Origin of the sequence: Lacibacter sp. H407, assembly GCF_037892605.1 — a bacterium.
GTDB lineage: Bacteria > Bacteroidota > Bacteroidia > Chitinophagales > Chitinophagaceae > Lacibacter.
The window spans coordinates 3,286,880-3,344,550 of sequence record NZ_JBBKTU010000001.1 but is presented as its reverse complement, the minus strand read 5'-3'; the positions used below and the strand labels follow the sequence as shown (position 1 = coordinate 3,344,550).

Annotated in this window: 58 protein-coding genes and 1 tRNA gene (2 of these 59 running past the window's edge); 36 read left to right on the top strand and 23 right to left on the bottom strand. The window is 40.6% G+C overall.

Going from position 1 to position 57,671, the window contains the following annotated elements; genetic code table 11:
- A protein-coding gene (locus WG989_RS14645; protein WP_340430437.1) for a glycosyl hydrolase crosses the window boundary here: on the top strand, nt 1-935 show its end. 2,977 nt of this gene lie to the left of the window's left edge; only the last 935 of its 3,912 coding nucleotides appear in the window; its start codon lies beyond the left edge, outside the window; its stop codon occupies nt 933-935.
- A 162-nt stretch (nt 936-1,097) separates the two neighbouring features.
- On the opposite strand, the gene WG989_RS14640 is transcribed toward WG989_RS14645, so the two are convergent.
- From WG989_RS14640 to WG989_RS14615, 6 genes are all read right to left on the bottom strand, one after another.
- Nucleotides 1,098-1,171, bottom strand: a tRNA-Arg gene (locus tag WG989_RS14640).
- 125 nt (nt 1,172-1,296) lie between these two features.
- Nucleotides 1,297-1,962, bottom strand: a complete 666-nt coding sequence (locus tag WG989_RS14635) for a porin family protein (protein WP_340430436.1) — start codon at nt 1,960-1,962, stop codon at nt 1,297-1,299.
- A 39-nt stretch (nt 1,963-2,001) separates the two neighbouring features.
- Entirely contained in the window at nt 2,002-2,679 is a 678-nt protein-coding gene (locus tag WG989_RS14630; RefSeq protein ID WP_340430434.1) for a YiaD family glycine zipper/OmpA-like lipoprotein, read from the bottom strand.
- 106 nt (nt 2,680-2,785) lie between these two features.
- Nucleotides 2,786-3,223 (bottom strand): hypothetical protein, encoded by a 438-nt coding sequence (locus WG989_RS14625; RefSeq protein WP_340430432.1) that lies wholly within the window; start codon nt 3,221-3,223, stop codon nt 2,786-2,788.
- Between the two features lie 63 nt (nt 3,224-3,286).
- Nucleotides 3,287-4,867, bottom strand: coding sequence for an amidohydrolase family protein (locus WG989_RS14620; RefSeq protein ID WP_340430430.1), 1,581 nt, complete (start codon nt 4,865-4,867; stop codon nt 3,287-3,289).
- A gap of 51 nt (nt 4,868-4,918) precedes the next feature.
- Nucleotides 4,919-8,134: a tetratricopeptide repeat protein gene (locus WG989_RS14615; protein WP_340430429.1), complete on the bottom strand. Its 3,216-nt coding sequence runs from the start codon at nt 8,132-8,134 to the stop codon at nt 4,919-4,921.
- A gap of 213 nt (nt 8,135-8,347) precedes the next feature.
- On the opposite strand from WG989_RS14615, the gene WG989_RS14610 reads away from it, so the two are divergent.
- The 4 genes from WG989_RS14610 (at nt 8,348) to WG989_RS14595 (ending at nt 11,805) form a co-directional block, all read left to right on the top strand.
- Nucleotides 8,348-9,481, top strand: a complete 1,134-nt coding sequence (locus WG989_RS14610) for a CHASE2 domain-containing protein (protein WP_340430428.1) — start codon at nt 8,348-8,350, stop codon at nt 9,479-9,481.
- A gap of 4 nt (nt 9,482-9,485) precedes the next feature.
- Nucleotides 9,486-10,391 (top strand): tetratricopeptide repeat protein, encoded by a 906-nt coding sequence (locus WG989_RS14605; RefSeq protein ID WP_340430427.1) that lies wholly within the window; start codon nt 9,486-9,488, stop codon nt 10,389-10,391.
- A 140-nt stretch (nt 10,392-10,531) separates the two neighbouring features.
- Nucleotides 10,532-11,005 (top strand): 23S rRNA (pseudouridine(1915)-N(3))-methyltransferase RlmH, encoded by a 474-nt coding sequence (locus tag WG989_RS14600; protein ID WP_340430424.1) that lies wholly within the window; start codon nt 10,532-10,534, stop codon nt 11,003-11,005.
- Between the two features lie 182 nt (nt 11,006-11,187).
- Nucleotides 11,188-11,805: a rhomboid family intramembrane serine protease gene (locus tag WG989_RS14595; RefSeq protein ID WP_340430423.1), complete on the top strand. Its 618-nt coding sequence runs from the start codon at nt 11,188-11,190 to the stop codon at nt 11,803-11,805.
- Here WG989_RS14595 and tilS read toward each other — a convergent pair.
- The gene (tilS, locus tag WG989_RS14590; RefSeq protein WP_340430420.1) at nt 11,802-13,196 is read right to left on the bottom strand and encodes a tRNA lysidine(34) synthetase TilS; all 1,395 of its coding nucleotides are present in this window, start codon (nt 13,194-13,196) and stop codon (nt 11,802-11,804) included. The genes WG989_RS14595 and tilS overlap by 4 nt on opposite strands.
- Nucleotides 13,197-13,302: 106 nt before the next feature.
- Nucleotides 13,303-13,614 (bottom strand): tetratricopeptide repeat protein, encoded by a 312-nt coding sequence (locus tag WG989_RS14585; RefSeq protein WP_340430418.1) that lies wholly within the window; start codon nt 13,612-13,614, stop codon nt 13,303-13,305.
- Between the two features lie 106 nt (nt 13,615-13,720).
- On the opposite strand from WG989_RS14585, the gene WG989_RS14580 reads away from it, so the two are divergent.
- The 5 genes from WG989_RS14580 (at nt 13,721) to ispE (ending at nt 17,564) form a co-directional block, all read left to right on the top strand.
- Nucleotides 13,721-14,464, top strand: a complete 744-nt coding sequence (locus WG989_RS14580; protein WP_340430416.1) for an electron transfer flavoprotein subunit beta/FixA family protein — start codon at nt 13,721-13,723, stop codon at nt 14,462-14,464.
- Nucleotides 14,465-14,517: 53 nt separating this feature from the next.
- Nucleotides 14,518-14,874: a four helix bundle protein gene (locus WG989_RS14575; protein WP_340430414.1), complete on the top strand. Its 357-nt coding sequence runs from the start codon at nt 14,518-14,520 to the stop codon at nt 14,872-14,874.
- A 33-nt stretch (nt 14,875-14,907) separates the two neighbouring features.
- On the top strand, nt 14,908-15,873 hold the full coding sequence (locus WG989_RS14570; RefSeq protein WP_340430413.1) for an electron transfer flavoprotein subunit alpha/FixB family protein: 966 nt from the start codon (nt 14,908-14,910) through the stop codon (nt 15,871-15,873).
- A gap of 138 nt (nt 15,874-16,011) precedes the next feature.
- Nucleotides 16,012-16,608 carry a bifunctional nuclease family protein gene (locus WG989_RS14565; protein ID WP_340430411.1) on the top strand — a complete coding sequence of 199 codons (597 nt, stop codon included), beginning with the start codon at nt 16,012-16,014 and terminating at the stop codon, nt 16,606-16,608.
- Nucleotides 16,609-16,694: 86 nt separating this feature from the next.
- A complete protein-coding gene (ispE, locus tag WG989_RS14560) occupies nt 16,695-17,564 on the top strand; it encodes a 4-(cytidine 5'-diphospho)-2-C-methyl-D-erythritol kinase (protein ID WP_340430410.1) in 870 nt (289 codons plus the stop codon).
- Nucleotides 17,565-17,568: 4 nt separating this feature from the next.
- Here the strand turns inward: ispE and WG989_RS14555 are convergent, their stop codons facing one another.
- Together WG989_RS14555 and WG989_RS14550 are read right to left on the bottom strand one after the other, a co-directional pair.
- A complete protein-coding gene (locus WG989_RS14555) occupies nt 17,569-18,699 on the bottom strand; it encodes a redoxin domain-containing protein (protein WP_340430409.1) in 1,131 nt (376 codons plus the stop codon).
- Between the two features lie 146 nt (nt 18,700-18,845).
- Entirely contained in the window at nt 18,846-19,331 is a 486-nt protein-coding gene (locus WG989_RS14550; protein ID WP_340430406.1) for a VOC family protein, read from the bottom strand.
- Between the two features lie 208 nt (nt 19,332-19,539).
- Between WG989_RS14550 and rocD the strand changes: the two genes are divergently transcribed.
- Both rocD and WG989_RS14540 read left to right on the top strand, forming a co-directional pair.
- Nucleotides 19,540-20,778 (top strand): ornithine--oxo-acid transaminase, encoded by a 1,239-nt coding sequence (rocD, locus tag WG989_RS14545; protein ID WP_340430405.1) that lies wholly within the window; start codon nt 19,540-19,542, stop codon nt 20,776-20,778.
- 126 nt (nt 20,779-20,904) lie between these two features.
- Nucleotides 20,905-22,566: a glutamine--tRNA ligase/YqeY domain fusion protein gene (locus WG989_RS14540; protein ID WP_340430404.1), complete on the top strand. Its 1,662-nt coding sequence runs from the start codon at nt 20,905-20,907 to the stop codon at nt 22,564-22,566.
- Nucleotides 22,567-22,664: 98 nt separating this feature from the next.
- Here the strand turns inward: WG989_RS14540 and WG989_RS14535 are convergent, their stop codons facing one another.
- Complete coding sequence (locus tag WG989_RS14535) at nt 22,665-23,930, bottom strand: nucleoside permease (RefSeq protein WP_340430402.1); 1,266 nt, start codon at nt 23,928-23,930, stop codon at nt 22,665-22,667.
- 185 nt (nt 23,931-24,115) lie between these two features.
- On the opposite strand from WG989_RS14535, the gene WG989_RS14530 reads away from it, so the two are divergent.
- Together WG989_RS14530 and mqnE are read left to right on the top strand one after the other, a co-directional pair.
- On the top strand, nt 24,116-26,386 hold the full coding sequence (locus WG989_RS14530; protein WP_340430401.1) for a M43 family zinc metalloprotease: 2,271 nt from the start codon (nt 24,116-24,118) through the stop codon (nt 26,384-26,386).
- A 194-nt stretch (nt 26,387-26,580) separates the two neighbouring features.
- The gene (mqnE, locus tag WG989_RS14525; RefSeq protein ID WP_340430400.1) at nt 26,581-27,750 is read left to right on the top strand and encodes an aminofutalosine synthase MqnE; all 1,170 of its coding nucleotides are present in this window, start codon (nt 26,581-26,583) and stop codon (nt 27,748-27,750) included.
- A 4-nt stretch (nt 27,751-27,754) separates the two neighbouring features.
- Here mqnE and WG989_RS14520 read toward each other — a convergent pair whose 3' ends face one another.
- On the bottom strand, nt 27,755-27,991 hold the full coding sequence (locus tag WG989_RS14520) for a hypothetical protein (protein WP_340430398.1): 237 nt from the start codon (nt 27,989-27,991) through the stop codon (nt 27,755-27,757).
- Nucleotides 27,992-28,067: 76 nt separating this feature from the next.
- Here WG989_RS14520 and WG989_RS14515 point away from each other — a divergent pair, with 76 nt between their 5' ends.
- The 7 genes from WG989_RS14515 (at nt 28,068) to WG989_RS14485 (ending at nt 33,812) form a co-directional block, all read left to right on the top strand.
- Nucleotides 28,068-28,976, top strand: coding sequence for a leucine-rich repeat domain-containing protein (locus WG989_RS14515; RefSeq protein WP_340430396.1), 909 nt, complete (start codon nt 28,068-28,070; stop codon nt 28,974-28,976).
- Between the two features lie 424 nt (nt 28,977-29,400).
- On the top strand, nt 29,401-29,820 hold the full coding sequence (locus tag WG989_RS14510; protein WP_340430393.1) for a hypothetical protein: 420 nt from the start codon (nt 29,401-29,403) through the stop codon (nt 29,818-29,820).
- A gap of 234 nt (nt 29,821-30,054) precedes the next feature.
- Nucleotides 30,055-31,011, top strand: coding sequence for an SRPBCC family protein (locus WG989_RS14505; protein WP_340430392.1), 957 nt, complete (start codon nt 30,055-30,057; stop codon nt 31,009-31,011).
- 267 nt (nt 31,012-31,278) lie between these two features.
- Complete coding sequence (locus WG989_RS14500) at nt 31,279-31,995, top strand: hypothetical protein (RefSeq protein WP_340430391.1); 717 nt, start codon at nt 31,279-31,281, stop codon at nt 31,993-31,995.
- Between the two features lie 215 nt (nt 31,996-32,210).
- The gene (locus WG989_RS14495; RefSeq protein ID WP_340430390.1) at nt 32,211-32,711 is read left to right on the top strand and encodes a hypothetical protein; all 501 of its coding nucleotides are present in this window, start codon (nt 32,211-32,213) and stop codon (nt 32,709-32,711) included.
- A gap of 172 nt (nt 32,712-32,883) precedes the next feature.
- Complete coding sequence (locus WG989_RS14490; protein ID WP_340430388.1) at nt 32,884-33,285, top strand: DUF4348 domain-containing protein; 402 nt, start codon at nt 32,884-32,886, stop codon at nt 33,283-33,285.
- A 236-nt stretch (nt 33,286-33,521) separates the two neighbouring features.
- Entirely contained in the window at nt 33,522-33,812 is a 291-nt protein-coding gene (locus WG989_RS14485; protein ID WP_340430386.1) for a hypothetical protein, read from the top strand.
- Nucleotides 33,813-34,052: 240 nt separating this feature from the next.
- On the opposite strand, the gene WG989_RS14480 is transcribed toward WG989_RS14485, so the two are convergent.
- Nucleotides 34,053-34,394, bottom strand: a complete 342-nt coding sequence (locus WG989_RS14480) for a hypothetical protein (RefSeq protein ID WP_340430384.1) — start codon at nt 34,392-34,394, stop codon at nt 34,053-34,055.
- Between the two features lie 118 nt (nt 34,395-34,512).
- Nucleotides 34,513-34,668, bottom strand: a complete 156-nt coding sequence (locus tag WG989_RS14475) for a hypothetical protein (RefSeq protein WP_340430383.1) — start codon at nt 34,666-34,668, stop codon at nt 34,513-34,515.
- Between the two features lie 16 nt (nt 34,669-34,684).
- On the opposite strand from WG989_RS14475, the gene WG989_RS14470 reads away from it, so the two are divergent.
- From WG989_RS14470 to WG989_RS14440, 7 genes are all read left to right on the top strand, one after another.
- Nucleotides 34,685-35,098 carry a DsrE family protein gene (locus WG989_RS14470; protein WP_340430381.1) on the top strand — a complete coding sequence of 138 codons (414 nt, stop codon included), beginning with the start codon at nt 34,685-34,687 and terminating at the stop codon, nt 35,096-35,098.
- Between the two features lie 159 nt (nt 35,099-35,257).
- Entirely contained in the window at nt 35,258-36,094 is an 837-nt protein-coding gene (locus tag WG989_RS14465) for a maleylpyruvate isomerase N-terminal domain-containing protein (RefSeq protein ID WP_340430379.1), read from the top strand.
- 98 nt (nt 36,095-36,192) lie between these two features.
- A complete protein-coding gene (locus tag WG989_RS14460; RefSeq protein WP_340430376.1) occupies nt 36,193-36,372 on the top strand; it encodes a hypothetical protein in 180 nt (59 codons plus the stop codon).
- 129 nt (nt 36,373-36,501) lie between these two features.
- Nucleotides 36,502-37,818 carry a sugar porter family MFS transporter gene (locus WG989_RS14455; protein WP_340430374.1) on the top strand — a complete coding sequence of 439 codons (1,317 nt, stop codon included), beginning with the start codon at nt 36,502-36,504 and terminating at the stop codon, nt 37,816-37,818.
- A 130-nt stretch (nt 37,819-37,948) separates the two neighbouring features.
- On the top strand, nt 37,949-38,485 hold the full coding sequence (locus tag WG989_RS14450; protein WP_340430372.1) for a GNAT family N-acetyltransferase: 537 nt from the start codon (nt 37,949-37,951) through the stop codon (nt 38,483-38,485).
- A 62-nt stretch (nt 38,486-38,547) separates the two neighbouring features.
- A complete protein-coding gene (locus WG989_RS14445) occupies nt 38,548-39,531 on the top strand; it encodes a bestrophin family protein (protein WP_340430370.1) in 984 nt (327 codons plus the stop codon).
- A gap of 167 nt (nt 39,532-39,698) precedes the next feature.
- A complete protein-coding gene (locus WG989_RS14440; protein ID WP_340430368.1) occupies nt 39,699-40,337 on the top strand; it encodes a L,D-transpeptidase family protein in 639 nt (212 codons plus the stop codon).
- A gap of 7 nt (nt 40,338-40,344) precedes the next feature.
- Here WG989_RS14440 and WG989_RS14435 read toward each other — a convergent pair whose 3' ends face one another.
- Complete coding sequence (locus tag WG989_RS14435) at nt 40,345-40,842, bottom strand: hypothetical protein (protein WP_340430366.1); 498 nt, start codon at nt 40,840-40,842, stop codon at nt 40,345-40,347.
- Between the two features lie 76 nt (nt 40,843-40,918).
- Nucleotides 40,919-41,416 (bottom strand): hypothetical protein, encoded by a 498-nt coding sequence (locus WG989_RS14430; protein ID WP_340430363.1) that lies wholly within the window; start codon nt 41,414-41,416, stop codon nt 40,919-40,921.
- A gap of 96 nt (nt 41,417-41,512) precedes the next feature.
- On the opposite strand from WG989_RS14430, the gene WG989_RS14425 reads away from it, so the two are divergent.
- Nucleotides 41,513-42,274, top strand: a complete 762-nt coding sequence (locus WG989_RS14425; protein ID WP_340430361.1) for a YdcF family protein — start codon at nt 41,513-41,515, stop codon at nt 42,272-42,274.
- 79 nt (nt 42,275-42,353) lie between these two features.
- On the opposite strand, the gene WG989_RS14420 is transcribed toward WG989_RS14425, so the two are convergent.
- From WG989_RS14420 to ribD, 3 genes are read right to left on the bottom strand one after another with little or no spacing between them, the layout of a single operon-like run.
- On the bottom strand, nt 42,354-42,956 hold the full coding sequence (locus tag WG989_RS14420) for an IMPACT family protein (protein WP_340430359.1): 603 nt from the start codon (nt 42,954-42,956) through the stop codon (nt 42,354-42,356).
- A 41-nt stretch (nt 42,957-42,997) separates the two neighbouring features.
- Entirely contained in the window at nt 42,998-43,882 is an 885-nt protein-coding gene (locus tag WG989_RS14415) for a hypothetical protein (RefSeq protein WP_340430357.1), read from the bottom strand.
- Nucleotide 43,883: 1 nt separating this feature from the next.
- On the bottom strand, nt 43,884-44,960 hold the full coding sequence (gene ribD, locus WG989_RS14410; protein ID WP_340430355.1) for a bifunctional diaminohydroxyphosphoribosylaminopyrimidine deaminase/5-amino-6-(5-phosphoribosylamino)uracil reductase RibD: 1,077 nt from the start codon (nt 44,958-44,960) through the stop codon (nt 43,884-43,886).
- A 49-nt stretch (nt 44,961-45,009) separates the two neighbouring features.
- Between ribD and prmC the strand changes: the two genes are divergently transcribed.
- A complete protein-coding gene (gene prmC / locus WG989_RS14405; protein WP_340431702.1) occupies nt 45,010-45,906 on the top strand; it encodes a peptide chain release factor N(5)-glutamine methyltransferase in 897 nt (298 codons plus the stop codon).
- A gap of 155 nt (nt 45,907-46,061) precedes the next feature.
- Here the strand turns inward: prmC and WG989_RS14400 are convergent, their stop codons facing one another.
- Both WG989_RS14400 and WG989_RS14395 read right to left on the bottom strand, forming a co-directional pair.
- Complete coding sequence (locus tag WG989_RS14400; protein WP_340430353.1) at nt 46,062-46,475, bottom strand: ExbD/TolR family protein; 414 nt, start codon at nt 46,473-46,475, stop codon at nt 46,062-46,064.
- 12 nt (nt 46,476-46,487) lie between these two features.
- Nucleotides 46,488-47,186, bottom strand: a complete 699-nt coding sequence (locus WG989_RS14395) for a MotA/TolQ/ExbB proton channel family protein (RefSeq protein WP_340430351.1) — start codon at nt 47,184-47,186, stop codon at nt 46,488-46,490.
- A 321-nt stretch (nt 47,187-47,507) separates the two neighbouring features.
- Between WG989_RS14395 and lpdA the strand changes: the two genes are divergently transcribed.
- The 5 genes from lpdA to WG989_RS14370 all read left to right on the top strand — a co-directional run bounded on the left by lpdA (nt 47,508) and on the right by WG989_RS14370 (nt 54,361).
- Complete coding sequence (lpdA, locus tag WG989_RS14390) at nt 47,508-48,914, top strand: dihydrolipoyl dehydrogenase (protein ID WP_340430350.1); 1,407 nt, start codon at nt 47,508-47,510, stop codon at nt 48,912-48,914.
- Nucleotides 48,915-49,273: 359 nt separating this feature from the next.
- The gene (locus WG989_RS14385; protein WP_340430348.1) at nt 49,274-50,302 is read left to right on the top strand and encodes an alpha/beta fold hydrolase; all 1,029 of its coding nucleotides are present in this window, start codon (nt 49,274-49,276) and stop codon (nt 50,300-50,302) included.
- A 175-nt stretch (nt 50,303-50,477) separates the two neighbouring features.
- On the top strand, nt 50,478-51,302 hold the full coding sequence (locus WG989_RS14380) for an ion transporter (protein ID WP_340430346.1): 825 nt from the start codon (nt 50,478-50,480) through the stop codon (nt 51,300-51,302).
- 130 nt (nt 51,303-51,432) lie between these two features.
- Nucleotides 51,433-52,668, top strand: coding sequence for an MFS transporter (locus WG989_RS14375; protein WP_340430344.1), 1,236 nt, complete (start codon nt 51,433-51,435; stop codon nt 52,666-52,668).
- Between the two features lie 130 nt (nt 52,669-52,798).
- Nucleotides 52,799-54,361 (top strand): M20/M25/M40 family metallo-hydrolase, encoded by a 1,563-nt coding sequence (locus tag WG989_RS14370; protein WP_340430342.1) that lies wholly within the window; start codon nt 52,799-52,801, stop codon nt 54,359-54,361.
- 91 nt (nt 54,362-54,452) lie between these two features.
- Here the strand turns inward: WG989_RS14370 and WG989_RS14365 are convergent, their stop codons facing one another.
- Entirely contained in the window at nt 54,453-56,471 is a 2,019-nt protein-coding gene (locus tag WG989_RS14365; RefSeq protein WP_340430340.1) for a T9SS type A sorting domain-containing protein, read from the bottom strand.
- Nucleotides 56,472-56,894: 423 nt separating this feature from the next.
- Here WG989_RS14365 and WG989_RS14360 point away from each other — a divergent pair, with 423 nt between their 5' ends.
- The gene (locus WG989_RS14360) at nt 56,895-57,392 is read left to right on the top strand and encodes a deoxycytidylate deaminase (protein ID WP_340430338.1); all 498 of its coding nucleotides are present in this window, start codon (nt 56,895-56,897) and stop codon (nt 57,390-57,392) included.
- Nucleotides 57,393-57,409: 17 nt separating this feature from the next.
- Here WG989_RS14360 and WG989_RS14355 read toward each other — a convergent pair whose 3' ends face one another.
- Nucleotides 57,410-57,671, bottom strand: partial view of a TonB-dependent receptor domain-containing protein gene (locus tag WG989_RS14355; RefSeq protein ID WP_340430336.1) — the final stretch only. 2,144 nt of this gene lie beyond the right edge of the window; the window shows 262 of its 2,406 coding nt (coding positions 2,145-2,406); the start codon falls outside the window, past its right edge; it ends in the stop codon at nt 57,410-57,412.

Here is a 57,671-nt window from a genome sequence, read left to right as displayed (position 1 = left end):
ATGGTACAACAATGGGCAGACAGTTGGCAACTGCCTCCGGCAACTGGTGCTATATCGCCGCCGATAATCCAACACTAGGTTCACCTGCTGTTTATGAAGTTGTGGTAATTCTCAAACGTGGTTTAAATACCATTGAGATCGGACTCAACAATGCTGAATTAGCGCCTTTCATTGATAAAATAAAACTGGAGAAAGCAGAATTAAATGGACTTGGACTGGAAGCTGAACTTGCAGAATTAATTTCAGCCAACAACTCTATTCTTGTTCCCACTTGTACGGTTGCGTCTAATGGAGCGTTAGTGAATATGGGACTCAATACAAATAATGCTATCCGATTCAACAACCTCGTTAGTTCAGAAACTAAAACTTACCAGGTAGATATTTACTACATCACAAAAGTGCAACGCAACTTGCGGGTTTCCATAAATGGTGAACCATTTACAACAGAATCGTTTGTTGCTTCCGGCAATTGGTGTTTTGAAGCAAGTCCGGTTGTAGCAGTAAAGAGCATGGAACTGACATTTGCACAAGGAACAAATACAATTGAATTCAAACCAACAGGTACAGATGCTCCGTTCATTGATAAAATTGTGATACGTGAACCGACTCCTGCAAGTGCCGCTAATCAACAGGCATCACTTGGTGCAGATCTTGGCACGCAATTGTTTGAACAAGCAACTGCCAATGTATTTGCTGTATATCCAAACCCGGCGCAGACAGGTACACCTATTACATTGATGTTACCAGGTTCTGTTACAACAGGCCAAGTGTTGGTGCAAGTAACTGATGTAACGGGAAGAATTGTATTTGCACAAACTCTGCCGGCACAAACCAACAGGCAGGTGAAAATTGAAAACAGGCTAAGCAAGGGAATGTATGTGTTGACTGTATCGCAAGGATTACTTAGAACAAGTAAAAAGATAGTCATTCAATAGCAGCAAAATCAGTATCCATGAAAACTAAAAGACCCCGGAATTATTCGGGGTCTTTTTTTATTAAATATCTTGCTTTCGTTTGAATTCGAACAGGCACTCAGGAGAGTAACCGTTGGCGACCAATAAAAATGAAAGAGCCTCATATTTCTACGAGGCTCTTTGTGACCGCGTCAGGATTCAAACCTGAAACCTTCTGATCCGTAGTCAGATGCTCTATTCAGTTGAGCTACGCAGCCATTCCGTTTAACGGGCTGCAAATATAAGACGGTTGGTTTGAAATTTGAAATCTTTATCGGTTTCTCTAAGAAAAATAAAAAATCCCCCGAAAATGGGGGATTCATTATAAGGACAGATAGATATTTTAGAAACGATAGCCCAATGAAAGGCCAAAACCGGTATTTCGTAAAGCGGCTTTGCTATTTGATACACCTTCAATTTCAGGGTTGATCTTTGCAAGCCCCAATTGTGAGTTCAACTGAATACTCAGGTTGTTACTCAATTCATAACCAAACAACAGATTCGCTCCTGCATCCATACGGCGCAGATAAGGGTCTGTAATTGCCTCGGCTGCTGTGATGGTATTTTTAAACTTGATCGTTTCTTTGTTATCGTTAGAATCAGTCACCTTTCCTGCAACAGCAAAACCAACATAGGGTCCTACACCTAACAATAAATGGCCGGTACCAAGTAATGGCTTAAACAGAAAAGTCAACGGAACATCAATGTAAGAAACGTTCACGTTGTTATCCGAACCATTTTCTTTCGCACCTTTTCCTGAAAACAACACACCTGGCTGAATATAAAATTGATCGGCCAATGGAATATCCACCACAATTCCTCCCTGTAAGCGGGGAACAAGTTTATTTTCCAGTTTGCTGTCGTTAAAATCACGCCCGTTAATATTCTGCATATTTACACCTGCCCGTATGCCAACACTGATTTTTGAACCTGTTGATGTTGACTGCGCTGTTGCTGTAAAAAATGCACCTGACAAAAGCAAGGCAGTTGAAAAAAAGATCTTTTTCATATAAATGATTTTTGTTTTTAAATAAAATGAATGAATATTTTACTGACCACCCTTTGCTTCTTTCTCAGCATCTGAAACCATTTTCTCGTTCGCTGTAATCAAGAATTCAACACGGCGGTTTTGTGAGCGTCCCTCTTCAGTATCGTTTGTGTACTTCGGAAAGTTTTCACCCATTGCTTTTGGATTCATACGTGAATTGGCAACTCCTCTGTCGATCAGGTAAACCATCACAGCATTTGCACGACGTTGCGACAATGCATCATTGTAGGCATCAGATCCTTTATTATCTGTGTGCCCCTGGATCTCAATATTGGTATCGGGGAATTTTTTAAGAATGGTTACAAATTCATTCAAACTTGTTTTTGCTTCTGTCTTCAAGCCTGCCTGATCGTAATCAAACAATACTTTGCTTTCAAATTCAATTTCGATACCCTCGCCTACACGCTCAACTTTTGCGTTCGGTACCTGTTTCTTGATCTCTTCAGCTTGTTTATCCATTTTCTTACCGATCAATACGCCGGCCGTTCCACCAACTGCAGCGCCAATAATGGTTCCTAAAGCTGTATTTCCTGAAGCACGTCCAATAACAGCACCTACTGCTGCGCCGCCCGATGTACCTATAATGGCACCTTTTTGCGTTTTTGTCATTCCTTTACACGCTGCCAACACAATACTTACTGTCAGCAGGTAATAAACGATCTTAGTTGTCTTTCTCATAAAAAAATATTTGTTCTACCCTCCCTTGCCAAAGATTGTGCCAGCAACGGGCTCAAAAAAATAAGAGCCGCTTTTGGCGGCTCTTATATAATTAAGTATGAACGTTTTATTTGATCAGGTTCAGTGCATTCAGCCACCCCGTTCGCTTGCCTGCCCAACCGCTTACAAAAGCTTCGGGCTTTAAACCGCCTTCAAGATTTTTCAACAATCCTGTTGCCGCACTCATGGTTTTCACAGTATTGGCTGTGCTGATAAGATTTTGCACATTGAATCCTTGTTTGAACATATCCGGTTTTAAAAAGCCGGCCAGGGAAGCAATTGACTTTCCAACGCCAACTGCATCTTTCACTTTCCCTGCTGTGCTCAGGAAGTTTCCTTTACCGCCGGTCCAGGAACTGAGAAAGGAAGTTGGCTTAATGGCATTTGTAAATTGTGTAACAAGGTTACCGATACTGGCGCCGCCGGAAACTTTTGGCAGTTGGGCAAATCCTGCTACGGTAACAAACAGCAACAATGTAAGTGCGAAGGTGATTTTTACTTTCATAAACAGATAATTTTAAATAATAATACAACAAAAACAGCTGATTGGTTGAACGTAACAATTATTTTATTCTACACCCGGTTGTTTCAGTTGCCAACCTGTTTTTTTCTTTTCGTCCAACACCATTTGTTTTACATCGGCCAACAGTTTTTTGGCATCGTACACGATCCCGTCTTTGATCGTATATTTTATACCACCTGCACGGATAACTTTGTTCTCCGCATTTAAACGGACAGCACCTGTTCCGTAAAGTACTTGCAGATTTTCAAGTGGATTAACATCAATTACCACCAGATCGGCCAGCTTCCCTACTTCAATACTTCCCAATTCCTGTTCCATACCCAATGCCTGTGCACCATATAATGTAGCTGAACGAATAACCTCCAATGGATGAAAGCCTGCTTCACGTAATAATTCAAGCTCACGGATATAACCAAAGCCATAGGTTTGATAGATAAATCCATTGTCGCTTCCTGTTGTTACACGACCACCACGATTTTTATATTCATTAATGAACGTCATCCATAACCGGTAGTTCTCTTTCCATTCTACCTCCTGCTCTGTTCCCCAGCTATGCCAATAGCTGCCATGTGAAACACGGCTCGGCTCATAAAATTTCCAGAGCGAAGGCAAGGTATAATCTTCGTGCCACTCGGCTCTGCGTGCACGTTGCAGATCACGGTTGGCTTCGTAAATATTAAAGGTAGGATCCAGTGTAAAATCAAGGCTCAGCAATTCGTTCATTACATTATTCCAATGTTCGCTGTAAGGCGATGCTGCCTGCTTCCATAATTTGCCGGCTTCTTCAAAACGATGCTGCTCGTTACTGTAATTATAAGTGAGCGGATATTGCTGAATGGTTTGCGTAGTAAACAGCGCTTCGGGTAAACCATACCAATGTTCCATGGATGTTAAACCTGCCCTTGCAGAATGCAACACGTTCCAACGGGCTACATCCATTTGTGCATGATGATAACAGCTGCGTAAACCCAGTTTTTTATTTTCACGTATAGCAGCATCCATGATATCCGGAGCCGCTCCAAAAAACTTAATACCATCTGCACCATTCTTTGCATTTTCACGCACCCATGCAATAGCTTGCTCAGGCGTGGCAATGGGTTGCTTACTTCCTTGTCCGAAAGCAGTGTATGCATGAATGCGGGGAGCAGTAATTTTATTTTCAGCACTTAACTTTTTTTCTTCCAGCACCCATGCGAGACCGTTACCACAGGATGGATCACGAATAGTGGTAATGCCATGTGCCATCCAGAGTTTAAATACATATTCTGCATTTGCACCTTGTCCTGATCCTCCAATATGTCCATGCATATCAATAAAACCGGGCAATACATACTGCCCTTCCAGATCATATTCCTTTCCCCCTTCTTTTAATTTTGGGCGACGTTCGTTGTTAATAGCAACTCCGGGATAACCTACATTGGCAATTTGTACAATCCGGTTTTTCTCGATCACAATATCAACCGGCCCCATCGGTGGCGCACCTGTTCCATTGATCATGATCACTCCACGCAGAATGAGTTGTGTGTAAGGACCTTCACCTTCTTTTTTAATGGGAGCTTTTGCTACCTGCGCCGTAACAGAAAACAACAGGCAGATAGCAGCAAACGTAGTTGTAAGAAATCTCATAGCAATTTTTGTTATGCTGAAATTTACAACTATTCATATAACCACACTTCATTAGAATTTCTCGTCGGGAAAATATTTTTTCATCAATGCCTTGAATGCGGCTGTGTTTCTTAACTCGGCAAATTCTTTTTGGCTCCAGATGCCTGCACCTTCGCCATACTTCAGCTTCAATGCATTTTCAAGATTGGTAATAGCAACAGCATCTTTTTTCAATGCAGCATAACAAACAGAGAGGTAATAATAGCCCGATCCGCTTTTGTTATTGGCTTTCACCAGTCGCTCAAGGTAAGTAGCCGCTGTTGTATAATTTGCTTCATTGATATAGATCAAGCCAATAAACAGCAATGGATTTTCATACGACGAATCTAATTCCAATGCCTGTTTGTAATATGGTAACGCTTCTTTAAATCGCTGCTCCATATAATACAGGTTGCCAAGGTTGTTGTAAGCCCTGATCAACGACTGATCAATTTCAACTGCTTTCAGTAAATAGGCTTTTGCAGAATCGTATTGCTTGTATTTCAAATACACTACGCCTACGCTGTTATACAGATCAGCAATTTCAGGACGTAAGCGGATAGCTTCATGCAAATATTTCACTGCTGAATCTGGCTGACTCATATCTCTGTACAAATCGGCCATATCTACCAATACAGACAGGTTTTCATTATTGAATTGATACGCCAGTTGATAATTATGTAATGCTGAATCCGGTTTGTTTTGCTTTCTGTACAACAACGCAATACTGTTATAGAGTTGTGCATTACCAGGACTCAAAACCAGGGCTTTGTTTAAACAATAAAATGCAGAATCGTATTGACGTGTACGTTCATACACTGCAGCCAGGTTACTGAAATAAGATGCATCCAACGGATCGATCTCGGTGGCGTAACGGAAATATTTTTTAGCAGAATCAATTTGATTACGACGGTAATAATAAACGGCAATAGAATTGTAAGTTGATGCATCACCTGCATCTACACTAATTGCTTTATTGAAATATACATTCGCAGAATCGGGCATTCTTGAATTCTGATAGAATGTAGCCATGCTGATGAATGCATTTTTCGAAGAGGGATTCATACTGATGATCTTACGGTAATAAATAGCCGCGGAATCTGTACGACGGCCCTGCTCATGCAAACGGGCAAGATCAAGATAAGGTTGCGTGTAAGAAGAATCAAGCCGGATCGATGCATGATAGTAATGAAGAGCAGAATCAGGCAGATTGATCTCCTTATAAAAATTACCCAACAAATCAAACACGTAAGCTTTGTCAGGATAATAATTTACACTTTTCAAATAAAAATAGCGGGCCGAATCATATTTTTTGGTAGCTCCATAGGAACGTGCCAACCCATTGTAGGCATATACAAACGACGAATCTTTTTGCACACAGGTATTAAAATAATAAATGGCTTCCTTGAACTTTCCTTTCTCCTTCATTAACCATCCCATATTATTGAGTGCCGATACATTGGCAGGGTCGAGTTGCAATGCTTTCAGATATAAATTCTTCGCCTTCTCACTTTTGTTTTGCTGAAATTCAAAATAGCCAAGATCAACATATGCATCTGCATTTTTCGGATCGATCTCTAATGCTTTTTCATAAAACGAACGTGCAAGATCGAAGCGTTTCATTTGTACATAAGCAAATGCAGCCGTGGTATAGGGGTAACGCCATTTCGGCGCTTTTGTAATTGCTTTTAAACTGAAGTAAACGGCACTATCGGCGTTCTTTAACTGCAACTGAAGTGCTGCGATGGTATGTAAGATGTAAGCTGCATTACTGTCGAGTGCATAGGCCTGGTAAATCAAATTCCTCGCATCCTGCATATTGGTAATCCTGTTCTTTGCATCAAAAAAACTTCTTGCTTCAAAGAAAAATAATTTACCGGTTAAGTTCTTTATCAGCATTTCATCCGACGGATCGATCAGGGCAATCGCCTTCCGCATCATGGTTGCCACATTACCAAAATCAAGTCCAGCAATGTATTCCAGCCGTTCGATCCCCGATTGAATTTCTTCACTTCGTTGCGATTCATCCAACTGTGTACGTATTTGTTGGATACCCGCTGCATCTTTTCCGCTGAGATATAAATTGATCTTTCGTTGTGCAAAATTGATAAACTCCGCAGCCAGTGTTTGACGTGCATCGATTGTTAATACATTATCCGGATATAATTTATTCAGCAGATCATAATAAAAATTAGCAGAGCTATCGCCGGTAAGTTTTGTATTTTTTATAGATTGATTGAATTGATTATAGATATAGACCACATTACTATCAACCAGTAATGCGCCTCTTCCTCTTGCATTTTGCACCATGTCGTTTACACCGCCACCTTCCGTCATGCCGGATAAGTTTTTGCCTGTCTCCCACTTCTTAAAAAATGTGCTGTCAACTCTTGCTACAAATTTTCGCCCGTTATCATCACAACAAATAAACGGTTCCTGTTTTCGTTTGTATTTTGAAAAGGCAATATTGGGCACTTTGTCCAACACGTACGAACGTAATTCAACCAATGTGATCACACCATCTTTCCCTTCGTATCCATCCGCCAATCCACTCAAACCATCAATTAAATAATAAGTAAACAAACCGTGACCGGTTCCAATAGTAGCATCTTCCATTGATTCCTGTCCGGCACCGGTTGCAAGCATAATGATCTCACCCGACTTCCGTTCCGAAATGGCAGAGTTGAGAATTGCCTGCCCATCTTGTCCACCCGGCAATTCATTTGTACGGCATGCATCCATGATCAGGAATATTTCTACGTTCTTCCTGCTCAATTCGGCAATACGGCTTTTGAGATTGTATAATTGAATACTGCCTGTTACGATATAATTATTTTTATCGCCGGCCGGGTTACAATCGTAGGTAAGAAAAAAGTATTCGTCTTGATTAATGGCATCACCATGCCCTGCCAGGTAAATATATAAACGATCGCCGTCTTTTAAATTCTTTTGCCGAAGCCATGCCATTCCCTTTACCCAAAAATTTGCAGCCGTTGCTTCTTCATTGATCAGGTATAGCATGCGGTCATCAGGAATACTTCCTGCACCTGCCGATTGCAGATACTCACGAAACAAACCTGCATCACTGTCTGCATATGATAACGGACGAATATGTTTGTAGGTTGATATGCCAATGATCATGGCATAACTCTGTCCGCTTACAACAGTACCGGATGTATCTGCACGGGGTACAGAAGTAGCAGTTTGGGCAAGCGTTAATTCTGCATACAGGAAAAAAAATGCAGCCAACAGAACAACAACGGTTTTACTATTTCGCATATATTCGAAGGCGAAAGTAGGCAAACAGATTTAAGAAGACAAGTATCAAACTAAATGCATTCTCCCCAGAAACCATCAACCGACAAAAAATCAACCTCATTTTTTAAGAGATCCTATCAATGGTTTTACCATTTTTACCTGCGGTATCTTTTTAAACGGGATACAATCCTATCAACTTTTTCCGTGTTTATTGTAATCGGTATGTTTTCTGTCTTGCCTTTAAACACAGGCATCCTTAACCCTTTTAAAACAGCACTGCAAGATCTTGACTTTAATGATATCTCCTACGCAGTTCTTAATAAAAACGCCAGTACACCTATTGATAACAGAATTATCATTGTAAATATCGGAAACGCAGACAGGCTTGGCATATCGTTAATGATTGAGAAACTGAGCATAGCAAAACCAAAGGTTATTGGCATGGACGTTAGCTTTGACGGAGCAAAAGATCCTCAAAATGATTCCATACTTAGAGCTGTGATCTCCAACACACCCAATTTTATTCTTGCATCAAAAATAGACTGGTCTAATAAATCCAACCCCGAGTACATTGGTCATTTTGGCAACTCCGCTAAAGAAAGGGCTTTTGTGAACCTAATTGGAGAAGACGGAGGAACAATCAGGAATTTTTCTCCTTTTGAGAAAATCAATGGCAAAACGCTTAACAGTTTTCCTGTTGCCATCGCAGGCAAAGCAGACAAGAGTGCTTTGGACATATTGAGAAACCGAAAAAAGCCTTATGAAGTAATCCATTACACCCGAAAACTGGAACAGTACATGATGATTGATGGGAATGATGTAATAGACGACAATATTGCTCCGGAACTTATCAAGGATAAAATTGTGTTGATGGGCTTTATCAGTAGCGATCCATTTAACGTAGAAGACAAACACTATACACCGCTTAACAAGCAATTTGCAGGCAAATCGACCCCTGATATGTACGGGATAGTTATTCATGCAAATATTATTTCAATGATCCTCGATGGCAAGTACATCAGGAACGTACCGGTATGGCTGTTCTGGATCATTACCATCCTGATTGCCTGGCTACATGTGGCACTTTTCATGCGATATTACATTGAGGAGCATATCTGGTTTCACCTGGTGGCAAAACTTGCCCAAATTTTCTTTGCCATCCTTTCGGTGTATATCGGCATCATGTTCTTTGATTGGTTCAGTATAAAAATTGATACGAAAATTTCATTGATTGTGATTATCTTGGCGATCGATATAATCTATTTCTACGAAGCGCTTGCCGTATGGCTACATACAAAATTTGGTTTTCAAACCAATTTTCACTCAAAATCTCATTAAAAACATGAAACAAATCACCTTTTTTCTATTGATGCTGCTTACAGGTAGTATCAGCAAAGCGCAAAACCCAAATCAATTCCTTGTGTATTCCGTAAAAGGCTCGGTAGCAGTTGTTGAAAACAACAAGAGCGGGAAAGCACAGATCGGTAAACTTTTAACTGACAAATCAAATATTACAGTTGGGCCCAACTCGCTTGTAAGTATTATTTGTAATGAAAACAGTTTGTTTTCGATCACGAAGCCCGGTACCTACAACATGAGTCAGTTCAAAGATTCCTGCTTGTATAACAAAAGCTCGATTACATCAAACTACCTGAAATTTATCTGGAACCAACTTACCACACCAAAAGGAAGCCCCGAGAAAAACAGAAAAAGCTACATGAACAATGTAGGTGCGGTAAGCCGTACCAATATCAGTATCTGGATCGATTCAAGACTGGATACGATCAACTACCACGCAGGCTCCTTCCCTGTTTCATGGAAATGTTATTCGGATGCAGGTGAATTTGATTTTCATATTTATGAAGATGCGAAAGAAGGAAAACCTGTTTACGAGAAACAAGTGAAGAAAACAAATGTGTCGATCGCTGATTTTGTGTCGAAACTGAAACCAAACAAGCCTTACTACTGGCAGGTGTTTGTAAAAAATGAAGAGCCGGAAGAACGTAAGGTGATCTATGTGTGGGATGACAAATCGTTCAACAGCCTTGTAGAAAACCTGCGTAAAGCACATGCAGGAGTAGAAACCCCAGCCGAAGAAAATTTCAGAATTGGTTTTCTGTTAGAGTCGGCCCGGTTCTATGCCGATGCGTACCGTTATTATCAAAAAGCTGCACAGCTCAATCCTGAGTTGGAACTGTACCAGAAAACACTGGAAGCATTCCGTAAGGATTATGCGATCGGGCAATAAATTATATTTTCCTGATTCTTTCAGAAACCGGTTGCAGCAATGCAGCCGGTTTTGTTTTGTAAAGAAAACTGCGGCAAACCATTTGTTCTTCCGAAATTTACCGCCATCAAATTACATTCATTGATCATTGATTCAAGCATATGAAAATTCATTTCTGGAGTGTAGGCAAACAACATGAAGCGTATGTAAAAGCAGGTGTTGATGAATTTACAAAACGTATTTCCAACTACTACCCTGTTGAATGGACCATTCTGCCGATGCCTAAAAATACCGGTACACTAAGTGAATCAGATTTGAAAAAAAAAGAAGGCGAACTTATTCTCAACAGCCTGCAAAAAGATGATTACCTCGTTGCATTGGATGAACGTGGCAAACAGATCAGCAGTGAAGGCCTTGCCGAATTGATCATGAAACGTGGAAATGAAAGTGTAAAGAACCTTGTGTTCCTGATTGGTGGTGCCTATGGCATTGATGAAGCGGTGATGAAACGGGCGAACTATAAATGGAGTTTATCACAATTGGTTTTTCCACATCAGTTAGTGCGGTTGATCCTTGCAGAACAGGTGTACAGGGCCTGCAGCATCAACCGGAATGAAAAGTATCATCATAGTTAAGTAAGAGATACGAAGTTTGAAGTACGATTGCACTCCGAAGTATTGCAGCTTGCCATTTGTAAATTATTTATTGCACATTACTCATTGTCCGTTCGCCACTAACTACTCACCACTCACAATTCACCATTCACGATTGCCCATTCACCTTTTCTCTTTAGCTTTGAACCTAAACCACGCAAGGAATGGAGTTTACAATTACGATCGCCATTATTATCATTACCGCCATCATTTCATTTACCGCATTCAATAATGACAAAATAACCAACGATTTGATTTTCTGGCCTCCCATGATCAAGGAGAAACACCAGTACTATCGTTTTATTACGTCCGGCTTTATACATGCTGATATTGCACACCTGGCGTTCAATATGATCACGTTGTATTTCTTTGGCCGTGCCATGGAAATGTTCTTCATTGCCAAGATCGGCAAAATCGGATTCCTGCTGTTTTACATAGCCGGGATCATTGTTTCAGAAATTCCTTCGTTTATTAAGCACCGTGATAATTATCAGTACCGCAGCCTCGGTGCATCAGGTGCTGTAACAGCGGTGTTGTTTTCGTTTATTCTGTTAGCACCATGGCAGACGCTTTATGTGTTCTTCCTGCCGGTTCCCGCTATCATTTTTGCAGCCTTGTATGTTGGCTACTCCATTTACATGGATCGGAAAGGTGGGGACAATGTAAATCACAGCGCACATTTGTGGGGAGCTGTTTGGGGCATTGCATTTACGCTGTTGATGGACCCAAGTGTATTTCCACATTTCCTTGAGCAATTGATGAAGCCGAGTTTTGGATTTTAATTTTCAGTTGGAGTGAACTTCATCTGCAACACTTCTTTCGTTGCCGGTGTAACTTTAATGCGATCATCAATTCGATGACCCACCACCCAAATGATCTTCTTATTACTCTCCAACACCCATACTTTTTCTTTTTGTGTTTTGGAGAGTTTATTATCAATTAAAAAACGGGCCACTTTCTTTTTCTTTTTCATACCAAGTGGATAGAAATAATCACCCGTTTTCCATTTGCGGAGCAACAAGGGAAAATCAATTTCTTTTGCATCAAGCAATGCAATGTTATTAGGTGAGTTAAGCTCAACGTTTGAATCATCGATCTTCCTGCATGACAATTTCCCTTCTTCAAACAAAACTTCTGCATCTTTTTCTTCGATGATGATGGTTGCAGATTCAACCGACTGTACAGCTGAGATAATAAACCAATGCCGGTGTTTGATGATGCGATAATGAAAGGCAGGCGAATCGATGTACTTGCCCGAATCGCTCTCAGCCAATTTCAACACTTCATCAATTTGCTTTTCAGAAAAGCCATATGGATGAATGATCTCGTAGATCAATGCTTTGTTCTTGTACTCCAGCAGTTGTTTGACAGGGATATGAATTTCATTTCCCTTCACCCTGCATAGTTTTTTAATGATGGCTTGTGTTGAAAGCTTATAGAGTTGCTCAATTTCCAAAAAGCGGTTGATGTTGTCCGTGAGATTTGTTTTTACCTGCGGATATACTTTTTCAATTGAAGGAATAATTTCATTCCTGAAAAAATTGCGTGTGTATTTTGATGACTGATTAGATGAATCTTCCCTGAACTGCAAACCATGTTCAGTTGCATACTCCAGCAACTCCTGTTTGGTGAATGATAACAATGGACGTTTTATATGTCCGTTTCCAACAGGAATACCGGTTAGGCCATGCAAACCTGTACCACGGAAGAAATTCATCAGCAGGGTTTCGATGTTATCATCTGCATGGTGGGCGGTCAGAACGTGAGTCGTGAGTGGTGAGTCGTGAGTGGAAGCCATTCCGACTGACGAATTCACGACTGACGACTGACGATTTACGATCTCTTCAAACCACGTATAACGCAACGCTCTTGCAGCTTCCTGGATGGATAGCTTATTTGTTGTTGCATATTCCTCCGTATCAAATTTCTTAACAAGCACTTCAACATTGTACTTCTCTCCCAGCGATCTTACAAATATTTCATCTGCATCACTCTCCTCTCCTCTCAATTGAAAATTGCAATGAGCAATGCGGAACTGATATCGGGCTTTGTGACAAAGATCAGTCAACACAACACTATCTACGCCGCCGCTAACGGCCAATAGTAGTTGATCTTTTGATTGAAAAAGATGATGTTGCTGAATGTATTGTTGAAAACGGAAAAGTAAACTCATTTAAATAAATCACAGATGAAGTGAGCAAAGTAGTACAAGTGTGCGACGCAACAAAAGATTAATCAAAGCACAGTAGCCGGTAACCAAAAACTATAAACCGAAAATTCTAAAACGTCAACTCCTCCCAAGCCCCTCTCAACTCACCCAATGCATGCTGCTCCCCTTTTTCCTTCGCTACTTCCATTCCTTTCTGATACCATTCAATAGCTTTATCGTTATCACCGATCCGCTCAAACAATTTACCGAGATGGTAATACGAACCCACATAACCCGGCTCAGCTTCCAACAACTCTTCAAACAATTGCTTTGCTGTTTCATCATCGCCCAGCTTTACATGTTCCAGCGCCAGTGCATGTTTTAGAAAACTATCGTTGGGACTATCCCTTAAAAACTTCCGCAATTGCTCTATCCGCTCCATGATTGTGAATATTTTTTAGCACAAGATAGGGAATGAAAACCCCAAACCTTTATCTTTGTATAGTTGCATAAACAACTATTTTTAACCTTCTACAAAATTTGCTTGCATGAAGATTTTAGTTTGTATCAGTAAAACACCGGATACGACGGCAAAAATAGCCTTCACCGATAACAACACAAAGTTTGCGCAGGATGGCGTGCAGTGGATCATTAATCCGTACGACGAATGGTATGCATTGGTGCGTGCCATTGAACTGAAAGAAAAAGATCCTTCAACCGTTATTCATCTGGTAACTGTTGGGCCTGCTGATGCAGATCCGATCATCCGCAAAGCATTGGCATTGGGAGGCGATGAAGCCATTCGTGTAAATGCCGATAGCCATGATAGCTTTTACATTGCTGCACAAATTGCGGAGATCGCAAAACAAGGTGCATACGACCTGGTATTCACCGGTAAAGAAACTATTGACTATAATGGTTCATCCATTGGTGGTATGGTTGCTGAATTACTCGATCAACCTTATGTTTCTCTTGCAACAAAGTTTGAATTGAATGGGACAGTTGCAACCATCAACCGTGAAATTGAAGGTGGCGAAGAAACCTGCGAGGTTAGTCTGCCCGTAGTTGTTAGTTGCCAGAAAGGAATGGCTGAGCAACGTATCCCCAACATGAAAGGTATTATGGGTGCACGTACAAAACCTTTGAAAGCAGTTGAACCGGTCGCTGTAGATGCACTCACTTCAGTTGCTTCATTTGAATTACCTCCTGCGAAAGCTGGTGTAAAACTGGTTGATCCGGAGAATGTAGGCGAATTGGTGAGATTACTTCACGAAGAAGCCAAGGTTATTTAATAATGGATAATGGTTTAATGGATAATTTATATTTTACCATTAAATTAATTGCCATGAAAGAAAACATCTTAAAAACAAAAAGTTTTGACTTTGCTGTGCGGATAGTAAAACTCTATAAGTTCCTGAAGAAAGAGCATAATGAGTTTATTCTATCACAACAAATAGTTAGAAGCGGTACTTCTGTTGGAGCACTGATCAGAGAAGCGGAACATGGAGAGAGTTTGAAAGATTTTATTCATAAGCTAACGATTGGATTAACAGAAGCAAACGAATCAAAATACTGGTTGGATTTGCTTTATGCAACGGAATTTATTACAAAAAAAATGTACGACTCGATGAATAAGGATTGTGAAGAGCTTTTGAAATTATTAACCGCCAGCGTGAAAACATCAAAATCAAGAATCAAATAATTATCATTTATCCATTAATTAATTATCAATTATATGAGCGTTTTAATATTCATCGACTCTGCCGAAGGTCATGTAAAAAAATCTTCGTTTGAAGCATTAACCTATGGTGCACATTTAGCCAAACAACTCGGCACAAGTGCTGAAGGCGTTTTGTTGGGAACTGTGGCGGATGATGTGGCCTCTTTAGGAAAATATGGTATTTCAAAAATTCATCATGTGGCAAACGATAGCCTGAATCATGTAGATGCACAGGTATATGCAAAAGCAATTGCTGATGTGGCAACTGCTGCAGGCGCAACCGTGATCGTGCTTTCACATAACGTAACAGGGAAAGCTGTTTCTCCACGACTGAGTGCAAGATTAAAAGCGGGTTTGGTAGCCGGTGCTGTTGGTTTGCCCGATACAAGCAATGGATTCGTTGTGAAGAAAGGCGTGTTCAGCGGAAAAGCATTTGCACACATTGCAGTGAACACTCCGGTAAAAATTCTTTCCATCAGCCCTAACTCATTTAAAACAGAAGCCGGTGAAGGAACTGCTGAAGTAGTTGCTTCAAATGTAACGGTTGATGCAGCAAAAATAAAAGTAACAGCAACGAATAAGGTAACCGGACAGGTTCCATTAAGTGAAGCTGAGCTGGTAGTGAGTGGCGGCCGTGGTTTAAAAGGACCGGAGAACTGGGGCATGATGGAAGAACTGGCTGGTTTGCTGGGTGCAGCTACCGCCTGCAGCCGTGCGGTGGCCGATGCACATTGGCGTCCTCATCATGAGCATGTTGGACAAACGGGTGGTTCCATTGCGCCGAATTTATACCTGGCCGTTGGCATTAGTGGTGCTATTCAACATCTGGCTGGTGTAAACCGAAGCAAAGTAATTGTGGTGATCAACAAAGACCCTGAAGCACCTTTCTTCAAAGCTGCCGATTACGGTATTGTAGGCGATGCGTTTGATGTGATCCCGAAAATGATACAGGAAGTAAAGAAACTCAAAGGAGTGGCTTAAGTCAGCCGATAGTGGATAGTCTTTAATCGATAGCCTTTGGTTGAAAGTTGTTAGAATTTTACTGACGACTATCGGCTAAAGGCTATCGGCTTTTATAGTATTTATTCAAATCAAAGCCCTTAAATTTGCCGACAGGTTATGAAAAAGATAGAACTGGAAATAGTTGCCCTTTCGCACAGCATCACCCAAACGCATAGTTACGCAGTTGTGTTGGGTGAAGTAAACGGATTACGTCGGTTACCGATCGTTATTGGTGGTTTTGAAGCCCAAGCCATTGCTGTGGCACTTGAACGTATGCAACCCAGTCGCCCCCTTACGCATGACCTGATGAAGAATTTCATGATGGCTTTCAATGTTGAGCTGCATGAAATTGTGATCAACGATCTGCAGGAAGGTATCTTCTACTCCAAACTGCTTTGCTCTACCGACCATGATACGGTTGAAATCGACAGCCGCACCAGCGATGCACTTGCACTTGCTGTACGCTTCGGTTGCCCCATTTATACCTACGAGAATATTTTGGAAAGCGCAGGTATTTTAATGGAAGATGAAGAAAAGAAAAAAGAAGAAGTGGCAGTAAGCAGCTCACAGGTGAGCAGCAGCGGTGAAGAAAAAGAAGACCTGAAAGCATTAAGCATCGAAGAACTGCAAACCCTGCTCAATGATGTACTGGAGCAGGAAGACTATATCAGAGCCATTGCTATTCGTGATGAGCTGTCGAATAGAAAAAAGTAATTGATAATTGGTTAATGGATAAATGATAATTTGCACCCATTACTTTTTCATTTCACATTATTCATTTCTCATTTTTCATTCTTCGAATGATCGTTTTCCCTAATTGTAAGATCAATCTCGGATTACATATTCTCAATAAACGGGAAGATGGCTATCATAATCTCGAAACTGTTTTTTATCCGGTGCAGTTGAGAGATGCGTTGGAAGTAGTGAGAAGAGACGATGGACGACAGACCATAGACGACAGCAAGACCACTCACCACTCACCCCTCACTACTCACATTTCTTTCTCATCCACCGGTTTACCGATTGCCGGCGACGAAGCAAACAATCTCTGCATCAAAGCTTACCAATTACTCAAAAAAGATTTCTCTGCTCTCCCACCCGTTCAGATGCATTTACACAAAGCCATACCGATGGGTGCTGGTTTAGGTGGCGGCAGTGCCGATGGTGCCTTTGCATTGAAGTTGTTGAACGATAAATTTCAATTAGGATTATCAACACAGCAGTTAATTGATTATGCACTGCAGTTGGGAAGTGATTGTCCGTTCTTCATTGTAAATAAACCTTGCTATGCAACGGGCAGAGGTGAAAAGTTAGAATCAGTTGAGCTTGATTTATCAGCTTATCATTTTGCCATTGTAAATCCGGGCATTCATGTAAATACGGGTTGGGCTTTTGCGCAATTGAACAGCAATGGTTCAGGTCGCTCTGAGCGCCCCGACCCAAAACAAATGATTCAACAACCCATTGAAACCTGGAAAGACCAACTCACAAATGATTTTGAAGAACCGGTAAGCAAAGCACATCATGAGATTGCAATAATCAAACAACAACTCTATGATGCAGGTGCAGTATATGCAAGCATGACGGGAAGTGGAAGTACGGTGTTTGGGATATTTAAAGAAATACCGGAGTTGGCATTTTCAGAAAATTATTTATACAAAATGATATAACAGCTTACTGTATGTAACGCAAGAGATATTCTTCCAGTTTCCATGCTCTGATATCACGACCAATTATTTTTCCATCTGCATCCAACAGGAAATTAACGGGTATTCCTCTCCCGAATAAATTAAAGGCTTTGGCTATTTCACTGTTCCAATATTTGAAATCACAAACCTGTATCCAGCTCATACTGTCTTGAACAATTGCATCCAACCAGGCTTGCTTTTCTTTTTCTCGGTCTAATGAAAAAGAAATAATCTCGAATCCTTTTGTTTGATACTTTTTATAAACTTCAACTAAATACGGGCTTTCCTGTCTGCAGGGCACACACCAACTTGCCCAGAAATCGAGCAAGATAAATTTGCCTTTAAAGTCAGATAATTTCCGGGGTATCCCATCCTTATCTGTAAACAAAATAGCAGGCGCTTGTTTTCCAATCTGCAAACTACCTTCTTTTAATACAAACTTTCCCAATTCAATTCCACCTGTTGTTTGTTTAATGTTAGAAGCAAGTTTTTGATAAAACAAATTAAGTGAATCAAACTGCAACCTGTGGCGGTTAAACGAAAGTAAATCGATACTTATGTATGAATTGGGGTTAGCATAAACAAAGTCGATATAAAGTCGCTCCTTACCTTCCGTATACGGGATCATGTACTTATCAGTTAATGAATCGTACAACGTCCAGTTCTTTTCGCTCTCCGCTTTTTTGATTGTTGAAAGAACAGGCTTCCATTTGATCTCATAGGTCTTTATTTGTTCGTTATAATATTTCCAATCGTCCTGAGTTTTTGAGCCAACCAATTTCACTTCACTAAATTTTCCGTGTACAAGTTGCAACTTCATTATTGCCGGTTCAATGAAAAACTGTGCATCGTTAGTACCTTCTGAATCAGTTTTTTTCTTTGCACTGCTATACAAATACACTTTTGTAGGTTCCGAAATATTTCCTTTAAAACTGAAATCCCCATTTTGTACAACTGCACTGTCCAAAATGTCAGCACTTTTCGAATCACGATAATTTAAATAGATAATCCCCTCGTTGAAACCATTGATTTTTCCTTGCAAAATAAAATTGCTATCCTGTGACTGTATTTCAGTGCAAAAAGGAAGTAAAAATAAATAGGTAAAAATGTTCTTCATACATAGCTTTTGCCAAAGATGCAAAACTCTTTCAACTTCATAAAACTGTTCCAATAATATTGAAAGATTATTTTTCAACCGCCGACAGGGTTTGCAACCACTGTCGGATTTCTCCATAAGATTCAACTCATAACCCTTAACAGAATTTACTCTGCCTCTTTTAATAACCCCTCCAAATCCAACCTCTTCGTCACCATTTCCAAATTTCCATTTGCATCCAACGGCCATTGCTCTTTTGGTTTATCCCAATACAGTTCAACACCATTTCCGTCAGGGTCATCTAAATAAAGCGCTTCGCTCACACCATGATCCGATGCACCGGTTAACGGATATTTTGCTTCCAGCAATCGTTTCAAAATAACAGCAAGGTCTTTTCTTGTGGGATAAAGAATAGCTGTATGAAATAAGCCCGGCACATTCACCGGTGCCGGACCTGTCCCTTTGCTGTGCCAGGTATTCAAACCAATATGATGATGATAACCACCTGCTGAAATAAACACAGCCTGCGAACCATAGCGTTGTGTTATTTCAAAACCAAGCAGTTCGTTGTAAAAAGCTAATGAACGTTCTATATCTGAAACTTTTAAATGCACATGACCAATGCGGGTTTGTGCAGGAACAGTGTAACTCATAACTCAGATTTTATTTTATGAAAGTAAGCCAGTATTTTTGTAAGGCAATGAAACAGCAACATTCCTTTCTCCAGCAAAATCTCGATCTGCTCAACCACTAAGTTGTAGCCCTCCTAACCTCTCCCCAAAGGGGAGGAATAATACAGCAAGTTGGTTTCATAACTTTTGCATTTTTCATTTTCAATTCTTCATTTTTAATTTTCTTGTTATGCATACTTCTATTGCAGCAACATCTGCCAATACACAATATTTTATTGATAAAGAAAAGCAGTTCGGTGCTCACAACTATCACCCATTGCCTGTGGTGTTGAAACGTGGCGAAGGTGTTTTCATGTGGGATGTAGATGATAAACGTTACTATGATTTCCTGAGTGGTTATTCTGCCGTTAACCAGGGGCATTGTCATCCACGCATTGTTGCATCATTGATTGAGCAGGCGCAAAAACTGACGCTTACCTCACGTGCATTTCACAATAATCTCTTAGGTGAGTATGAAGAATACATCACACAATATTTCGGTTACGATAAAGTGTTACCGATGAATACCGGTGTTGAAGCCGTGGAGACAGCCATTAAGTTAGCACGCCGTTGGGGTTATGAAATAAAAGGCATTGAAGAAAACAAAGCGAAGATCATTGTATGCGCACAGAACTTTCACGGAAGAACAAGCACTGTGATCTCGTTTAGTACTGATCCTTCTTCTTATACCAGGTTCGGACCGTTCATGCCGGGCTTCAAAGTAATTCCCTTCAATGATTTGGAAGCATTAAAAGAAGCATTGGATGATAAAGATGTTTGCGGATTTTTAGTTGAACCCATTCAAGGCGAAGCTGGTGTAGTTGTTCCAACTGAAGGCTATTTATCAACTGCAAAAAAATATTGTGCAGAAGCAAATGTATTGTTCATTGGCGATGAGATACAAACCGGTCTTTGTCGCACAGGAAAAATGCTGGCATGCGATCATGAGAATGTTCGTCCTGATATTTTGATTCTTGGCAAGGCTCTCAGCGGTGGTGTACTACCTGTAAGTGCTGTACTGGCCGATGATCAGATCATGATGACGATCAAACCGGGTGAACATGGAAGTACATACGGTGGCAATCCGTTGGCATGTGCTGTCGCCATTACTTCTTTGCAGGTATTGAAAGAGGAGAAGCTTGCAGAACGTGCAGAACAACTCGGACAATTATTAAGAGATGAAATTGAAAAACTTAATTCTCCTTTCATCAGTTTGGTTAGAGGCAAAGGCTTATTGAATGCAATCGTGATCAAACACAGTAACCCTGAAGCAGCATGGGATCTTTGTATGGAGATGAAAGAAAACGGATTGCTTGCAAAACCAACGCATGGTGACAAGATCCGTTTTGCTCCACCATTGGTGATTACAGAAGAACAGATTCATGAATGCGTGGGAATTATTAGTAAGAGTTTGCAGGTGCTTCAATAACACAGTCATTACCCGGTAGCCAATAGATAGTAGCCCAATACACCGGGCAACTGACTATCGGCTATTTACTTATGGCTATCGGCTGCCTCAGAACCCTTATTTTTGCACCTCAATTTGTAGAAAGACATGAGCGACGAAAAAAGCCTGAATTTTATTGAAGAGATCATTGAAGAAGACCTGAAAAACGGGAAGTATGAGTCTATTCTTACACGTTTCCCGCCGGAGCCAAATGGCTACCTGCACATTGGTCATGCCAAAAGTATTTGCTTAAACTTTGGCTTAGGCATCAAGTATAACGGCAAAACCAATTTACGTTTTGATGATACAAACCCCGTAACGGAGGATACAGAATACGTTGACAGTATCAAAGAAGACATCAAATGGCTGGGCTTTAACTGGGCCAATGAATTTTATGCATCCGATTATTTTGAGCAGTTGTATGGATTTGCCGTAAAACTGATCGAAAAAGGATTAGCCTATGTTGACGACAGCAGCAGCGAAGAAATAGCCAAACAAAAAGGCACCCCTACTCAACCGGGCGTACGAAATCAATACAGTGAACGAAGTGTAGAAGAAAACCTGCAACTGTTTGCGGACATGCGTGCAGGAAAATACAAAGACGGCGAAAAAGTACTCCGTGCAAAGATCGATATGACATCACCCAACATGCACATGCGTGATCCGCTGATGTACCGTATCAAACATGCGCATCATCACCGCACAGGTGATGCATGGTGCATTTACCCGATGTATGATTTTGCACATGGCCAAAGTGATTCAATTGAAAACATTACACACTCTATCTGTACATTGGAATTTATTCCCCATCGTCCGTTGTATGAATGGTGTATAGAAAAACTCGAAATATTTCCGTCAAAACAATATGAGTTTGCCCGACTGAACCTCAACTATACGGTGATGAGTAAACGCAAATTGCTGCAACTCGTTAACGAAAACCATGTAACCGGTTGGGACGATCCACGTATGCCTACCATCAGTGGTTTACGCCGCAGAGGATATACACCTGAAAGCATCCGTGAGTTTTGTGATAAGATCGGTGTAGCCAAGCGTGATAACCTGATCGAATTCGGGTTACTTGAATTTTGTGTACGGGAAGATCTCAACAAAATTGCTTACCGACGTATGGTGGTGTTCAATCCCATCAAGGTGATCATTACAAATTATCCGGAAGCACAAACCGAAACATTACATTCAGAAAACAATCCGGAAGATGCGAACAGCGGTGCAAGAGCTATTCCGTTCAGTCGTGAAATATTGATCGAAGCAGATGATTTTATGGAAGTAGCGCCGAAGAAATATTTCCGTTTGGCGCCGGGACAAATGGTACGTTTGAAAAGCGCCTACATCATCAAGTGCGATGAAGTAGTGAAAAATGAAGACGGCTCCATTGCGGCTATTCATTGCAGTTATATTCCTGAAAGTAAAAGCGGAAGTGATACAAGCGGCATTAGTGTAAAAGGAACCCTGCATTGGGTAAACGCTGCTGATGCAGTGGAAGTGGAAGTTCGGGAATACGATCGTTTATTCCGAGTAGAAAATCCTGCAAGTGAAGAAGGTGACTTTAAAGAATACATCAACCCTAATTCGTTAACGGTGGTGAAAGGATATGCTGAACCGGCTATTCAAACAGCAACCCTTACCGATCGTTTTCAATTTTTACGCAAAGGATATTATTGTTTAGATAAGGATTCAACTACAGATAAATTCATTTTCAACCGCACTGTTACATTGAAAGATGCCTGGGCAAAAGAAGTGAAGAAAGGATAATGCAAGTTGTTCAACGCAAAATATCAATTATGATGAGCAGTTACCTTTCGAGTGAACAGTCATCAAAAAAGAAACCCCGCAATTGGCGGGGTTTCTTTTTAATGTGCTACTGACTTTATGGAATCGGGGTCATGTTTGTATTTAAATGTAGTAAAAAATAAAACTGCAATTACCAGCGAGTAAGCCGCAAAACTATACCAGATGCTTGGCCAGTCTTTTACTCCTGCGGCATCAGTAAAATAATCAACAACCTGTCCTGCAAAAAGTCCACCAAGTATAGCACCAAGTCCATTTGTCATCAACATAAACAAACCTTGTGCACTTGCCCTGATACCCGGCTTTGCTTCTCTGTCAACAAAGAGAGAACCGGAAATATTAAAAAAGTCAAACGCCATACCATATACGATCATCGACAGTATGAGCAACGAAAGTCCTGAACCCGGATTACCTAAACCAAACAACGCAAAGCGTAGTACCCATGCGATCATACTGATCAACATTACCTGCTTAATACCAAAACGTTTCAGGAAAAACGGAATCGCAAGAATAAACAGCGTTTCGGAAATCTGTGAAAGCGAGATCAATATATTACTGTGTTTTACCGCAAAGCTTTCTGCATACTCCGGAGTTTTACCAAAGTCGCCGAGGAATGGGTTACCAAACATATTTGTGATCTGCAATGCTGCACCTAAAAACATAGCAAATAAAAAGAACTTCGTCATCATCGGACTCTTGAACAATTGAAATGCATCTAAACCCAAACGGGTAGCAAACGATTTTCGTTCTGTCGACTTACTTGTTTCAATACGAGGTAACGTAAAACAATACAAGCCAGTGATAACACCGGCAACTGCTGCAAAATAGAATTGATTGTTGTTTTGCGTCCAGCCCAACAGATCAACAGCCCACTCAGCCACAATAAAACCAACAGTTCCCCACACCCGAATAGGAGCAAATGTTTTTTGTACGTCAAGGTTTTGTTTGCTTAATAAAGAGTAAGACACTGAATTGCTTAAGCCGATCGTTGGCATATAAAAACAACTTACAAAAAAGATGGCCCAATACATGTCGGCGGCGTTTGTAACCGTGCTGGCGTAATACAACCCTGCTGCAGCAATAATATGACTGATGCCAAGCATGATTTCGGCCCGAATATATTTGTCGGCTATTATACCAATCAATGCAGGCATAAACAATGAAGCCCAACCCATTGTTCCATATGTATTGCCAACTTTTGAACCCAGGTTTGGATCAATTGGATTATTGAAGTTAGCAAACATGTAACCTCCCAAAGAAATAAGCCATATCCCCCAAATAAAAAACTGAAGAAAACTTAAAACCGTAAGACGGGACTTCAGATTCATCAATGCAAATTTTAATGATAAACAGGATTTTCAAAAAGGAAAGATAACTGTTTTTGCAACATCTAAAGCAGTGGATCCGCTGCATTACCATGTAGTGAAAGCATTACATAAGCGGTTAAAATCATCGTTCAACACAGGCAACTATTTTGAGCGCTACTTCGTACATTCACAGAACAACTATAAACATGAAGCTGTCGACATTCATTCTTTTGCTGCCTGTGCTTGTAACACTGAATTTTACCGCTGTTGCACAAAAGCAAAAAAACAATCCCGTTACACAGCGTACCAGCGACTTTCACCGTTGCGGTTCGCAAACGGTGCTGGATGAAGCCATCAAGAAAAATCCAGGCCTGCGGAATGAAATGACTGCCAAGAGGCAACAGCGCATCAACATCAATCAACGTCCTTCTCAAATACTCGGCACCAACGCCATCATTACCATACCGGTTGTAGTACATGTAATTTTAACCAACCCCTCACTTGTCACTGATGCACAGATCCAATCGCAGATCGATGCATTGAATGCAGATTATGGCGGACTGAATGCAGACTCAACACGCATCCCTGCTGCGTTTAAAGCAAGATATGGAAAAGGCAATCTTCGTTTTTGTCTGGCCCGTCGTGATCCGCAAGGCGAAGGCAGTAATGGCATTGTGCGTGTATCCTCCACCGTTATTTCCGAACCGGGTCTTGCCGATCCGGTAAAATTTTCCTGTGATGGCGGAAGTGATGCATGGGACCCCGGCAAATATCTCAACATCTGGGTTTGCCAAATGCCCAATAACTTTTTAGGCTATTCGTATTATGCATCGTTTCCACTCACTTCTGTTCCGTTGAATGAGCGTGGTTTTGTTACCAACTTTCGTGCGTTTGGTATTGGTGGTACAGCACAGGCTCCGTACAATCTTGGTCGTACGGCCACACATGAGATCGGTCATTTTTTTGATCTCGATCATATCTGGGGGCCCAACAACGATGAAGGCACACAAACATGTACCGATGACGATGGTATTGCTGATACACCTTTGCAATTGGGAGCCACTTATGGAGCACCGGCTGCAGACAGTATAATTATCGATGACTGTGCACCCAATCCGCCCGGTATTATGTGGATGAACTTCATGGATTATGTTGATGACCGTGCCATGGTAATGTACACACCACAGCAACAAACATTAATGGAAGCAACATTGGCAACGGTCGATTGGATGCAGGGGCTTGCCGCTTCCAATGGTTGCACACCTGTTCCGGCAGTAAGCAGAGATGCACGCTTTGTACAATTTGTCGATCCGTCGTTAGGTGCCTGTACCAATGGAAACAATATTATTTATACCTGCAGTACCAATTACCGGCCGGTTGTAGCTATTCGAAATGCCGGCTCTGCTGCTATCACCTCACTCACTATCAACGCACGGTTTGGCACAGGCCCAATTACAGTTACCAACTGGACAGGTAACCTGGCACCACTTGCATCCATCAACATCACATTGAATGCAATGACGTTGAACGCCGGCACCAATGCCAATCTGATTGTATATACGTCGAACCCGAATGGCAGCGTTGATCAACGTTTGTCAAACGATACGGGCCGCATTGATGGTGTTGCATTCCCGGTAGCTGCATTGCCATATACAGAGGGGTTTGAATCAACTACCTTCCCTCCTTCACTGTGGCAACGCATCAACCCCGATGCAGATATTACATGGGAACGTTCAACATCGGCTGCTAAAACAGGCAATGCTTCGATGTACATCAACAACTTCGATTATGATGCAAGTGGCCTTGAAGATTTTATGTATTCGCCATTGGTGGAAGTAAGGGGTAAAGATTCTGCATTTCTTACATTCCAGATCGCAGCGGCTATGTTTAGTGATCCATTTGATGTGGGCATACCGATTGATACACTTGAAATTTTGATCACCGATAATTGCGGACAAACTTTTCGCTCTGTTTATAAAAAATGGGGGCGTGATCTGATCACTACCGGTAATGTAGCTACGGAAACACCGTTTACACCCACTGCCACACAATGGCGGAGAGACAGTGTGTTCCTTGGCGATTTTACCGCTGCTACCCAACAATATATCCAGGTGGTTTTCCGCAATGCCACCAATTGGGAAAACAATATTTATATCGATGATATCAACATCAAAGTGAAAGATGTGAACCCGAACCTGCGGCGCAAAGGTGTAATGATCACACCCAATCCGTTCAGCCGGAAATTTGCATTACAGTATTTTGATCCGCCAAATAATATCGAATACATCAATGTGTACAATCAGGCAGGGCAACTGGTATGGCAAAAACGCATTGCACTTGGGCAAGGCGGCACCATTCCAACACCGGGATACCAGGAAATTGACCTCGGCAATATGGGCAGCGGCATGTACATTGTGCAGATCGTTTATCGCTCACGGGCCACCGATACCTTCCGGGTGATCAAGGTCAATAATTAAACTGTTCGATAGCAGATAACTCCTTTCGTTTTGAAACCGATCGCAGCGTAACTTTGCAAAAAGTTGCGCTGTTTTATTTTAGATGGTTATGTTGGTCAGGCGACCAACGAAGGCAATAAGCTGTTTTGTTGGTCAGGCGACCAACAAAAGCGAAAGCGACCAACAACGGCAGCAACACAAAACACAGAAAGATCATGCAAACAGGAATTGAAGCAATATTGAAAGGTAACCGCATCAGTACAGAGCTGCAACAGATAGCCGATAAAATTTATAACGAACAACGCATCAGTGAAGAAGATGCAGTGTTGTTATTCGAAAAAGCAAGTCTCCCCTTTTTAGGTGCGTTGGCAAATTTTGTACGGGAACGCATGCATGGCGATACCACTTACTTCAATCGCAATTTTCATATTGAACCTACCAATGTATGTGTGTTCAGTTGTAATTTCTGTTCGTATTCCAAACTGTATGCAAAGCGTGATGAAGGTTGGGAACTGAGTATTGACCAGATGTTGCACATGGTAAAAAAGTATGATGGTGTTCCGGTAACAGAAGTTCATATTGTGGGTGGCGTACATCCGAAAATGGATCTGCAGTTTTTTGCTGATCTGTTGAAAGCAATTAAAGATCATCGTCCTGATCTGCACATCAAAGCGTTTACTGCTGTTGAATACGATTATATGTTCCGTAAAGCAAAAGTGAGTGCAGAAGAAGGATTGAAAATATTGATCAGTCATGGTTTGGATTCAATACCCGGTGGTGGTGCTGAAATTTTCCATCCGGAGATACGTGAAAAAATTTGTGCCGATAAAGTGGATGGAGATGGTTGGTTGAATATTCATGCCACTGCACACAAACTTGGTTTGCACAGCAATGCCACCATGTTGTACGGACATATTGAACAATACTGGCATCGGGTGGATCACATGAGCCGCTTACGAAACCTGCAGGATGAAACAAAGGGCTTTCAAACATTCATTCCGTTGAAGTTCCGCAACCAGGATAACGACATGAGTAATGTTGCTGAAAGCACCGTTGTGGAAGACATGAAAATGTATGCCATTGCCCGTTTGTTCTTAGATAACTTCCCACATATTAAAGCATATTGGCCCATGCTCGGCCGCCACAATGCACAAATGACCTTAAGCTTTGGTGTGAATGATATTGATGGCACCATTGATGATACAACGAAAATTTACAGCATGGCCGGTAGTGAAGAACAAACCCCTACCATGACCACCGAACAATTGGTTGCTCTCATTAAACAGGTAAACCGCAAACCAGTTGAGCGTGATACCTTGTACAATGTGGTGAAAGATTACAGCGAAGTAACGGTTGCAGAAGAAGCAGGATTTTCAAGTAATTAAAGAATTAAAAAGGCAAATACAGAAGGACTTCTTTTTTAAGAAGTCCTTTTTTTATATTGCGCCATGTAATTCGCTTGTGCGAACCTTTTGAGCGGTAAGCCAATTGCCCTTGATACACTTCCACAGCAAGCATTTCGAACCCACCGTTTTGTGTTAGCAGGTATAATTCCCGCCAATTGCTGAAAGCAATATTGTAAACGGGATTATAGTATGTTAATTTTATTACTTGTTGAATTTTCATATGATTATCAGCTATTTTTTAACCAAGAAGGTACGTATATTTATGTGTTAGTGGCAAGGCTACGACGACAAACACAATGAAAAACATACTGACAATTTTAATCGGACTTTTATCTGTTCTGACCACATTCGGACAAGACAAAAAATGTTGCGACACATATGTTTACGAAGGCTATATTCTGACAGACCAAAATAAGAAACTCGAAATTAACCTCAATTTTTTAGTTCTTCTTGACTCTACAATGGTCGGTTCATATTATTATGACCCAAATTGGGGTTCATTGAAGTTGGTCGGGAAACTAAACCCTGATTTTACTTTCTATTTGGTAGAGCGTGACAAAACAGACAGTATAACAGGCTTCTTTGAAGGAAACCTAAATACAGACTACAAATTAGCAACAGGAAAATGGACAGACGGAAAAAAACAAAAAGTTTACGATTTTGAAATTAGGCAAGTAATTGGAAAATCTTATTGGGACTACATAAAGAAAAATCGAGCTTTATATGAATACAAAAACATTAAGCAAGCAATTCGACAAAAACATAAAGTTTTAAGTATTGACATAGCAAGTCAAGGACTAAGAAAATTACCTAATAAACTATCTCGACTTGACAAAATCGTTTCAATAAATTTATTGGGTAATCAATTTGAAACATTTCCGACAATTTTATGCAAACTAACAACTCTTGACGAAATTTCATTAAGTTCAAATAAATTGACAAGTGTTGGTGCGGAAATTGGACAACTCAAAAACTTGCGAATTCTAATAATGAACAACAATCAACTAATAGAACTTCCAAAAGAAATCGGAGAATTGACAAACCTTTTGTATTTGGAAATTGGAAACAATAAATTGACGACTTTACCCGAAGAAATTAAGTATTTAACAAGCCTGCAAGAACTTCACATAGAACGAAATAACTTGAGCGAAACGGAAAAACAAAGAATTAAAAAACTATTGCCGAAATGTATAATTCACTTTTGACAGAAAGAAGCCCTGCCACTAACTTCGTATTGGCAATAGTGGGGCTGACAGTTGAAAACTCAACATTAGTAATTCTATCGGGCATTTGTGCAAATGTTGAGCTGACGTTTTTCAAATTCCCCACCATCGCCAATACGTAAACCGTTATGTGCCATGCTGCCCAACAGTTTAACCAGCGTTGGGGCGACAGTAAAAATGTTCTTTATCATTTAGGTTTGACTTGAACCAAAGCCCACATCAGCTTGACGTTCTTTATTCAACTTTTTTCCCAAGTTTTGTTCTTTAGTTTTTCAATTTAGCATTTGTAATAGGTGGACTTTTGCTCAAGTCATAAGTAAGTGGACACAGTACACGGTTGACAATCACCGCAACCTTGACAAAAACTATTGAGCAGCACGACACATAACTCTGACAAAAACTTTTTATGAAAAAATACATTTACCTTTTTTCTGTACTGCCAATTATTGCCTGCTTTATAAGTTGTAAATCTTTTAAGCACGGCTATACGTGGAGTAAAGCAGAAAACTCATACAATTTAGTAACAGGTGACAAAAGTAACTTCGGTGACAAAAGACTTCATTACAATAAAGGCTTTCATAGAAATTCAGCCTTATCAAACTTTCTTGACTGCAAATGCAGTGACAGAGGACAACCAAGCTTTATTTATGAATATATGTCAGATACAAAATGTAGAGGCATCAAACTCTTTTATCCAAAACTTGACTCTGTTTTTATTTTTGAAGAACCAAAAAAGGGAAGACTGAATTCCATACTAAAAGAAGCAAGAAAAATGGACGATTATGAACGACAAATCTTTGAAAGATTAAAAACCGGTAAATTATAAAACAGAAAAGTACGGCACATAACATTGGGTTTTATGCAAGTTGGGCATGACCAGCAAACATCAGCCAATTGCAAATCCAAGCTTTGGTTCGGACTGGACAAACAAGTCTCAACTTTAGTTCTTAAATTCAACTTTATATTTTCAATCAGCAGTGGTTGTCGGCAGACGAATAACAATTCCCAACCTGCATAAAGCCCTGCTCGTTGTACGTCACCTTAAACCGACATTCCGTTTATGACAGAGACAAAGGACTTGACATATATTTCTAAACAAAAACTACTTTCAATAGCATTGCCTTGTTTGCTTGGTTGGACATTTTCCTACTTGGCGACAAATGTTTTTAGAGATTACGGGTTTGGACTTTTTATTTGGCTTCCGTTAGTTTTAGGTGCGACATCAACTTTAATTCTTGCATACAAAAGTTCAGTTCCGAGACAAAAACTTCGTAACAATGCTTACTTGACACTTTTAATATTTTGCATTGGACTTTTAGCATTTGCTTGGGAAGGAATTATTTGTTTGATTATGGCTACACCAATCGGTTTTGTATTTACTTATTTCGGTTTTTTAATTGGGTTTCATTTTTCAAAAAGTAATTTAAAAGGACAGACACCAACTGCAATTATTTTGTTGGTATTATCTGCACCATCATTAATGGCTTTTGAGGACACTTTAAACGAGACAGACAATTTGCGTTCGGTTGTAACAACTATTGAAATCAATGCGACACCTGAAAAGGTTTGGAAAAACGTAGTTTCATTTCCACAACTTAAAGAACCAACGGAATTTATTTTTAAAACAGGAATTGCCTACCCTATCAATGCAACCATTAAAGGACAGGGCGTTGGAGCTGTTAGACATTGTAATTTTTCAACAGGAAGTTTTGTAGAACCAATTACAGTTTGGGACGAACCAAGACTATTAAAGTTTTCAGTTGACGAACAACCAGAGCCAATGAAAGAAATTAGTATTTACGACATTCATCCAAACCATCTTCACGGTTATTGGGTTTCTAAGCAAGGACAATTTAAACTAACAGCTTTACCAAACGGACACACATTGCTTGAAGGAACAACTTGGTATGTAAACAAAATCAAACCTGCTTTTTATTGGACACTTTGGAGCGACAATATTGTTCACAAAATTCATAAGCGAGTATTAGAACACATTAAGACACAAGCAGAACTTTGATAACAAGGCGAACGTACAACAGGCGGTTTGGCAATATGGCGGGGCGACGAAATATTCTCAACTTTTTATTCGCTATTCGGCTTCAGTTCCAGCCGACGAATAACGCCGAGCAATTGAATAAACAATGAACTTTTAGTTATAAATTTAGCAGCGGTTATGGGCTGACGATTTTCAAATACCGCCACATCGCCAAGCCGTAGCCGTTGTGCGTAATATTTTATGAACTATAATCTACTATTTGAAACAAGTACGGGAGGTTTCAACTTAATGAAACTTGACGAAAGGAAACTGCCTATCGTACTTGCGTATTATGAAAACGGCGATGATAAGTTTACAATTTCTGGTCAGACTTATCACGGAAAAAATTTACAAAATTTTAAAATATTTTCTAACGACAAGGAAGTTGACTTAAATGAATTTGAAAAACATTGTAGACAACAATATCTGATTCGGAAAAATATTATTGGATTTTATTACCCTGAGGAAGCTCTCGTTTTACTTGGCAAAGACAAAACAGAAGATTTTATTGGTGATTATCCTTTTGGACATAAAAAGCAACTTTTAAACACCAAGTACAACAAAGATTTATTTGTAAACTTAAAAAGAATAGAGGAACTTAAAAATCTGCCAAACAACAAGTTCGACTTTTCAAGATTGGTAAGACTATGTGAAGAAATTAATGACACATATAGTAGAGGAAACTTTCTATCTGTTGGTATGATTGGACGAACGATATTGCATCACATACCACCAATATTTAATCTTTCAAGTTTTGACGAAGTTGCAAATAATTATGGTGGACCTAAAGAAAATAAAAGTTTCAAGAAGAATATGACGCATTTAAATGAGTCTCTCAAAAACATTGCAGACGGTTTCCTTCACACACAAATAAGAAAGGCTGAAATATTACCAAATGAGACACAAGTTGACTTTCGACAAGATTTAGATTCTTTATTAGGTGAGATTGTTAGAATTTCAAAGTAATACTACGCACAACAAAAGGTTTGGCAATATTGGGGCTTGACTGAACGCAGCATCAGCCTTTGTAATTCTATTTTCCTTTCGTCACGGGCTCGACAGAACTCGCCTCAACATTTGTAAACACTATAAACAACAGTAACTATATTTGGCTTCAGTTCAGGCGTGACGAAACGCAAATGCCCCAACATCGCCAAGCCCTGAACGTTAGCCGCAATGACATGAGACTCACTAAAACCATATTTGCTCTTGTTTTTTTTATCACTACCGAGACTGTTTGGGGACAAGAAAGTTCTACAGTAACTGGCTATGTACTCTTTTCTCCTTGGAGGACACATCAATCTTTTGATTTATTTTTTTCTGCAGAAATCGACTCGACAAAGGACTTAAAACATAATCTCCAACATGCGAGACTTGACACTGCAGGACAATTTTCGCAGGCAGCATTGTTTTGGGATTTGTTGAAGATTGCCACACCGGATACGATAAAGAACGAAGCATTGGACGCATCAATTGCAGACTATCTCGAATATTGTATCGTATTTCCTGTAGTACTAACGATTGACCGTAAAGCGACCGAACTGCTTTATAAACATGTTTCAAATGAGCTGACATCATGGCCGGTGACGTTTTACGGAAAGGAACTTTTTACACTTTACAATAGCAGACCAAGAATATATACGAACATCAGAGTTATTAAATTACCAAAGCAAAGCGGCTAACATCGGCTTGCCGCAATTTGACCTCAGCAGAACTTGTGACAAGAAAAAAAGTTTGACAAAATCATAGCTTAATTTTAGCCACATTCACCCCAATATTTAGACTATGCTCATTCGAAATTTCCCAGTACTTCTAGCACTCATTGTCTTATACTCTTGTGCAGACGACAACCACATGACTGAAACTGGTCGAATCAATGAAGAAACAGTTAATCAACCAGCGACGACTGATAAGGTCGAAGTTGACTTCAATTTATTTATTGACAATTTTAGTAAGGGCACAGCATTTCAACGTAGCAGAACACTATTTCCTTTAAAAATCAAACAGTATGACCTTGAAAACGATAAGGATACTATACTTTATAAGCATCGTTCTGACTTTGAGATGATGGATTTTCGAAAAAACAAATCTGTTAGTAATAGTGACAAATGGACACAGAAGATTATTTTAGACAAAAGCCAGAAAGCAGTGGTAATTCAAATACGTGGAATTGACAATGGGATTATAGTTGACTATCTTTTTGAGAAAAGAAATGGCAAATGGCTTTTTGTCGCTGTTGAGGATAGTTCGACCTAAAAAAGCGGCTAACAATCGGTTTGCTGCTATGCTGGCTGACGTAGTAACAATCGGCTGTAAATCGCTATCAGCTTTGGTTTCGGCTTAATGTTCAATTTTCATCTTAAGTTCATGACTTCAACTTCACTTTTTCAAATCGGCTGCGGTACCGGGCTGGATAATCAATGAATTCCAGCACAGCAGCAAGCCGTCAACGTTAGCGGCAATTAATAGCCGGCTTTCAATTTTTATTATCCATGAGAAAATTAATCTTTACACCAATCTCAATTTTACTAGCAATTCTTTTTGCCCTTTCCATTGTTGTGACTATTAATGGTTTGTTTATCGATAATCAAGGAGGTAATTCATTAGGAGGCCTTATTGCTTTGATATTTGCAATTTGCATTTTAGTCGCTTTACTAATTGAACAAAATGTTATCAAAAATCTGAAACCAAAGATGAAAACAGTGTGGATTTGGGAATCCTTGGTAATATTTGTGTTGGTAATTATTTGGGCTATTAACGGGTTTGAACTCAGTATTGGTTAATACGATTGAATATAGTTAATCATCAGCCTTTGCCGCTGTTGGTATCCCAGCGAATTAAATGCACCATAGCCGTTGTTGTGTGTTTTTCACCAACAACGAAATCAAGGATTTACTGCTGAAACTTCACTTCTATGTTTCTCCTTTTTTATCGCCGATCATCGAAACAGACGCTCAATAAAAAAGGCGAGTCTCTTTTCAAAGACCCGCCTGCAAAGAAGCAATTGATTCATTCCGTTAAACTCAAGGTTTCACCCTTGCCAGCTTCATCTCTCCTCTTGTACTTTTCAGCACAATTTCATTCTCACTCACCAACTCGCCGGTATTTTCAATTTTCATTTCGTTGAACGAAACAGAAAACGAAAATTTCTTGCCGTCCACTTTTCCTTCTTCCAGTTCACGTTCGCCAAACTGTGTTTTCCAGGTACCTTTTAATACATTTCCTTCCACTTTAAAGCTGTAGGTAATTTCAATAACACCGTTGGGTGTTTCACGGCTTCCTTTCCAGTTACCATCAATTCCGGTTTGTGCAAAGCTGGCGGTAACGCATCCCACAATCAATAAGAGGCTGAATAAAATTTTCATGACAAGTTGTTTTAATGTTTAAAGAAGTATTGAAAATTACCATCTAGAGACGACATTCAAAGCCGCAACTTGCAGAATTTAAAAACTTCTTTTTTGCTTTGCTTTGTTGCATCAAAAATTACAGCAAAATCAATGCAACTTTTTGTGCAACATCCGGTTGTGGTAACATATTGGCGAACAAGCCGCAACTGCGATACAATCTTCCGGTTTTCATTTGCCATGCAAATTTTTGCTCCACCTTGACATCGCCTGCAGGATTGCGTATCTTCTGCATCCTAAAACAACAGGTCATGAAAAAGTTACTGATGCTTCTGCTGCTGTGTATCGCCACAGCTCAACTGTGTGCTCAAAACAAACCCTACAACGTAGTTTTTGATATCACCACGGCTGATGCGGATGTACATGCAAGGGTTGTACGTTGGATCAATGCAATAACAGAAGCTGATCCCGATGCAAAAGTAGTGGTGGTATTTTACGGCAAATCGCTGAGCATGGTCACCAAAGAAAAATCATCAGTGGCCGATGGTTTGCAAAAGATCATCGCAGAAAAAAAAGCAACCTTCAGTGTTTGTGAAGTAGCGATGAAAGTACACAACATCAACAAAGCGGATCTGCTGCCCGGTGTACAAACCGTTCCCGATGGTATTTATGAACTCGTGAAGAAGCAGGCAGAAGGTTATGGCTATATTAAAGTGGTGAACTGACAGTCTTCGTTAAACTTCGTACAGATTTATTGAACTGCTGAACAACCCCGGCGGCTTATCAGCGAACTGTCGTATAATTCGGGCAGGGATAAAGTTTGGAGATATCACATGTGGCGGATAATTTAGCGTAGTGCATCAACTTCAAACCACAACAGAAAAATGAACGACGAATTACAAATAAATACCTTGCCGCTCTTTCCGTTACTGGATAAAAAGCTGATGGAACTGTTACGCTCTCTTACAGCAGAAGAATGGAACGCTCCAACAGTTGCCAAACTTTGGAAGGTAAAAGATGTTGCATCTCATTTACTGGATGGAAACCTCCGGGCATTGTCAACATCAAGAGATGGTTATTTCGGAGAAAAAGCAGAAAACATTCATTCGTATCAAGACCTGATAGATTTTCTGAATCAGCTAAACCTTTCCTGGACCACTGCAACAAAACGATTAAGTCCGCAACTGTTAATTCAACTGTTGGAAACAACCGGACAGGAATATTATGAACACCTTCAAACATTAGATCCACTTGGTAAAGCAGTGTTTTCTGTTGCATGGGCCGGTGAAGAAACATCACAAAACTGGTTTCACATTGCAAGAGAATACACCGAAAAATTTTTACACCAGCAACAAATCAGAGATGCGGTTGGGAAACAGGGAATCATGACGAAAGAATTTTATCATCCCTTCCTTGATGTTTTTATGCGTGCACTTCCGCATACATTCCGTGATGTACATGCAGCATTTGGAACAGTTGTATCAATTGAAGTGCTCACAGATATTGGCGGACAATGGAATATTGTAAAAACAGAAAACGGCTGGCTGTTGAATAAAAAAATCAATCTTGAGCCGGATGCACATGTAGCGATCGATCCCGATACTGCATGGAAATTATTTTCGAAAAGCTGGAAACCCGAACAGGTAGTTGATAAAGTTGAAATGAAAGGAAACAAACCATTGGCTGAACAGGCGTTGAAGATGGTGGCGGTGATGGCGTAAACAAATTGTACAACAACAGGAATAACTTTTTTTTTAAAACTTACCACAACCGGAGTATGTTTAAATCAAAAAAATCTCATCTGATCTTTAGCATTTTTATGCTGGCACTTGTAATCTATTTAATTGTTGATGTTGCCATGAATTGGAATGAACTGACACAAACAGACCGCATGCGTTTATTCACACGCATTCTTTTAAGTATCCTTTTCAGCATCAATTCCATTAACTATTTCCTTAAATGGCGCAACCATGGAAAACCGAAAGCAGAAGAGGAATAACATCAACCATATTTTTTAGAATATTCAAACATCAAACGTTTGCATAATTGCACGACGCTTCAACATAGTACAGAAAGTTTATTTTCACAGTAATCGTTGGAAGTACACCTTGCCTAAACCACGATTGTTATGCAAACAAACAAATTATTGCTCTGGTCGCTTACGGTTGCGTTGAGCGGTTTCTTATTTGGGTTAGATGTAGCTGTTATTTCCGGTGCTGAACAAAAAATTCAGCAGCTATGGCAACTCAGCGATGCCATGCATGGGTTGGCCATTGCCACTGCCTTGTACGGAACTGTCATCGGCGCTTTGTTCGGCGGTATGATTGCCGATAAATTCGGTCGTAAACGCTCCCTGTTCTGGATCGGATTGCTGTTTCTTGTATCATCGCTTGGTTCGGCTATGGCGCAGGATGTATATGTGTTCATGCTCTTTCGTGTACTTGGTGGTTTCAGCATTGGTGCATCATCGGTTGTATCGCCGTTATACATTTCAGAAATTGCGCCGCCAAAGAAAAGAGGTTTTTTAGTTGCGCTGTTTCAATTCAACATTGTGTTTGGTATTCTCATTGCGTATGTATCAAATTATTTGTTGGGTGCCACTGGTGAAGATGACTGGCGATGGATGCTGGGCATTGTAGCCATCCCTTCACTCATCTTTACAATACTTACATTATTGATTTCTGAAAGCCCACGTTGGCTGGTATTGCACAAAGGCGATCATACAAAAGCAAAGGATGTATTAGATCTAATTGATCCATCAACTGCAGAGCAAACATTACAAGCCATCATTGAATCAAAACACAGCGAACGAAAAACAAAAACAAATTTCTTTTCCAAACAATTCCGCTGGCCCATCTTACTTGCGTTTCTGTTGGCATTCTTCAATCAGGCATCGGGTATCAACGCTATTATTTATTATGCACCACGTGTATTTGAAATGACCGGGCTGGGCACATCATCTGCACTGCTTTCATCAACCGGTATTGGTTTGGTGAATTTAATTTTCACCATGATCGGTCTTTCACTCATTGATCGCTTTGGAAGAAAAATGCTGATGTACATCGGCTCTGTTGGTTACATTATTTCATTAGGATTAATGGCGTATGCATTTTACACCGATCAGTACACCGGTATGCAATTTTTTGTGTTCATGTTCATTGCGGCGCATGCTGTGGGGCAAGGTGCGGTGATCTGGGTATTTATTTCAGAAATATTTCCCAATGAAGTGCGGGCAAGCGGCCAATCGTTCGGCAGTCTTACACATTGGGTGTTTGCAGCCATTATTGCAAATGCCTTCCCCTGGTTTGCAGGGAAATATGGTGGCGCTCCTATTTTTCTTTTCTTTTGTGTGATGATGGTTTTGCAATTGCTGTATGTACGTTTTCTGATGCCTGAAACAAAAGGCGTTGCCTTGGAGGATATGGAGACAAGAATTATTCATTAGTAATAAATCTAATCAAAACAGAATTGCGTAAATTGTTGAATTATTAGCCATGAAAACATCGGTACCAGCTAAACAGTGTTAGCAAAAACGTATTTACCGGACCCCGTGCAGTACTGATAACGTTTTAACTATGACAGCTTTAACCAAACACAACAAACCCGTTACACTACGGCAACTCAACAGCAATGATCTTGAACAGTTGCTGCTGTATCTTCAACAATTAAGCCCGGCAACAGTCAGGCGCTTTCAGCCACATCCTTATAATACAGAAGAAGTAACGAGCTTTCACCATCATCACGAACATGAAGCATGGGTTGCCGTTGACCCTTCCTCTGAAACAATTGTTGCTTATACGGTGTTGAAAAAAGGTTACCTCCATCATGATTATCCACGTTTGCAACAATACGGAGTAGACATTTTGTATGATGATTGTTATACCATCGCACCTTCTGTTACCGACGAATGGCAGAGTGCAGGTGTTGGTCAACTCTTGTTCAATTATGTAGTGGATGAAATGAAAAACAGGCAAGTAAAACAACTCATTCTTTGGGGCGGTGTGCAAACCGACAACACCAAAGCTGTTCGCTTTTACCATAAGAACGGCTTTCGCTCACTCGGGCATTTTCAATACAATGGGTTGAACGAAGACATGATACTGCCGCTGTGAATTAGTTTCAGGTAATTGAAATTGATTTCTTCCTATTTTCAGTTTTCAAATCACCGCTATTTATGCATGCAGGACGTCAGTATTCGCTGAGAGAATTTTTGAATTGGACACGCAGCGAAATTTACAAACTCTTTTTGATTGCCGCTATACCTACTGCTCTCTATCAATTTCTCGATTGGCATTGGCTTGCCATACCATGGGTGCCTATTGCCATGATCGGTACAGCGGCTGCTTTTATTGCCGGTTTCCGCAATACACAAACCTACAGCCGTGTGTGGGAAGCACGACAGATCTACGGTTCCATTGTAAACCAAAGCCGTGCATGGGGTATGATGGTGAAAGATCTTGTAACCGATGAAACGGCACATCGATCACTTATTTATCGCCACATTGCATGGCTTACTGCCTTGCGTTTTCAATTGCGTGAAACAAGAATTTGGGAAAACACACAAAAACGATACAACATTGAATACAAACGTTTTTATGTGGTACCCGAATGGCAAAGCAAACTGGAAGATGAATTGAAACCTTATGTAACGGAAAAGGAAGCCGATTACATTCTGCAGAAAAAAAACCGTGCAACACATCTCATCAAATTACAATCAACTCATTTAAAAACATTACACGCAAACGGACAGCTTGATACACTCTACCATATTGAAATGGAAAACATGCTGGTGAATTTGTATGAGCAACAGGGAAAGTGTGAGCGTATCAAAAACTTTCCTTATCCACGGCAGTTCTCTTCCATCAATTTATTTTTTATCCGTCTGTTCACATTTGTTGTGCCGTTTGGTTTATTGAATGAATTTCAGAAGCTGGGCGATGTATATGTTTGGTTGAATATTCCCTTCAGTCTCATTGTTACCTGGGTATTCATGAGCCTGGAGCGTGTGGGCGAAGCCACCGAAAATCCGTTTGAAGGAAGTGCCAACGATGTACCCATTACAGCGCTGAGCCGCACCATTGAAATTGATCTGCGGGAAATGCTGGATGAGACAGAACTCCCCGCTCCTGTTACACCGGTAAATAACATTTTGATGTAAGTAGATTTGCTGCGTTGTTTTTCACAGAAATTGTTAAGCTTTCCACATTCAGAAAAAAGATGCAATAACTTATTTTGTTGCATCGTTTTTGCTGATAGATAATCCCCAAAATTCTGCTGCTGTAAATCATTGTTTCAACTGTACCACCGGTTAAAACCCATTATGCTATGAAGTATGTTTCAACAGCACAGATCGTATTGTGCTTATTTGTTGTATCCTGTTCAACCAATGTTACGCCCGGCTCTGCAGACAATACTGCGGCCAATAAAACCGTGACAAAAAAAACAAGTACCAATTCAACAACAGTTCGTACAACAGGCATCCGTACCATGCAGAAATATTTCAGGCCCGCAGGCGCTGTGTCGGGTACTGTACGAATCGTGATCGACAAATCTGATTTCCAGTTACGGGTTTACGACAGTAAAGGATTGCTTGCAACTTATCCGGTTGTATTTGGATTAAAACCGTTGGAAGATAAATTTATGCAGGGCGACCGGCGTACGCCGGAAGGCACATTTAAAATTGTTTACAACAATCAACATAGGTTATGGCGCAAGATGCTGATGCTCGATTATCCTACCAATGAAAGTGCAATGAAATTCAAAGCAAGAAAAAGTAATGGGTTGGTTCCCGCCTCTGCAAGTATTGGCAATGGCATCGGCATACATGGCGTGGAGCCGGGGAACGATTATTTTATTGATCGTTTTTACAACTGGACCAACGGTTGTATTTCATTGAAGAATACACATATTGATGATCTGGCACGGTATGCAAAAGCGGGAACGCCGGTGATGATACAGAAATAAAAACGAATTAATTGATGTTACACAGATCAATATCATCCGTTGATTTGGTGCTGAGAATTACTTTGTTGATAACGCCTTTCATGTTGTAATACACGATCATGATCCCAAAGGCCATTTGGTACGCTTCCCAATTTGCATCTTTTGCTTTTGGATTGCCAAACCTTACAAACAGATCGTCGCTTTTTACACCCAGCACCGGCACGGTAAATTTTCCTTTGAACGCATCGGTGATCACTACATAATCACGCTGCACATAAAAACAAATGCCTTTGTCATCGTAATACACGCCGCCGCCACAGCCCGATTCGTTGCCTTCTTTATCAGCCGATGTAAAACAGGGAAGTTTGGCTTTGATCTGTTCGGGATCAGCATTTGGCTTGGCTTCATTGATCCAGCCTTTGTACACATCCACGGTAATAACGCCACAATCGGGTTTTGTTTTCAATTGAGCGTTAGCGATCATTGTAAAACCTAACATTGCACACAGGAGAAAAGCATATTTCATAGACACTAATTTAGGGAATACTGCAAATCTCCAGTATATGTTTTAATTGAACAAATGAAGCTTGGTTGTATAAGGGTTAATTCGTACTGCAAAGATCAATATCATCCGTCGTTTTTGTGCTGATGATCACTTTGTTTGCAACGCCGGCCGTATTGTAGTACACGATCATAATCCCATAGGCCATTTGATAGGCTTCCCAATTAGCATCTTTCAGTTTAGGGTTACCGAAACGGCTGAACATGCTGGATTTTTTTGCACCTAATACCGGGGCTGTGAATTTGCCTTTGAATGTACTGCTGATCACAATATAATCACGCTGCGTATAAAAGCGGATCCCTTTATTATCATAATATACACCACCGCCGCAGGTAGAAGAAGGCCCTTCTTTTTCGAACGAAGTAAAACAGGGCAGCTTCACTTTTATTTGTTCCGGATCGATATTTGGTTTGGCTTCATTGATCCAGCCTTTGAATACATCAACGGTTAACACGCCACAATCGGGCTTCACTTTTAATTGAGCCGAAACAGCAACAGAGGTTACGAGCAGCAGCATTGAGACGAGTAATTGTTTCATAGAAGATCATTTTAACGATCTGCTGCAAAATCCCTGCTAAAGGCATTTTTTGCGGAAAGAAGTTTTACGGGAAGCAGAAATTTTTATCTTCACGCCATGTTTTTTCTGTTATCGAAGCTCCTCTCTTTTTTACTGTCGCCCTTTAACTGGCTGCTTATTTTTGCACTGATCAGTTTTTTTACGAAAGATCAGCAGCGGAAACGCCGCCGGGTCATTTTTTGTATCAGTTGGTTTCTGTTATTTTCAAATCCATACATTATTCACAAGCTTTCGTTGAACTGGCAGGCAAAACAAAAAGTAATGACCAGCGGAGAACAATACCAGGCAGGAATTTTGCTGGCAGGTTTTGTTTCGTTTGAATTTAAAAGCAAGCAGGGTTTTTATGGCAGTGCAAGCGACAGGTATATACAGGCCATTCGTTTATACAAACTAGGCCACATCAAAAAAATACTTATCAGCGGCGGCAGTGGTAGTGTATTACGCCAGCAATACAAAGAGGCCGACTTTGTAAAAGATGAATTACTGAAAATGGGTGTTGCCAAAGATGATATCCTTAGTGAGAACCAAAGCCGTAATACTTATGAGAATGCATTGTATTCAAAAAAACTGCTTGATTCATTACAACTGAAAGGACCTTACCTGCTTATTACATCAGCCATGCATATGAAACGTTCACAACAGGTGTTTACTAAAGTCGGGTTGAATACGGTTGCTTATCCATGCAACTTTACATCGATCAATAATCCACAGTTATTCTGGGAATCTGTTACACCATCGCATCATGCATTCCAGGGATGGGATAATTATTTGAAAGAAGTGGTGGGGTTGCTGGTGTATAAGATGACGGGGAAAGCTTGAAGCATGTACGAGATTTGATGTACGAAGTACGGAGTTAAAAGGCACTAGCTTCATTAACTTAGAACCTAGGACTTAACACTTACAACTTTCTTACTTCAACCGTATGCATCTCCCCTAACTTAAACAACACTTCTTCTAACCTGTTCTTGGGAATACTGATCTCAACATCACAAAACAAATTCGTTTCTTGTTTTACCACAGTACAGTTGTATTGTTTTACGATCATCATCACATCATTCATACGTGTATAATCAAAATGTAATTGATAATTCACTTCGATTTGTTTTTGAATGATGGGCGTTGTTTGCAGAGCGAGTGATGTAACAGTTTTGTACGCATTGATCAAACCTGGCACGCCTAATAATGTGCCACCAAAGTATCGCACCACTACTACCAGTACATTGCAAAGTTGCTTGCTATCGATCTGTCCAAGAATAGGTCTACCTGCACTTCCCGATGGTTCACCATCATCACTCACACGAAATGTATTTCCGTCAACACCCAAACGATAAGCAAAACAATGATGCACTGCTTTTGGATGTTCTTCTTTCAATAATTTCATCTTTGTTTTAAAATCATCAACAGAAATTAACGGGTAAGCATAGGCCAGAAAACGACTACCCCGGTCTTTAAACTCAGCTACAACAGGTTGGGCAATGGTATAATAAAATTCTTCGTTCATTTAATGTTGTGAATGGTCAATGGTGAATAGTGAGTAAAAAACTAACCGTAAGCGATCAGTGCAATGGCAGCGATTGATATGATTATTCCGATCCAGTTAAGCTTTGTCAATTTTTCTCTGAACATCAGGAATGCTGCCACTGTGCTGAATAAAACGATTCCCATATTATTGATCGGGATGATGGCTGAGCTATTGCCCGCATAGGCTTTCAGCACACCCATAAGACACCAGATGGAAAAGTAATTCGGCACACCAATTACGATACCTGCAACAACAGCTTTTGGTTCAAACTTTAATCGTCCGGTTGCAAACAGGAATACCAAACTGATGATACCAATAGATGCAGCAGCGGCAAATGCACTGATGAGATAAGCATTTTGATTTGTGTCGTTGATATAAGTTGTTTCAACATACTTGATCATGGTATCAAGCAAACCACTGGCGACAAACAAAACAACAGGTAACAGAAAATAAGCTGTCTTTACTACTTTACCCGAAGGTTCAACATGTCCGGGTCCGGGCCAGCAGGTAAGCACAACTGCAATCAGTGCTGCAATTACCCCAACTATTTTAAAAATTGTGGCATCTTCGTTATACAGGTAAATGGAAAAGAGAAAAGGTATTACCAACGATAATTTATTCCCGACTGATGCAACAGCCACACCCATTGTTTGTGCTGTTTTTGCAATGACGTTGAACAACGAAATAAAGATGGTTCCCATGACCATTGCCCATGGAAACCACTCTTCCCCAATTACTTCTTTGTTGATGGGGAATGCGCCGTTTACAAATGAGCCTGTAATAACACAAGTGATATAATTGAAAACTATTGCCTGGAAGGTATTAATGCCAAGCTTTTCAAGTAGTTTAAACGATAACGTTAACCATGAGCTGAATACAATACTTCCAAGCAACAATAAAAGCATATTACAATGAGTGATGAGTAATGAATGATGAGTTTCTGGAGTACACAATTCGATCTATTCCGATGAGTTGTTCACCGGTTTGTACAGCGTTGGTCAATTGTGGTGCAGCTAATCCATCAACAACAGTTAGTTGTTCGTTGGTAATGATTCTTGCTTCATCCCACAAACCGGCTGCAATAAAACTTTTTAGCAGTTGTGCACCACCTTCCACAAGTACACTATTAATGTTGAGTTGATACAATGCATTTAATAAGGCAGGAACAGTTTCAGCATCCGTCGGCAATTGATAGTACCGAACATTGCCTTCTTCACCATCTTTTATCGAATTAAAAATGATAGTTCTTGCCTCATCATTAAAAAGCTTTAACGTGTTGGGCAAACGCAAATGTTTATCCAAAACCAAGCGAACAGGTTGTTTACCGGGCCAGTAACGGCTTGTGAGTTGCGGATCATCAAGCAAGGCGGTATTCGTTCCAACCAGAATAGAAGCTTCTTCACTGCGCCATTGATGTACTAAACGGTTGGTCATTTCATTACTGATCAATAACCGTTCTGATGATTTGGAAGCCATGATTCCATTCTTTGTTTGCGCCCACTTGAGAATGATATAAGGACGTTGCTGCTGGTGAAACGTAAAGAAACGTTTGTTGAGATCAATACATTCATCTTTCAAAACGTCAACGATCACTTCCACTCCTGCTGCTTTCAGTTTTTCAATACCCTTGCCATCTACTTCTTTAAAAGGATCACGACAACCGATCACCACTTTCGGGATCTTGTGTTTGATGATGAGATCGCTGCAAGGCGGTGTTTTGCCAAAATGGGCACAGGGTTCAAGGGAAACATATAAAGTGGAGTGTTGAATTCTTTGATCAGCAGATCCCTCCTTCGTCGGGATGACAGCAGCAACGCAATTCACCTCAGCATGTGCCTGGCCGTACTGTTGATGCCATCCTTCTCCGATGATCTCATCGTTGCATACCAATACCGCCCCCACCATGGGATTGGGTGCAACCGAACCTGCGCCTTTACGGGCAAGTTCGATGCAGCGCTGCATATATTGTTCGTCGGTGGTCATTGTAAGGCTGCAAAAATAGCGGTTTCGGAAGAAGCAGGTAGATTTGCGTATGATCTGGCAGGAACAATATCAACACTTACGGCAAGCATTAACTGCTGCACATGAACCATCTGAAGCAGAAGCTATGGCTGCATTGGTTGTTGAACATGTAGCTAAAAAGAAGTTGCATCACATCAAACAAGAGAACATCTCAGTTGAAGAAACCCAACAGATCGATCGTATTCTGCAGCAACTCCTCACCCATCGTCCGTTACAGTATGTGCTGAATGAAGCATGGTTCTACGGATTGAAATTTGAAGTAAATGAAAGTGTGTTAATTCCAAGACCGGAAACGGAAGAGCTAGTCGATTGGATCGTGAAGGAAGTGGAAAGTGGGAAGAAAAGTACGAAGTACGAAGTTGGAAGTACGGCTTCACTACTCACCACTCACAACTCACCACTAACCATCCTCGACATCGGCACCGGCAGCGGCTGCATCCCCATCGCTCTCAAAAAAAATCTTCCGGAAACCGAAGTATCAGCCATTGATGTTTGCAGTGAAGCCTTGCATACGGCTACAACAAATGCTTTAAACAATGAAACTGAAGTCAACTTTCAATTGCTTGATTTTTTAGATGAAAGCAAATGGAATGAATTAAGCAAGTATGATATCATCGTCAGTAATCCGCCTTACATCAAAACAACAGAAGCAAACACTATGAGTAAACATGTGCTGGAATTTGAACCGCACAAAGCATTGTTTGTTCCTGATGAAGATGCATTGCTGTTCTATCGAAAGATCGCTGATTTTGCATTACAGCATCTCCAACCGAACGGTGCTGTTTATGTTGAGATAAACCAACAATTAGGAAATGAAACCGTTGAATTATTTCAGCAAAAAGGATTTACTGTTGAATTACGGAAAGATATGAGTGGAAATGACAGGATGTTGAAGGCAAGTTTGTAGTTGATGATTTGTATTTTGCCGGCTTCAGTTGAATAATGATCTGTTGTACAAGAGTGCGACGCCAATGCAGTTGCTCAATGTTGAAAAGCCCGTTTCAAAATTATTTACATCTCAGCCGTGGCTTGCCTTCTACTTCCAACTTCCCATTTTGTACTTTACTCGACACCTTTTTTATCAACACTCATCACCGCCTTTACACCCAAACGATCAGCAGCACGAAGCACCGCAGCAAAACTTTCAATGGTGGCGTTACGATCTGCATTGATGACAATACTCACCTCTTCGCCACTGTTACGTTTAGCACTGATCATTTGCGAAAGTGTTGTGTCCATCAGCAACGGATCGACAGGTTTGGAGCCTACATAAAAATGATTGGTAGCATCAATGGTTACCACCACCGTTTGCTTACTGCGGGTATTGCTTTTGGCTTTTGGCAATGATGCTTTACGCACATTGGGATTGGCCAGTGTAGATACAATTAAGAAAAACATCAACAGGATGAACAGGATATCGTTCAACGCATCTGTAAACACCTCCGATGATTCTGCTCTTTTCTTTCTTAGATTCATGCGTGAGTTGGTTTAACGTGTTGGTTCCTGCAATACATCAAGAAAATCGGCAGCAGATGCTTCCATTTTATTCAATGCTTTTTCCACCTGTGTGTGCAAAATATTGTGGAGCATATACGCCACCAAACCAATCACCAATCCTGTAATTGATGTGATCAATTTTGTATAGATACCCCCGGCAATGGTGCTCAATTCGTACTCACCGGTTGCGTTGATATTAAAAAACAGTTGCATCAATCCCACCAATGTTCCGATAAAACCAAAAATGGGAGCGATCTTCGAGATCACTGAAAGAATATTTACATTTCGTTCCAGCTTATACATTTCGAGTTGTGCCACGTTCTCCATACTGTTTTCAATGGAATCAATCGGTTTGCCGATACGCTGTAACCCTTTATCAATGATACGTCCAACCGGATTAGCAGTGTTGCGTGCAAAATTGCGGGCCGCCGTAACGTTTCCACTTAAAATATTATCACGTATAATATTCATGAAATTTGTATCCACTTCCGTAGCTTTTTTGATCGCCATCCAGCGTTCAACAAACACATACACTGTTGCAATACTTAATAAAAGTAAGGGGATCATGATCCAGCCTGCCTGCATCAGCAGATCGATCAAGTGTATCTCTTTTTTAGGAACGGCCTGTGTTGCAGCTGCATTTGTTAGTGTGTCAATGGCATTCTGCACCTGAAGAAGAAAGAAATTCATACTGTTCAATGGTTTTAGTAATCACATTCAGCTTTTACCGAATGCAAACAAATGTAAATCTTGCAAAGCATCTAAACGTGACCTTTCACTGTTTATTTTCCACAGTCAAATATGCGTCCATGTTTTAACGATTTGTGTTAGAGGAAAGCTAAAAGACAGCCGATAGTGGTTAGTGGATAGTAGCAAGTGGCAAAGCTAGTCTCAGACTTTACTATCTGCTATCGGCTGGTAGCTTCTTCCCTTTTGCTATTTCCCTCACTTCAACTACCTTCGCAGCCGATAATTTCCAATTATCCATTTACTCATTATTAATTAAGAAATATGGCATACGATGTAATTGTTCTTGGTAGTGGTCCCGGTGGCTATCCGGCTGCTATCCGTGCTTCACAGCTTGGTTTTAAAGTTGCAATTGTTGAAAAAGAAAGCCTTGGTGGTGTTTGTTTGAACTGGGGTTGTATTCCAACCAAAGCCTTGTTGAAAAGTGCCCAGGTGTATGAATACATGAAACATAGTGCCGATTATGGTATTTCTGCCAGCAATGTGCAACACGATTTTGGCGGTGTCGTAAAACGTAGCCGTGGTGTGGCCGACAAAATGAGCAAGGGTGTTACCTTTTTAATGAAGAAGAACAAGATCGATGTGATCATGGGTTACGGAAAAGTTGCCGGCAAAGGCAAAATGGAAGTAACTGCTGCCGACGGAAGCAAACAAACAGTTGAAGCAAAATATATCATTATTGCAACAGGTGGCCGTAGCCGTGTGTTGCCTTCAATGCCGCAGGATGGTAAAAAGATCATTGGCTATCGTGAAGCAATGGTGTTGCCAACTCAACCTAAATCAATGATCGTGGTGGGTAGTGGTGCAATTGGTGTTGAGTTTGCTGATTTCTATAACAGCATGGGTACAAAAATTACCATTGTTGAATTTATGCCACGTGTTGTACCTGTTGAAGATGAAGACATTTCGAAAGAACTGGAAAAGCAGTTCAAGAAAAAAGGCATTGCTATTATGACCAGTGCTGAAGTAACGAAAGTTGATACGTCAGGTGCAGGTGTAAAAGCAACCGTGAAAACTGCTGCTGGTGAACAGGTTCTTGAAGCTGATATTTTGTTAAGCGCTGCAGGTGTTGTTGCCAACATTGAAAATATTGGATTGGAAGAAAACGGTATTAAAACTGAAAAAGGAAGAATTGTTGTTGATAAATATGGTGCAACATCGGTAGCTGGTATTTATGCGATCGGTGACGTAGCTCCGGGCCAGGCGCTTGCACACGTTGCAAGTAAAGAAGGCATCAATGCTGCTGAGCATATTGCTTACATGGAAAAGAAATACAACCACGCTCCTGAAGCAATGGATTATAACAACATCCCCGGTTGTACGTATTGCACGCCTGAGATTGCAAGTGTAGGTTATACAGAAAAAGCAGCGAAGGAAGCGGGTTACGAAGTAAAAGTTGGTAAGTTCCCCTTTATGGCAAGTGGTAAAGCAAGTGCTGCAGGTAACACCGATGGTTTTGTGAAAGTGATCTTCGATGCGAAGTATGGAGAATTCCTTGGTGCACACATGATCGGTGCAGGTGTAACTGAATTGATTGCTGAAGTTGTTGTTGCACGTAAACTGGAAACAACTTATCATGAAATTCTGAATGGTGTACATCCTCACCCAACTATGAGCGAAGCGTTGAAAGAGGCAACGGCTGCTGCTTATGGTGAAGCGATCGATATTTAAAGCCCCCTCCTAACCTCCCCAAAAGGAAGGAAGCAAAAACGTCCTAATTACCATCAATGTATAAGGATCATCGGAAACGATGGTCCTTTTTTATTTGCTGTCAACCGCAGTACAAATAATTTGCATCAGCTTACATCTAATCCTTTGGTTCGTGAGACACAAACTAAGGTGTGGAACTAAGCTGACGGGGACATTGCGTGTTTCAGTTTAACAGCTTTTATTCGAGCACGCTGCGTCGCAACCAAGCTTGCTGCTGTCAATCATCTTTAACTATTGGGAGACCTTGCTGCGAACAAATCAAGGCGTAAGACTACTGCATTGCAACATACTATCGCAATCTTATAACCGTTCTAAAGCAAATGAAAAGAACATTGCTCAAAGCATCGGCATACTTAGTACTTATTACATCAGTGATCTTCCTGGTACATGTATTTTTTCCCAGACAATATGATGTACCCAAATTGCAGCCGAGGGCAGATACACAGTTCTGGCATTTATCAACCGGATCAGAAATTGGTTATACGTACTTCAAAGGAAAAGGAACTAAAAAATCTTTTCCACTTATTTTTTTAAACGGAGGCCCGGGTGGTGCTCTTACAGATGAAGCAATTCAATTACGTTCAAACTTTTCTGATGATGGTTATGATGTGTATCTGTACGACCAGATAGGAAGCGGTCAATCGGCAAGACTGAAAAATATTTCCGGCTACACTCCTGAAAGGCATCGAAAAGACTTGGAAGAGATCATTAAAGAAATTGGCGCAGAGAAAGTGATTTTAATCGGGCATTCATGGGGTGCTATTTTAGCGGTGTTGTTTGCAGCAGAAAATCAAACAAAAATTGACAAAATAATTTTTACCTGCCCCGGCCCTATCTATCCGTTTCGAAAAGAATTACTTTCAGTAAAAGCTCCCGACAGCCTGCATTTACAAGCACCGGTTTTCAGTAATGCGCAGGGAAATAAGAAAGCGAATAACATCCGTACAAAAGCAATGGCTTTTTTTGCAACACGTTTCGGATGGAAGATAGCTGGCGATAAAGAAGCAGATGAATTTGAAACATACCTTGAATATGAAGTAAACAAATCAACAGTACGTGATACGTCCAAAATTGCTCCGCCCGAGCCTGGCGGCGGTTTTTATGCAGCCATCATGACATTTAAAAATCTACTCACTGTGAAGGATCCAAGACCTCAGTTGCTGCATTCTACTATTCCTGTTTTAGTAATGAAAGCACAGTACGATAATCAGCACTGGGGATTTACTGACGAATACATGGAACTTTTTCCAAATCATAGGCTGGCAGTAATTCCCAATGCAGGACATGCTCTATCTATTGAACAGCCAGAGCTGTATTTGAAAACAATCCGTGAATTTCTGGCTCATTAAAATTACAGTTGTAAAACCTGATGCGTTGTTTCATGTCCCATGAACCAATTTAATATTCTTCCGGTTCGTGAGACACGAACCAGGGCGTAGATCTATCAACTTTTGAAATAGACCGCCAACTTCCTTCAATATCGAATTACCCACAGCTTAACCACAGAAAGTAATAAATTGCAGCATGCCTTTACTTTCCAATAGCAGCCGGGAGAAACTCCACGCCATTATTTTTGAAAGTAATACCAAAGCCGGTAAAGCTTTTGATATTGGATTACTGATAACAATTGTAACCAGCATCTTCATTGTAATGCTCGACAGCATTGCAACATTGCATCAACAATACGGGCGATTGTTTTTAACACTGGAATGGATACTTACCGTTCTGTTTACACTCGAATATATCCTGCGATTATTAACACTGGAAAAACCATTGAAATATGCGTTAAGTTTTATTGGGTTGATCGATATCCTTGCCATCCTCCCCTCTTTCCTCAGTCTGTTTATTGCAGGCACACAATCATTGATGGTGTTGCGGTCACTTCGATTGCTTCGGATTTTCCGCATTTTTAAACTCACGCATTTTTTGGGTGAGATACGTTTCCTGCGACATGCTATTCGGGCCAGTTTGAACAAGATCACCATCTTCATGCTCGTTGTATTTACCATTGTGATCATCCTTGGTTCGGTGATGTATTTGCTGGAACATGGACAAAATGGATTCAGCAGTATACCCGAAAGTATTTACTGGGCAATTGTAACCATCACTACTGTTGGTTATGGCGATATTTCACCTGTAACAACGCTGGGTAAATTATTCGCCAGTGTTATTATGTTTATTGGCTACGCTATTATTGCAGTACCAACCGGCATAGTAACATCTGAGATGACGGCAGCCATGCGTCACAAACGGGAGCAACATGAATCCTGTCCCGCATGCGGACGGGAAGGACACGATGTTGATGCCAGCTATTGCAAACACTGTGGCAACAGTTTGACTCATCAATAACGATTTACTACATCGAACGCCTTGGTTCGTGTCCCACGATCCTATTTTAATTTCTTCAGGTTTGTGAGACACGAACCGAGACGTGGGCAACATCCAAATTATTTTTATCTTCCGTTTCTAATCAGCTTTCATGCAACCAAAACAATACGGCATTTTCTCCCTTCCTGTTATCGTAGGAGCTTTAGGATTCTTTGTTGATATTTATGATCTGCTGCTGTTCAATATCACCCGGCGTTCCAGTCTTACTGACTTAGGTGTTCCCGAAAACGAATTAAAAAATATTGGTGAAAATTTATTGAGCTGGCAAATGCTTGGCTTAACGATCGGTGGAATTCTTTGGGGTATATTGGGCGATAAGAAAGGACGGAAAAGTGTACTCTTCAGTTCCATCTTACTCTATTCACTTGCAACAGTTGCGAATGGCTTTGTAACAGATGTTGAACAATACAGGTTGGTACGCTTCATTGCTGCATTAGGATTGGCCGGCGAATTAGGTGCCAGCATCACCTTAACAAGTGAACTGCTACCAAAAGAAAAAAGAGGGCTTGGGGCAACTATTATTGCAACCAGTGGTGTATTTGGTACCATCACTGCTTATTTCATTCATTATTTGAGTGATGAAAACTGGCGGCTTTGTTATTTTATTGGAGGCGGCATGGGGCTTGCGCTTTTGTTTCTGCGTGCAGGATTTCTTGAGAGCAGCATGTTTACATCTGTAAAAAAAGATAACACACCTCGTGGTAATTATTTCATGCTTCTGAATAACAAAGAACGTTTTCTGCGTTACCTGCGTGCCATTACCATTGGTTTACCGGTATGGTATATCATTGGTATAATCATCAGTTTTTCTGATGAGTTTGCAAAGCAATTCGGTATTGCAGGTTTCGATCAACCAAAAGCATTGATGTTACAATATGTTGCGTTGGTGTTTGGCGATATGGGTGCCGGACTTTTAAGTAACTATTTAAAAAGCCGGAAGAAAACATTGTACATCTTCTATGGCATTACAGCTTTCTTCATCCTGTTGTTCTTTGTGTTCAGAGGAGGAGGAAGTGCATTTAACATGTACCTCATCTGCATGGGGCTTGGTTTTGGTTCAGGTATTTCGGTGTTATACATCACCATGAGTGCAGAACAGTTCGGCACCAACTTGCGGTCAACAGTAACCGTATCGGTTCCCAATCTTGTACGTGGTTTTCTGCCTTTGATGTTATTATTATTCCAGTTTCTGCGAAGCAATATTGTATTCAATGATTACATTACGGGTGCATGGGTTACAGGTATCATCATCCTTGCCATTGGTATTTACTCGGTTATAAAAACGAAAGAAACCTTTGCAAAAGATCTGGATTATGTAGAATTGTAGCATCTTCTACAGCACCATACAACACCCTATTCAGCCGCTGTTAAGATTCTGTCTGTTATTTCAAAACCTATCTGTATTTTCAATCTTATTCCGCTACGGCGGCCAATCCCTCAACAACAAACCAAATAACATGAGAAAATTCTTGCTTTTTACAGGGTTGCTCTTCAGCACAATTTCTGTAGTTGCCCAGGAAGAAAAAACAGATCTTACTATCATCAACAAGATCATTCAGGAAGGCACGGTTAATTCGCAGATCATGAACATTGCGTTCCATTTAACGGATGTAAGCGGACCACGTTTAACCAATTCACCCGGCTATTACCGTGCTGCGGATTACGCCGTGAGTCAATTAAAAAAATGGGGCGCCGATAAAGCAGGACTGGAAGCCTGGGGCGATTTCGGCAAAGGTTGGGAATTGAAAAAAAGTTATGTAGCTATGACAGCTCCGTATTACAAACCCATGATCGCTTATCCAAAAACATGGACACAAAGCACCAAAGGTTTGCAAAAAGCGCAAGTAGTGGTGATCAATGTAAAAGACTCAACCGAACTGATGCAATACAAAGGCAAGCTGGCCGGTAAAATAGTTTTGGTAAATCGTGTGGATGAATATAAGCACAGCTTTAAACCCGATGCTAACCGCTACACCGAAGAAGACTTAAAGAAAATGGCTGATTATAAACCGCAGCCACCAACACCACGTCCCGGTGGCAATGCACAGTTCGGACGTTTTGGTGCAGCACAACGTTTGAACACACTCATCAAAGAACTCATTACCAGCGAAGGTGCAGCCGCTTACCTAACCAGCAGTGCAGCATCGCACGATGGTACTGTGTTTGTACAAGGGCCGGCAGGATCACGTGTTGATTTCACCAATGGCAAACCTTCTGTTCTGGAAATTGCTGTTTCGTTTGAAGATATCAAAACCATCAACCGGCTTGTAAATAATGGCACTCCTGTTATGATGGAGCTGGATGTACAATCGGAGTTTACCGGTAATGATGTAAAAGGTTATAATGTAATTGGCGAAATAAAAGGTACTGATCCAAAACTGAAAGATGAAGTCGTAATGCTGGGTGCACATTTAGACAGCTGGCAGGGATCAACCGGCGCAACAGATAATGCAAGCGGCAGTGCTGTAATGCTTGAAGTGATGCGAATTTTTAAAGCGCTCAACCTGCAACCGAAACGTACGATCCGCATTGCGTTATGGAGTGGTGAAGAACAAGGTTTACTTGGTTCAAGAGGCTGGATCAAGAACCATGTAGGCGATCGTGTTACCAAAGAAGTAAAACCCGAACAGGGAAAAATTTCTGCTTACTATAACATTGATAATGGTACAGGAAAAATAAGAGGTGTTTACTTAGAAGGCAATACCGGCGTGCAACCGATTTTTGCAAAATGGTTGGAACCATTTAAAGAAATGGGCGCTTCTACCCTTACGTTACAAAACACTGGTGGTACTGATCATATTTCATTTAACGAGTTGGGTATTCCGGGCTTCCAGTTTATACAGGATGAAATTGAATACGATACACGTACACATCATACAACAATGGATAGTTACGATCACCTGATCCCGGATGATCTGAAACAAATGGCTGTAATTGTAGCAACGTTTGTGTACAACACAGCACAGCGTGAGGAGAAACTACCAAGAAAAGAAATGCCGCAACCGGCACCCGCAAGATAATCGCAACTCTTTTAAATGCATGAAGCCTTGTAAAAACAAGGCTTCATGCATTTAACTAAATAAACAAACTGTAAATCAACCAGAGAATAAGTTAGAGTTTAACAAACTTGTGCGACTTCGCTTCGCTTCCATCCTGTTGCTGCACCTTTAAATAATATGTACCTGATTTAAGTAAACTGATATTCAATCGAACATTATTACCGGAAAACATTGTTTGCTGCATCATAGCGCCGGACATATCATAGATTGCCAACTGTGCATTTTTTGCTGTTGTCCCTGTATAATAATTCAATTCATTTTGAGCCGGGTTTGGATAAAAACTTACTTCATTCTCCATGTGTTTTGTTTTTACAAGAATAGAAGAAGAATAAGCACCGGTATTATCTTTCTTAACGATTCTTATCCGGTAATTGTACCCGGCAGCAGGAGCAGAAAGAAGATCATCAATTGAATAAACAGTTTTGCCCGTCTCTGCGTTAACCTCGGCAACTGTTGCATAAGTACTATTGTTAATAGTTCTTTCAACCACAAACTTTTTACTTAAAGAAAGTAATTCATCTTCAACTCTCCAGCTAACTGTTGCCTTATTTGCTTTTACAGTTCCGTTGATCTCAATTTTAGAGCTTGGCAAAACCGAACAACTTCCGCTGGAATAAACTATCTGTATTGTGTCTGTTGCATATACTTCGCATCCACTGAATAAACGCTGGGCAACATAATAAATACCGGGGCCATTAATGTCGATTGATGTGCCGCTTGCAGGATTGGTAGTGATGCTGCCGTTAGGTGTACTCCATTCATAAATGGATGAGCTCACTGCATTATTTACAAAAAGTGTACTTACCGGGTTGTTAGGACACAATGCCGGAAAATTAGAAGATGCTGCAACAGTTGAGGCCGCAGGCAAAGCTCCGAAATCATAAGGCCCCATAAAGTCCTGCAGGTTTGATGTAAACGATGCAGATGATCTTGATTTAAAGAAAACTGAATTAAATAAGGGCGAACATTGTCCCATACCTAATGCTGTGTACAATGAAGGATCTAAACCAATACGTGTTAAATTAATTCCTGTTTCAACAAATTGAAGTTGATCAAAATTTTGCGACCAGATGCGTTGTGTATTCGACGCATTAAATGTAGTTGTGCCCCATGGTGTGGCATAAGTTGTATCTGTAAGTCCTAATACGCTATAGTTTGAGGTACCGGCACCAAATGCAGTTGTATTGGCGTTTGAAACAATTTGTGCATAGCCATAACTACCCCCGGATGGCATATCAAAATTCGAATTAAAATTAAAGAAAGCAGGGTTTACCGTACTGTGCGTTGTTGCAGAAACCCAAATACGAATATCCAATATGGGTGCTGCACCAGGGCTGAACGTAGCCGAAATAATCAAGTCGCCTGTTTGAATAATTTGCCCGCTGGCATTAAATTTCCATTCTGAATGCCCTCCTTCAGTACCACCAGTACTGAATAAGCCGGTTGTGCTGTTATAAACGCATGATTTTTTGAAAAGCTCAATATCGTAATAACGGGTACCCAATACGCCGAGTGTTGTGATTCCAAAATTCATCCACAAAGAATCACTAGGCGAACTGCCATCTCTGCGTAAATGAGCAAAGCCGTCGATCAAATCAACTTTACTGGGAATGGTTTGAGTACCTACATTCCATCCTGTGTTTGGATTGTCGGCATTTTTTGCGGCATTGCCAAAGGTTGTGCTATCGTAAGTATATGTTGAACCTACACTGCTGCCTGAATAATCTCTTACATACAACCCATCCACCCATATTCTGCCATTAACAACTGTGTTATTCACAACGTTCATGCGGCGGCTGAAAGAGATATTATCGCCTGCCATCAGTCTGGTGCGAAAAGTCGATGTGCCGGTTGTGTCAATCACGCCCTTTCCTGTTCCGGGATAGGATGTTGGCAAAAACCAATCGTCGTTGTTGTAAGCGAGAAGAGTTGTGGTACCAGACTTTGCGTAACCGACTCTTGTATCGGCATCAATCGTAAAGTTGGCGAGTGTGCCACCATTTGTTAGTTGTGCACAAACATCGGTGCTGATGATTGCAAAAAAAATAACTACAGGTAAAAAATGTTTCATAAGTACAGATTAGAATTACTGAATTCATACGTGTTGCTACGATGAACTGCTGGTTATTGTACGGTTTTCTACGTACGTAATCAGCCACCTTTCGGTTTGTTCATTTTAATCGAATCCCGTAAATACTTATGAAACTGAATAAGGGTAAACGCTGAGGAATTATTCATTTTCATTGGGATTGGATAGATAAAAACACTTACTAATTCGATGTAAAACTAGTAAAATTCGGTTTTAAGTAAATAGACAAACTACTAAGTAAAAACACGATTAGCATGTAAGTAGTTGTTTCCCTTTGGGTTATTCAAATTTTTTCGTGAAAATTTCAGTTACCATCAGGCGAAGAAGTTTCCTGTTGATTTTAAAACAAGGTTTCATATTACCTTCACCTTTTGCGAAACTTATTAAAGCAATGCAGTTATACATATGAGCAAACGAACCAATTATATTTCCTGGGATGAATACTTTATGGGCGTCGCCTTATTGTCGGCTAAACGAAGTAAGGATCCGTCCACACAGGTTGGCGCCTGCATTGTAAACAGCAAAAATAAAATTGTGGGAGCAGGTTATAACGGGTTACCGGCCGGTTGCGATGATGATGAATTTCCATGGGAGAAACAAGGTGAATTTCTGCAAACAAAATATCCCTACGTATGTCACGCAGAACTCAATGCAATTTTAAATAATATCGGGATGGACTTGCATGGCTGCAGAATTTATACAGCTTTGTTTCCCTGTAACGAATGTGCAAAAGCCATCATACAGTCGGGCATTACTGAAGTGATCTTTCTATCGGATAAATATGCTGAGAGCGACGCATCACTTGCATCGAAACGGATGCTTGGAACAGCTGGTGTCAGTTACCGGAAAGTGGAATCAAAGATCGACAGCATTGAACTGTCGTTTCATGAAAAGCATGTATAAATAAACTTTAAGCGATCTTAATTTTCAAATCCGCCATCATCATTTCCTTTTTCTTCACGTTGTACTTTTTGTTGATTGATTCGAAAGTTCAACGTCAATGTCATTTGCCGTGGACGCCATAAAAAATCGGAACTGGAATAATAGCCGGGTATATCAACGATCGATCTTCTTCTGCGACTGTTCAGCAGATCACGTACGTTAAACGTAAGTGTGCCTTTGTCTTTAAACACATCTTTTACCAAACCCAGATCAATGGAATAGATCGCCAACGTTCTTCCT

Coding starts and splice junctions, on each gene's coding strand:
- WG989_RS14635 (WP_340430436.1), bottom strand. CDS start 1,962: ATGAAAAAGATCTTTTTTTCAACTGCCTTGCTTTTGTCAGGTGCATTT.
- WG989_RS14455 (WP_340430374.1), top strand. CDS start 36,502: ATGCAAACAAACAAATTATTGCTCTGGTCGCTTACGGTTGCGTTGAGC.
- WG989_RS14515 (WP_340430396.1), top strand. CDS start 28,068: ATGAAAAACATACTGACAATTTTAATCGGACTTTTATCTGTTCTGACC.
- WG989_RS14470 (WP_340430381.1), top strand. CDS start 34,685: ATGAAAAAGTTACTGATGCTTCTGCTGCTGTGTATCGCCACAGCTCAA.
- WG989_RS14435 (WP_340430366.1), bottom strand. CDS start 40,842: ATGAAATATGCTTTTCTCCTGTGTGCAATGTTAGGTTTTACAATGATC.
- WG989_RS14485 (WP_340430386.1), top strand. CDS start 33,522: ATGAGAAAATTAATCTTTACACCAATCTCAATTTTACTAGCAATTCTT.
- WG989_RS14425 (WP_340430361.1), top strand. CDS start 41,513: ATGTTTTTTCTGTTATCGAAGCTCCTCTCTTTTTTACTGTCGCCCTTT.
- WG989_RS14370 (WP_340430342.1), top strand. CDS start 52,799: ATGAGAAAATTCTTGCTTTTTACAGGGTTGCTCTTCAGCACAATTTCT.
- WG989_RS14595 (WP_340430423.1), top strand. CDS start 11,188: ATGGAGTTTACAATTACGATCGCCATTATTATCATTACCGCCATCATT.
- lpdA (WP_340430350.1), top strand. CDS start 47,508: ATGGCATACGATGTAATTGTTCTTGGTAGTGGTCCCGGTGGCTATCCG.
- WG989_RS14440 (WP_340430368.1), top strand. CDS start 39,699: ATGAAGTATGTTTCAACAGCACAGATCGTATTGTGCTTATTTGTTGTA.
- WG989_RS14420 (WP_340430359.1), bottom strand. CDS start 42,956: ATGAACGAAGAATTTTATTATACCATTGCCCAACCTGTTGTAGCTGAG.
- WG989_RS14395 (WP_340430351.1), bottom strand. CDS start 47,186: ATGAATTTCTTTCTTCTTCAGGTGCAGAATGCCATTGACACACTAACA.
- WG989_RS14490 (WP_340430388.1), top strand. CDS start 32,884: ATGACTGAAACTGGTCGAATCAATGAAGAAACAGTTAATCAACCAGCG.
- WG989_RS14630 (WP_340430434.1), bottom strand. CDS start 2,679: ATGAGAAAGACAACTAAGATCGTTTATTACCTGCTGACAGTAAGTATT.
- WG989_RS14585 (WP_340430418.1), bottom strand. CDS start 13,614: ATGGAGCGGATAGAGCAATTGCGGAAGTTTTTAAGGGATAGTCCCAAC.
- WG989_RS14360 (WP_340430338.1), top strand. CDS start 56,895: ATGAGCAAACGAACCAATTATATTTCCTGGGATGAATACTTTATGGGC.
- WG989_RS14605 (WP_340430427.1), top strand. CDS start 9,486: ATGAAACAAATCACCTTTTTTCTATTGATGCTGCTTACAGGTAGTATC.
- WG989_RS14510 (WP_340430393.1), top strand. CDS start 29,401: ATGAAAAAATACATTTACCTTTTTTCTGTACTGCCAATTATTGCCTGC.
- WG989_RS14465 (WP_340430379.1), top strand. CDS start 35,258: ATGAACGACGAATTACAAATAAATACCTTGCCGCTCTTTCCGTTACTG.
- WG989_RS14620 (WP_340430430.1), bottom strand. CDS start 4,867: ATGAGATTTCTTACAACTACGTTTGCTGCTATCTGCCTGTTGTTTTCT.
- WG989_RS14570 (WP_340430413.1), top strand. CDS start 14,908: ATGAGCGTTTTAATATTCATCGACTCTGCCGAAGGTCATGTAAAAAAA.
- WG989_RS14450 (WP_340430372.1), top strand. CDS start 37,949: ATGACAGCTTTAACCAAACACAACAAACCCGTTACACTACGGCAACTC.
- WG989_RS14520 (WP_340430398.1), bottom strand. CDS start 27,991: ATGAAAATTCAACAAGTAATAAAATTAACATACTATAATCCCGTTTAC.
- ispE (WP_340430410.1), top strand. CDS start 16,695: ATGATCGTTTTCCCTAATTGTAAGATCAATCTCGGATTACATATTCTC.
- WG989_RS14625 (WP_340430432.1), bottom strand. CDS start 3,223: ATGAAAGTAAAAATCACCTTCGCACTTACATTGTTGCTGTTTGTTACC.
- ribD (WP_340430355.1), bottom strand. CDS start 44,960: ATGACCACCGACGAACAATATATGCAGCGCTGCATCGAACTTGCCCGT.
- WG989_RS14380 (WP_340430346.1), top strand. CDS start 50,478: ATGCCTTTACTTTCCAATAGCAGCCGGGAGAAACTCCACGCCATTATT.
- WG989_RS14400 (WP_340430353.1), bottom strand. CDS start 46,475: ATGAATCTAAGAAAGAAAAGAGCAGAATCATCGGAGGTGTTTACAGAT.
- WG989_RS14575 (WP_340430414.1), top strand. CDS start 14,518: ATGAAAGAAAACATCTTAAAAACAAAAAGTTTTGACTTTGCTGTGCGG.
- tilS (WP_340430420.1), bottom strand. CDS start 13,196: ATGAGTTTACTTTTCCGTTTTCAACAATACATTCAGCAACATCATCTT.
- WG989_RS14430 (WP_340430363.1), bottom strand. CDS start 41,416: ATGAAACAATTACTCGTCTCAATGCTGCTGCTCGTAACCTCTGTTGCT.
- WG989_RS14365 (WP_340430340.1), bottom strand. CDS start 56,471: ATGAAACATTTTTTACCTGTAGTTATTTTTTTTGCAATCATCAGCACC.
- WG989_RS14580 (WP_340430416.1), top strand. CDS start 13,721: ATGAAGATTTTAGTTTGTATCAGTAAAACACCGGATACGACGGCAAAA.
- WG989_RS14565 (WP_340430411.1), top strand. CDS start 16,012: ATGAAAAAGATAGAACTGGAAATAGTTGCCCTTTCGCACAGCATCACC.
- WG989_RS14550 (WP_340430406.1), bottom strand. CDS start 19,331: ATGAGTTACACTGTTCCTGCACAAACCCGCATTGGTCATGTGCATTTA.
- WG989_RS14445 (WP_340430370.1), top strand. CDS start 38,548: ATGCATGCAGGACGTCAGTATTCGCTGAGAGAATTTTTGAATTGGACA.
- WG989_RS14540 (WP_340430404.1), top strand. CDS start 20,905: ATGAGCGACGAAAAAAGCCTGAATTTTATTGAAGAGATCATTGAAGAA.
- WG989_RS14535 (WP_340430402.1), bottom strand. CDS start 23,930: ATGAATCTGAAGTCCCGTCTTACGGTTTTAAGTTTTCTTCAGTTTTTT.
- WG989_RS14495 (WP_340430390.1), top strand. CDS start 32,211: ATGAGACTCACTAAAACCATATTTGCTCTTGTTTTTTTTATCACTACC.
- WG989_RS14505 (WP_340430392.1), top strand. CDS start 30,055: ATGACAGAGACAAAGGACTTGACATATATTTCTAAACAAAAACTACTT.
- WG989_RS14600 (WP_340430424.1), top strand. CDS start 10,532: ATGAAAATTCATTTCTGGAGTGTAGGCAAACAACATGAAGCGTATGTA.
- WG989_RS14530 (WP_340430401.1), top strand. CDS start 24,116: ATGAAGCTGTCGACATTCATTCTTTTGCTGCCTGTGCTTGTAACACTG.
- rocD (WP_340430405.1), top strand. CDS start 19,540: ATGCATACTTCTATTGCAGCAACATCTGCCAATACACAATATTTTATT.
- prmC (WP_340431702.1), top strand. CDS start 45,010: ATGATCTGGCAGGAACAATATCAACACTTACGGCAAGCATTAACTGCT.
- mqnE (WP_340430400.1), top strand. CDS start 26,581: ATGCAAACAGGAATTGAAGCAATATTGAAAGGTAACCGCATCAGTACA.
- WG989_RS14415 (WP_340430357.1), bottom strand. CDS start 43,882: ATGCTTTTATTGTTGCTTGGAAGTATTGTATTCAGCTCATGGTTAACG.
- WG989_RS14480 (WP_340430384.1), bottom strand. CDS start 34,394: ATGAAAATTTTATTCAGCCTCTTATTGATTGTGGGATGCGTTACCGCC.
- WG989_RS14500 (WP_340430391.1), top strand. CDS start 31,279: ATGAAACTTGACGAAAGGAAACTGCCTATCGTACTTGCGTATTATGAA.
- WG989_RS14475 (WP_340430383.1), bottom strand. CDS start 34,668: ATGCAGAAGATACGCAATCCTGCAGGCGATGTCAAGGTGGAGCAAAAA.
- WG989_RS14460 (WP_340430376.1), top strand. CDS start 36,193: ATGCTGGCACTTGTAATCTATTTAATTGTTGATGTTGCCATGAATTGG.
- WG989_RS14555 (WP_340430409.1), bottom strand. CDS start 18,699: ATGAAGAACATTTTTACCTATTTATTTTTACTTCCTTTTTGCACTGAA.
- WG989_RS14385 (WP_340430348.1), top strand. CDS start 49,274: ATGAAAAGAACATTGCTCAAAGCATCGGCATACTTAGTACTTATTACA.
- WG989_RS14375 (WP_340430344.1), top strand. CDS start 51,433: ATGCAACCAAAACAATACGGCATTTTCTCCCTTCCTGTTATCGTAGGA.